Annotated in this window: 35 protein-coding genes and 1 riboswitch (1 of these 36 running past the window's edge); of the genes, 20 read left to right on the top strand and 15 right to left on the bottom strand. The window is 55.9% G+C overall.

Annotated features, from left to right (window positions below; translation table 11 throughout):
- The first annotated feature begins 274 nt into the window (after nucleotides 1-274).
- The 8 genes from KQI10_RS07365 to KQI10_RS07330 all read left to right on the top strand — a co-directional run bounded on the left by KQI10_RS07365 (nucleotide 275) and on the right by KQI10_RS07330 (nucleotide 12,930).
- Entirely contained in the window at nucleotides 275-2,677 is a 2,403-nt protein-coding gene (locus KQI10_RS07365; protein WP_216566762.1) for a glycoside hydrolase family 3 C-terminal domain-containing protein, read from the top strand.
- Between the two features lie 129 nt (nucleotides 2,678-2,806).
- Nucleotides 2,807-3,394 (top strand): signal peptidase I, encoded by a 588-nt coding sequence (gene lepB / locus KQI10_RS07360; RefSeq protein WP_216566761.1) that lies wholly within the window; start codon nucleotides 2,807-2,809, stop codon nucleotides 3,392-3,394.
- 12 nt (nucleotides 3,395-3,406) lie between these two features.
- Nucleotides 3,407-8,992, top strand: a complete 5,586-nt coding sequence (locus KQI10_RS07355; RefSeq protein ID WP_216566760.1) for a SpaA isopeptide-forming pilin-related protein — start codon at nucleotides 3,407-3,409, stop codon at nucleotides 8,990-8,992.
- A gap of 18 nt (nucleotides 8,993-9,010) precedes the next feature.
- On the top strand, nucleotides 9,011-9,793 hold the full coding sequence (locus tag KQI10_RS07350) for a class C sortase (RefSeq protein ID WP_216566759.1): 783 nt from the start codon (nucleotides 9,011-9,013) through the stop codon (nucleotides 9,791-9,793).
- A gap of 25 nt (nucleotides 9,794-9,818) precedes the next feature.
- On the top strand, nucleotides 9,819-10,022 hold the full coding sequence (locus KQI10_RS07345) for a hypothetical protein (protein WP_216566758.1): 204 nt from the start codon (nucleotides 9,819-9,821) through the stop codon (nucleotides 10,020-10,022).
- Nucleotides 10,013-10,393 carry a sortase gene (locus KQI10_RS07340; protein WP_216566757.1) on the top strand — a complete coding sequence of 127 codons (381 nt, stop codon included), beginning with the start codon at nucleotides 10,013-10,015 and terminating at the stop codon, nucleotides 10,391-10,393. Before KQI10_RS07345 ends, KQI10_RS07340 begins: the two co-directional genes overlap by 10 nt.
- A gap of 412 nt (nucleotides 10,394-10,805) precedes the next feature.
- Nucleotides 10,806-11,372 carry an RNA polymerase sigma factor gene (locus KQI10_RS07335; RefSeq protein WP_216566756.1) on the top strand — a complete coding sequence of 189 codons (567 nt, stop codon included), beginning with the start codon at nucleotides 10,806-10,808 and terminating at the stop codon, nucleotides 11,370-11,372.
- Entirely contained in the window at nucleotides 11,359-12,930 is a 1,572-nt protein-coding gene (locus KQI10_RS07330; RefSeq protein ID WP_216566755.1) for an immunoglobulin-like domain-containing protein, read from the top strand. Before KQI10_RS07335 ends, KQI10_RS07330 begins: the two co-directional genes overlap by 14 nt.
- A gap of 37 nt (nucleotides 12,931-12,967) precedes the next feature.
- On the opposite strand, the gene KQI10_RS07325 is transcribed toward KQI10_RS07330, so the two are convergent.
- Nucleotides 12,968-13,276 carry a hypothetical protein gene (locus tag KQI10_RS07325; protein WP_216566754.1) on the bottom strand — a complete coding sequence of 103 codons (309 nt, stop codon included), beginning with the start codon at nucleotides 13,274-13,276 and terminating at the stop codon, nucleotides 12,968-12,970.
- A gap of 294 nt (nucleotides 13,277-13,570) precedes the next feature.
- On the opposite strand from KQI10_RS07325, the gene KQI10_RS07320 reads away from it, so the two are divergent.
- Nucleotides 13,571-14,929 (top strand): MATE family efflux transporter, encoded by a 1,359-nt coding sequence (locus tag KQI10_RS07320; RefSeq protein WP_216566753.1) that lies wholly within the window; start codon nucleotides 13,571-13,573, stop codon nucleotides 14,927-14,929.
- 35 nt (nucleotides 14,930-14,964) lie between these two features.
- Here KQI10_RS07320 and KQI10_RS07315 read toward each other — a convergent pair whose 3' ends face one another.
- From KQI10_RS07315 to KQI10_RS07285, 7 genes are all read right to left on the bottom strand, one after another.
- Entirely contained in the window at nucleotides 14,965-17,544 is a 2,580-nt protein-coding gene (locus KQI10_RS07315; protein ID WP_216566752.1) for a M56 family metallopeptidase, read from the bottom strand.
- Nucleotides 17,541-17,912: a BlaI/MecI/CopY family transcriptional regulator gene (locus KQI10_RS07310; RefSeq protein ID WP_216566751.1), complete on the bottom strand. Its 372-nt coding sequence runs from the start codon at nucleotides 17,910-17,912 to the stop codon at nucleotides 17,541-17,543. The genes KQI10_RS07315 and KQI10_RS07310 overlap by 4 nt, the downstream gene beginning before the upstream one ends.
- A 186-nt stretch (nucleotides 17,913-18,098) precedes the next feature.
- Nucleotides 18,099-19,757, bottom strand: a complete 1,659-nt coding sequence (locus KQI10_RS07305) for a VanW family protein (protein WP_216566750.1) — start codon at nucleotides 19,755-19,757, stop codon at nucleotides 18,099-18,101.
- 85 nt (nucleotides 19,758-19,842) lie between these two features.
- The gene (gene mfd / locus KQI10_RS07300) at nucleotides 19,843-23,361 is read right to left on the bottom strand and encodes a transcription-repair coupling factor (RefSeq protein ID WP_216566749.1); all 3,519 of its coding nucleotides are present in this window, start codon (nucleotides 23,359-23,361) and stop codon (nucleotides 19,843-19,845) included.
- 116 nt (nucleotides 23,362-23,477) lie between these two features.
- Entirely contained in the window at nucleotides 23,478-24,065 is a 588-nt protein-coding gene (pth, locus tag KQI10_RS07295; protein WP_216566748.1) for an aminoacyl-tRNA hydrolase, read from the bottom strand.
- A complete protein-coding gene (locus KQI10_RS07290) occupies nucleotides 24,065-25,030 on the bottom strand; it encodes a ribose-phosphate pyrophosphokinase (protein WP_216566747.1) in 966 nt (321 codons plus the stop codon). The genes pth and KQI10_RS07290 overlap by 1 nt, the downstream gene beginning before the upstream one ends.
- Nucleotides 25,031-25,180: 150 nt before the next feature.
- Nucleotides 25,181-26,335 (bottom strand): hypothetical protein, encoded by a 1,155-nt coding sequence (locus tag KQI10_RS07285; RefSeq protein ID WP_216566746.1) that lies wholly within the window; start codon nucleotides 26,333-26,335, stop codon nucleotides 25,181-25,183.
- 195 nt (nucleotides 26,336-26,530) lie between these two features.
- Here KQI10_RS07285 and KQI10_RS07280 point away from each other — a divergent pair, with 195 nt between their 5' ends.
- The 4 genes from KQI10_RS07280 to KQI10_RS07265 all read left to right on the top strand — a co-directional run bounded on the left by KQI10_RS07280 (nucleotide 26,531) and on the right by KQI10_RS07265 (nucleotide 31,363).
- The gene (locus tag KQI10_RS07280) at nucleotides 26,531-27,850 is read left to right on the top strand and encodes an SPFH domain-containing protein (protein ID WP_216566745.1); all 1,320 of its coding nucleotides are present in this window, start codon (nucleotides 26,531-26,533) and stop codon (nucleotides 27,848-27,850) included.
- A 54-nt stretch (nucleotides 27,851-27,904) separates the two neighbouring features.
- Nucleotides 27,905-29,017 carry a hypothetical protein gene (locus KQI10_RS07275; RefSeq protein WP_216566744.1) on the top strand — a complete coding sequence of 371 codons (1,113 nt, stop codon included), beginning with the start codon at nucleotides 27,905-27,907 and terminating at the stop codon, nucleotides 29,015-29,017.
- Nucleotides 29,018-29,029: 12 nt separating this feature from the next.
- Nucleotides 29,030-29,878, top strand: coding sequence for a YgcG family protein (locus KQI10_RS07270; protein ID WP_216566743.1), 849 nt, complete (start codon nucleotides 29,030-29,032; stop codon nucleotides 29,876-29,878).
- Nucleotides 29,879-29,989: 111 nt separating this feature from the next.
- Nucleotides 29,990-31,363, top strand: coding sequence for an MATE family efflux transporter (locus KQI10_RS07265; RefSeq protein WP_216566742.1), 1,374 nt, complete (start codon nucleotides 29,990-29,992; stop codon nucleotides 31,361-31,363).
- 79 nt (nucleotides 31,364-31,442) lie between these two features.
- Here KQI10_RS07265 and KQI10_RS07260 read toward each other — a convergent pair whose 3' ends face one another.
- Nucleotides 31,443-33,494 carry a hypothetical protein gene (locus tag KQI10_RS07260; RefSeq protein ID WP_216566741.1) on the bottom strand — a complete coding sequence of 684 codons (2,052 nt, stop codon included), beginning with the start codon at nucleotides 33,492-33,494 and terminating at the stop codon, nucleotides 31,443-31,445.
- A gap of 17 nt (nucleotides 33,495-33,511) precedes the next feature.
- Nucleotides 33,512-34,321, bottom strand: coding sequence for a 23S rRNA (guanosine(2251)-2'-O)-methyltransferase RlmB (gene rlmB / locus KQI10_RS07255; protein WP_216566740.1), 810 nt, complete (start codon nucleotides 34,319-34,321; stop codon nucleotides 33,512-33,514).
- Nucleotides 34,322-34,536: 215 nt separating this feature from the next.
- Between rlmB and ftsH the strand changes: the two genes are divergently transcribed.
- The 4 genes from ftsH to KQI10_RS07235 all read left to right on the top strand — a co-directional run bounded on the left by ftsH (nucleotide 34,537) and on the right by KQI10_RS07235 (nucleotide 39,024).
- Nucleotides 34,537-36,438, top strand: coding sequence for an ATP-dependent zinc metalloprotease FtsH (gene ftsH, locus KQI10_RS07250; protein ID WP_216566739.1), 1,902 nt, complete (start codon nucleotides 34,537-34,539; stop codon nucleotides 36,436-36,438).
- 22 nt (nucleotides 36,439-36,460) lie between these two features.
- Nucleotides 36,461-38,185 carry a leucine-rich repeat protein gene (locus KQI10_RS07245; protein ID WP_216566738.1) on the top strand — a complete coding sequence of 575 codons (1,725 nt, stop codon included), beginning with the start codon at nucleotides 36,461-36,463 and terminating at the stop codon, nucleotides 38,183-38,185.
- Between the two features lie 153 nt (nucleotides 38,186-38,338).
- Nucleotides 38,339-38,674, top strand: coding sequence for a TM2 domain-containing protein (locus KQI10_RS11705; RefSeq protein ID WP_253285196.1), 336 nt, complete (start codon nucleotides 38,339-38,341; stop codon nucleotides 38,672-38,674).
- Complete coding sequence (locus KQI10_RS07235) at nucleotides 38,671-39,024, top strand: DUF2752 domain-containing protein (RefSeq protein ID WP_216566737.1); 354 nt, start codon at nucleotides 38,671-38,673, stop codon at nucleotides 39,022-39,024. Before KQI10_RS11705 ends, KQI10_RS07235 begins: the two co-directional genes overlap by 4 nt.
- An 83-nt stretch (nucleotides 39,025-39,107) precedes the next feature.
- On the opposite strand, the gene metK is transcribed toward KQI10_RS07235, so the two are convergent.
- Nucleotides 39,108-40,253, bottom strand: coding sequence for a methionine adenosyltransferase (gene metK, locus KQI10_RS07230; RefSeq protein WP_216566736.1), 1,146 nt, complete (start codon nucleotides 40,251-40,253; stop codon nucleotides 39,108-39,110).
- Between the two features lie 122 nt (nucleotides 40,254-40,375).
- Nucleotides 40,376-40,466, bottom strand: a riboswitch (SAM riboswitch).
- Between the two features lie 146 nt (nucleotides 40,467-40,612).
- On the opposite strand from metK, the gene KQI10_RS07225 reads away from it, so the two are divergent.
- Together KQI10_RS07225 and KQI10_RS07220 are read left to right on the top strand one after the other, a co-directional pair.
- Nucleotides 40,613-41,470, top strand: a complete 858-nt coding sequence (locus tag KQI10_RS07225; protein WP_253285195.1) for a rhomboid family intramembrane serine protease — start codon at nucleotides 40,613-40,615, stop codon at nucleotides 41,468-41,470.
- 16 nt (nucleotides 41,471-41,486) lie between these two features.
- Nucleotides 41,487-41,720 (top strand): hypothetical protein, encoded by a 234-nt coding sequence (locus tag KQI10_RS07220; RefSeq protein ID WP_216566735.1) that lies wholly within the window; start codon nucleotides 41,487-41,489, stop codon nucleotides 41,718-41,720.
- Between the two features lie 66 nt (nucleotides 41,721-41,786).
- On the opposite strand, the gene KQI10_RS07215 is transcribed toward KQI10_RS07220, so the two are convergent.
- The 4 genes from KQI10_RS07215 to KQI10_RS07205 all read right to left on the bottom strand — a co-directional run bounded on the left by KQI10_RS07215 (nucleotide 41,787) and on the right by KQI10_RS07205 (nucleotide 46,422).
- A complete protein-coding gene (locus KQI10_RS07215) occupies nucleotides 41,787-43,376 on the bottom strand; it encodes an ABC transporter ATP-binding protein (RefSeq protein ID WP_216566734.1) in 1,590 nt (529 codons plus the stop codon).
- On the bottom strand, nucleotides 43,373-44,890 hold the full coding sequence (locus KQI10_RS07210; RefSeq protein ID WP_216566733.1) for an ATP-binding cassette domain-containing protein: 1,518 nt from the start codon (nucleotides 44,888-44,890) through the stop codon (nucleotides 43,373-43,375). Before KQI10_RS07210 ends, KQI10_RS07215 begins: the two co-directional genes overlap by 4 nt.
- A gap of 82 nt (nucleotides 44,891-44,972) precedes the next feature.
- Nucleotides 44,973-45,101, bottom strand: a complete 129-nt coding sequence (locus KQI10_RS11820) for a hypothetical protein (RefSeq protein WP_256445306.1) — start codon at nucleotides 45,099-45,101, stop codon at nucleotides 44,973-44,975.
- Between the two features lie 205 nt (nucleotides 45,102-45,306).
- On the bottom strand, nucleotides 45,307-46,422 hold the full coding sequence (locus KQI10_RS07205; RefSeq protein ID WP_216566732.1) for a radical SAM protein: 1,116 nt from the start codon (nucleotides 46,420-46,422) through the stop codon (nucleotides 45,307-45,309).
- Between the two features lie 89 nt (nucleotides 46,423-46,511).
- On the opposite strand from KQI10_RS07205, the gene KQI10_RS07200 reads away from it, so the two are divergent.
- Nucleotides 46,512-47,439: the 5' portion of a helix-turn-helix domain-containing protein gene (locus KQI10_RS07200; protein WP_216566731.1), read on the top strand. Its footprint extends 41 nt past the window's final position; 928 of the gene's 969 nt are visible here — the first part of the coding sequence; it begins with the start codon at nucleotides 46,512-46,514; its stop codon lies beyond the right edge, outside the window.

The raw sequence follows: 47,439 nt of genomic DNA, 5'->3' as shown, positions 1-47,439 counted from the left end.
AAGAAGCTCCGCAAGAATGCGGCTTAAGGGAGGCGCTGCCAGAAAGCCGCCCTCCCTTAAGAATCCTTTCCGGCCTCAAAACCAACGGGGCTTGTACTTGCGTAGCTTACCGGGCTTGCTAGCCGCGGTTCAACGAAATCTGGAGATAAGTACCTGTGTCACTTCTTCTCCCACGGCTACGGGGGTGACTTATTCCCCAAGTGCCAACTTAACTTGACAGAGAATCCCCAAAAGCATATACTTGCTATAAAAGACACAAATTTGGAGGTGCCCCATGGATCAGAAAAAAATGGAGACATTGACCCCGGATTCTCTGGCGCAGAAGACCGGAAGAACGGCAATCGGTTCCGCGGCGCGGGACCCGGAGATGTCCGCCCTGTGCCGGCAGGCCGCGGCGGAGGGAATTGTGCTTCTGAAAAATGAGGGGGTTTTGCCTCTGAAAAAGGAGGAGGAGACAGCCTTTTTCGGCCGGGTTCAGAACGATTGGTTCTATGTGGGCTACGGCTCCGGCGGAGATGTGAATCCCCCTTATCGGGTCAGTCCGATGGACGCATTCCGGGAGAAGGGTGTTCGATTCCATGAAGCTCTGGCTCAGACCTATGCCGCCTGGAGCCAGACCCATGTGCCTCCCGCGGCGGAGTGGGCCCAGTGGCCCGCCAGTCTGGAGGAGATGCCGCTTTCCCGGAAACAGATCGAGTCCGCGGCCCAAACCAGCGAAACCGCTGTGGTTTTTCTGGGCCGGGCCATGGGGGAAAGCATGGATAATCAGGCAAAGCCCGGCTATTTCTATCTGACGGATGCCGAAAAGGACCTTTTGGACCAGGTGAGTACCGTGTTTTCCAAAACGGCGGTGGTTATCGATGCCGGGAGCATATTGGATATGTCCTGGACAGACGACCCCAAAATCGGGGCTATCCTCTATGCCTTTCAGGGCGGTATGGAGTCCGGCAATGCTCTGGCGGACGTGCTCTATGGCGATGTGAACCCCAGCGGCAGGCTGACGGATACGGTAGCCCGTTGCTATGAGGATTATCCCGCCTCCGGCAATTTCGGCGCGGCGGACTATAACGTGTATCAGGAAGATATCTATGTTGGCTACCGCTATTTTGAGACCTTCGCAAGGGACCGGGTCCTTTATCCCTTCGGCTTTGGCCTAAGCTATACGACCTTTGCGCTGAAAACCTGTTATGCGTTAGAGGACGGTGAATGCGTTCTCCGCACGGCGGTCACAAATACCGGAACCCTCCCGGGAAAGGAGGTCGTGCAGGTCTATGCCGCTCCGCCTCAGGGGAAGCTGGGCAAGCCTCTGCGGAATCTGGCGGCGTTCGGAAAGACGAAACTGCTTTCTCCCGGAGAGACGGAAACGCTGGAATTCAGACTGAACCCGGCGGACTTTGCCTCCTTTGACGATTCCGGCGTCACCGGGCACAAAAGCGCCTATGTGCTGGAGCCGGGAGAATATGTACTGTATGTCGGCGGTGATGTCCGCAGGGCAAGGCAGGCGGGTGCCTGGAGGCTGGATGCGCTCCGGCTTACAAAGCAGCTGACCGCGCAGGCGGCTCCCACGGCAGAATTTCTGCGGATGAAGCCTCAGGAAACGGCTTCCGGCCTGGTGCCCGTTTACGAACCTGTGCCCAGGCGGGAAACCAGCCGGAAAGCGGATATCCTTGCCCATTTGCCGGAGGAAACGCCCTTTACAGGGGACCGGGGCATTGGGTTTGCCGATGTCCGCAATGGCGGTGCCTCTCTGGATGACTTTGTGGCCCAGCTGGATATCCGGGAGCTGGATGCCATCACCCGCGGCGAGGGCCTGATGGACAGTCCGCTCGGTCCCGCGGGCAATGCCGGAGTGCTGGGCGGCACAACGGCCTCTTTGCGGGAGAAGGGCATTCCAACCATCACCACAACCGACGGCCCCTCCGGCATCCGTCTGGCCTGCTACGCCTCTCTGCTGCCCTGCGGTACGGCACTGGCCAGCTCCTGGAACCCGGCGCTGGTGGAAAAGCTGGGAGTACGGTTCGGCAGGGAAATGGCGGAAAGGGGATCGGATATCCTTCTGGGCCCCGGCCTGAATATCCACAGGGATCCTCTGTGCGGCAGAAATTTTGAGTACTTTTCGGAAGATCCCTATGTTTCCGGCGTCATGGCAGCGGCCATGGTTCGGGGCATTCAATCAAACCCCGGCCGCAGCGCCTGCCCCAAACATTTTGCCTGCAACAATCAGGAGTGGATGCGGAATCAGACGGATTCCCGGGTCTCCGAACGGGCACTGCGGGAGATCTACCTCCGGGGCTTCGAGCTGTGCGTTGCCCGGGCAAAGCCATTGACCCTGATGACCTCTTACAATAAGGTCAACGGGGTATGGGCCCACTATCACTATGATCTGGTCACCAACATTCTCCGGGGGGAGTGGGGCTATGACGGCCTTGTGATCACCGATTGGTGGATGCAGCCGGCAGTGGACCCGGATTTTCCGGACGTCTCCAACAATGCCTACCGGGTCCGTGCCCAGGTGGATGTGCTGATGCCCGGCGGCAGGGAATTCGGGTGCTTTGAAAGCGACGATTCTCTTGCAAAGTCCTTCGAAAGCCCCAATGGCATCACCCTTGGAGAGCTGCAGCGCGGCGCGAAAAATGTTCTGCGGCTGTGTGAAAGGCTGAAATGGAAGCATTGCTGAAATATGTAGCTTATGTGCAAAAATGACAGAAATTTTCATATCTTTTTGTGGAAATGTTGATTTTTCGATGTATTTGTGATATACTGCACAAGAGATCCTGCAATGAAGCAACTTCTGTGGAGTTTAGAAATGAAAAAAAGAGACACTTCACCTGAAATTCCGACTTTGGAACAGCTGGAATCGGAGCGGAAGCGGCTCCGCTACCGTTCCCGTTATGGCCGGGCGCTGCGCAGTACGCTTTATGCGCTGCTGGTCGTGGCTGCCGCCGCGGTGCTGGTCGCAACGATCTGGATGCCGGTGCTGCAGATCTATGGCGGTTCCATGTCCCCGACTCTGAACGAGCGGGATATTGTAGTCTCCATCAAGGGGACGGAATTAAAGCAGGGAGATCTTGTAGCCTTTTATGTCGGAAACAAGATTCTTGTAAAGCGTGTGATAGCCGGTCCGGGAGAGACGGTGGATATAGATGCGGAGGGAAACGTCTATGTGGACGGAAGGCTCCTGCGGGAACCCTATTTGACGGAGAAATCCTTCGGAGACGCCAATATCGAGCTGCCCTATCAGGTGCCGGAGAATCGGTATTTCTGCATGGGCGATCACCGTTCCACTTCGGTGGATTCCCGGCATACGGAGATCGGCTGTATTTCTCAGGAACAGATTATCGGAAAAATCGTCTTCCGGGTCTGGCCTTTCAAAAGCTTTGGCGTGTTGGAATAGGGGGGTACAGAGATGAAACGCTCGATTTTGCCCGAAGAGGACAAATGGATCCAAAAACGGCGCTCACAAAAACGATGGCATAAGGTCGTGGCGGTGCTGGGTCTGGCAGTGGCGCTGGGTACCGTCTATGCGCTGGCCCTCCCGGCGGTCACTCTGGAAAAAGAGTGCCAGCTCCCGGAGCATACCCATGATGATTCCTGCTATACCCAGATCCTTTCCGTTACGGAGACGGTTCCCCACTGCGCCGCGGAGGTCCACACCCATACGGCCTCCTGCTATGACGCGGCCGGGGAACTCCGGTGCGGCTACGCGGATTTTCTGGTGCATCGGCATGACAGCGCCTGCTATGATGAAAGCGGGAAGCTGTGGTGTACGCTGCCGGAAATAGACGCCCACACCCATACGGATGCCTGCTATACACCGGGGCATACCCATGATGATTCCTGCTGCTACACTCAGGAACGGGGAGCGCTTACATGTACGCTTCATGCCCATACAGAGGACTGCTGGACAGAGACGGAAAATCTCGTCTGCGGGGAATCGGAAACTCCGGAGCATACCCACAGTGAAAGCTGTTATGAGACGACCCGGGAGCTGACCTGCGGCATCGAGAGCGACCACGTCCATACGGACGAATGCTATGCCTGGGAGCAGAAGCTGACCTGCGGCCAGGCGGAGAGCGCGGAGCCTGTTCTTGTTTGTGGGGTGCGGGAGATCACGCTCCACCGCCATACCCATGCCTGCTATGACGCAAACGGCGGTCTGGTCTGCGGCAAGCTCCAGATTCTGCGGCACCAGCATGGGGAGGAATGCTTCCGCACGGAAGAAGTCCCGGTGGACACCCAAACACTGACCTGCACCGATGAAACCCATGTGCATACGGCCCGGTGCTATGGCCAGTGGGAACTGACCTGCGGCATGGAAGAACACGCCCACGGCCCGGACTGCACCCCGCCGGAAGCCACGGAAGGAACCGAGGCCACGGAGGAAACGGAATCCACGGAGAAAACCGAGGCCACGGAAGAAACGGAAGCCACGGAGGAAACCGAGGCCACGGAGGAAACGGAAGCCACGGAGGAAACCGAGGCCACGGAAGAAACGGAAGCTGCCGATGAGACTGCCCCGGAGGGCGTTCCCAGCGGCCTGCCGGTGATGGGCACCGCCTACGCCGCCCAAGGCCCCCGCAGGGTCATGGCTGTGGCCCTGACCGGGGCAGATGACCCGGCAGAGGGCGAAATGGGTACGGCTGAGCCTGTGAATGTAGCTCCCCATATTGTGGAAAATGGAACCAAGCTGGAATACCGGTTAAGTGAGAATGACACTTGGAAGGATGCATCAACAGCACATCAGATTCCCGGCAACGCCGAGTTCAAGCTGACGGTGAAGTATGAAGGTGTGCCCATTGCTGATTTGCTGGCAGCGGGTGGAAAAATGACCTACACCCTGCCGGATGTCTTCCGGGATGCAAAGGCTGACGGCGCCATCCAGGATGCGTACAACAAGGAAATCGGCACCATCACGGTATCCGGCCAAACTGCGACCATTACCTTCCAGACAGAATGGTTAAAGGGTCAGCAGACAAATAACTCCGTCATCGGCGGCGATTTCTATGTCCAGGGCAAGGCGAATCTGTCAAAGATCCCGGATGACGGCAATGCAACGATTCAAATCGGCAATGTTTCCATCAAAGTCAACTTCGACGGGGATCTGATCGCCCAATACGGCGAAGTGCAGATCGAAAAGACAGTGGCAAAGAAAGTTATTCGGGGAGAGGATGGAAGGGACTACCTGGAATACACCCTGACAGTCACCGCCGGACCGGACGGCTGCCCCGAGGTGACGGTTACCGATGCCTTTGGAACGGGGAAGGATTGGGTCGATGGGTATGTTCGGCTGGAGGGAAATACCGAGACGGTCGTTATAGACAACGAGAACAAAACCATGACCTGGACGATCGGTGATATGACGGCCAGTCAAAAAAAGACCCTTACTTATCGTGTTTTGCTGAAGGAGGGCTATACCGGCGGCAAGCCTAAGGATAACATTCAGAACACTGCCACGGTTTTCTCCAAAACCTATGACCGGAATTCTGCAACGGCAACCTTTACGCCGGAAACCAAGGCAACGCTGGTCAAGGGAATTCTGGGCAGCATCAACGAGACAAAGGAAGGTAATCTGGAACTTACCTATTATGTCTGGGTGACGGCAAAAGACAGCAGCTATACCTTGAGAGACGTTGTAATCAAAGACTCCCTGGACGATTCGGTGCTTCACGATGGCGTGTGCACAAAACCGGAGCTTCGGAAGTACATGTATTATAAAGAAGGCAGCTTTAAGCTGTACCAGGGTGGAGACGGCAGCGCAAATCAGAATAACTTAACCACAGTATATACCGCGGAGCCTTCCGGACACCTGACATTCAATGAATCGAGAAATGACAGTAACAAGCCGAACGGTGCCTTTGAATACCATGTAGGGGCGCTGAAACCCAATGAAAGCAGAACACTGGTGTACACCGTTGTGATCGAGCCGGGGTTCTTTACGGTGGCGGGCAACAATACAGAAATCGTCAAGAACCGTGTACAAATCTATTGGGTTGATGAAAACAACCAGGCGGTTTTGATGCCGGGACAGAAATGGTTTGTCGAAAGACAAATCACCCGCAAGGCATGGTCCCGGAAAGTGGTGGGACAGGCGCAGACAGAAGACGTCACGGTGGATATGACAGGCGGAAGTGTCTATGACTCCGATGGAACGACCACGGATAACACCCAAAACTTCATTGCACCGGAGGGAAGCTATCAGTATCAGGTACTGGTCAATGAGGCCGGGGATTGGGATTTGTCCTCTGCCCAGCTGAGGGATACCCTCAGCAGCTACATGACCTTTGTGGGCTATGTGAAGGTGGATGCGTTCCATATTGATCAAGAAGCGCCTGCTTCCAGTCTTGAAGATCAGGCGGCACTGGGTTATTTTGCAGACAAAGACCCTGCCGAAACCTTCTGGGTCAAAATTGATGGTAAGACACAATTTGCAATTACCCCCAAAACCTGTTCGCCCAACCAGAATCACGCCTACCGCCTGACCTATTATGCAAAGCCAAATGCTACCGGTACGGTGCTGGTAACCAATGAGTTTGAACTCAGCGGCACAGTGGGGTATGGCGGAAATACTTATACCCTTGCAAGGATCAAGGCCAGTGCCCAGGTGACTGTTTCCGGCGATAACAGCTTTGCTGCTCAGAAGCATGCCCTGTTCTATGAGCCGCCCAAGGGTGCTGGGGATTATAAGAGGGGCACCCTCTACTGGGCAATCCGGGTGGATGGCAAGTCCTTGCCTGCGGGCTTTGCCCTCAAGGATACCCCTGCCGCCGGAACGGGCATCACAGGCAATCACATCCATGAGGATTCTCTGATCGGCGTGTATACAGGTGCAACTGGCCTGACTCTGTCGGACTACAAGACACTGGATGCTCTGCAAAGCCAGCTGACAGAGGTACAATCTGATAACTATACTTCCAATCGCGAAGATGGTCAGCCCCTGACGGTCACGTTTAAGGATGCCGTGCAATTGGATGGTAAATCGCTGTATGTCCTGGTGAAAACAGAGCCGGATGCGTTGCCCGAGAAGCCCCGGGATGTGTTGACCTACAAAAACGGGCTGCAAACCTCCTCCGCAGAAGGAAACTGGGTTGACCACGGCCCGGCACAGCAGACCCTTTATGGCAAGGCAACCATTTTCAAGGAACTGGCAGATGTGATTACAAGCGATGGCCAGAACATCAAATATATCAACGGAACAAACAGAGCAAGATATGATGCATCTCTGCTGCCAGTCCCGGGAAAATATGTGGGCTGGCTGATCCACCTGAACTATGCCGGTACACTGGATGGAACCTACCGGGTGGAGGAGCAAATCCCTGAGGGAATGGAAATCGCCTACATTCGGATGTATTGGTATGGGAAAAAGATTACGAGTGAAATGCCCAAGTCCACAATGGCCAAAATCGACGACCTGGGAGCGGACTGGATCCAAAACGACAACACCTCTACAGGAAATAATACCGGATCCCTCACCAACTTCTACTATGTAAATGGTCAAAAAGCCATTATGAAGGTCACAAATCTGTTCCCCGGCGGCGGCGACGCAGATGATTACGCCGTGGAGCTGCAAATCGTCTGCAAGCTGACGGATAAAGATGTTCTGCTGGGTGGACAGGAAAAGACCTTTAACAACACGGTCACACTGTACAATTCCACTGGTGATGTGATCGACACCGCAGCCAGCGGCGTGACCCTGTCTGTGCCCCAGATGAAGAAGGGAAAGGGCAATACGGCCGAGGTTACCGGCGGCAACTATCCCTTTACGATTCAGCTCAACCAGGAGGGCATTGACCTGATGCCCGGAGCGGAGAAAATCACCCTGGTGGATGAGCTGGGAGACAATCTGACCATTGACATTTCCTCCATCACGGTGAAGAACAGCAACACAGATCAGCCATTGCCAGCAGGTTCCTGGAGTTCCTCTGTGGAAAAAAAGGACGGAAAGCAGACCCTGAAAATCATCCTGCCGGATAATCAGCCACTGACCATTTCCTACACCACCGCTGTCAACGCAGCGCCGGGACAGACCGTTACCGTGGAGAACAATGCCCACTGGGAAGGCTACGCCACCACCACTGGAGGCTCTGTGAAAGACAACAGTTTCCAATATCAGGCCGGCGGTACAGCCGGAGCAGCACCGACACCCCAGATCCTCATTTCCAAGGTGGATCAGTACAATAACCAGCAGAAACTGGCCGGTGCGACATTTAAGCTGACGGAGATGGAACTGAAAGATGGCAAGCTGGTAGAAACGGAAAAAGTCTACACCGGAACGACCGCTGATGACGGTAGTCTGACCTTTGGTACAGCATCGGATCAGATTCTGGAGTACAATACAGTGTATCAGATCCGGGAGACACAAGCCCCCGTAGGCTATGTGCTGGACGATGCACCCCACTATGTTCTGATTGCGAAACAGCAGGAGGATAACAGCTATCCGGATTATTCGGCTGAGAAGACGTTGGGCGTGACTATCCACTACGCAACGCCCCAGTATACCTACACGGCCTTCAACCACAAGGGCGAGATCGAGGTCACCAAGGTATTCCAAAATGCCGATGGCAGTAAACTTGAGAAACCCCACAACGGAACCTATCGATTTGGCCTGTTTGCGGATGAAGAGGGTACCAAACTGATTCAGGAGACCTATGTCACCTATGCCTACGGCCAGCTGACGGCTTCCGCCAGATTCACGGATGTGGCGTTCGGAACCTATTATGTCTTCGAGCTGAATGACCAGGGAAAAACCATCCCGCACGGCCAGCCGGGGACGGTGGGCGGCGTACCCTTTGTGGGGTTCTACGACAGGACGGAAATTACCGTTACGGCGCAGGCCCCTGTGGGGAAAGTGACGGTTACCAATCGTCTGAATTATGCCGAGCTGCCCCGCACCGGCGGCAGCGGCACGGCGGGCTTCACTGCGCTGGGTATCCTGCTCATTGCGGCAAGTCTGACGCTCTTTGCGGTCAAAAGACGGAGAGAACCCCGCTCTTGATTCCCATAGAATAGGGGCGTGCCCTTGCTGCTGTATCCCACGGTCAGCGACTACTGGAATACGCTGCACGTCTCGGCGGCGGTGACCTCCTATGCCCAGCAGGTAAGCAGCCTGGATAACGGGCAGTGTTCCGAACTGCTCTCGGCAGCAAGGGCCTATAATCAAAGCCTGTCCGGCCGGGACAATCCTTACGTATTGCCTGCCGAACAAAAGGCACAGTATGAAAGGCTTCTGAATCTGGAAGGCACGGGCATTATGGGCTATATCGAAATTCCGAATATCGACCTGTCCCTGCCCATTTACCATGGCACCGATGAAGCGGTGCTTCAGGTCGCCGTGGGCCATCTGGACTGGACCAGCCTGACGGTAGGCGGGGAGAGCACCCATTGCGTGCTTTCCGGCCACAGAGGGCTGCCCAGCGCCAAACTGTTCACCAATCTGGACAAGCTGGTAGTGGGGGATACCTTCGTTATCCGCATCCTGGACGAGGTGCTGACCTATGAGGTCACAAAGGTCCTCATTGTGGAGCCGACCGAGACGGAGGAACTGACCATTCGGGAGGGGGAGGACCTGTGTACGCTGGTCACATGCACCCCCTACGGCATCAATACCCACCGCCTTCTGGTCTGCGGGCGGCGGACGGACAACGCTCCGGAGGTGAAAACCATCCGGGTGGTCTCGGACGCGGTGCAGGTAGAGCCTTTGCTGGTGGCCCCAGTTGTGGCCGCGCCGATTTTCCTGATTCTTGTGATTCTGCTGCTCTCCGGCAGCGGGAAAAGGAGAGAGAAAGATAAAGACTAGACGTTTCCTTGCGCTCCTTCTGTGCGTGATCCTGTCTCTGGGGCTGCTGCCTCTGGCAGCTGGCGCGGAGACCATTGACACGGGGCGGGACTGCGCCCTGACGGTGGATTTTCTGGACAATGGCGTACCCATTGCGGGCTTTCCCTTTTCCATTTACTATGTGGCAAGCGTGGATGCTCAGGGAACCTTCACGGCGGAGGGGGACTTTCAGAAGTACCTGTGCGGATAGATGACCGGGAGTATATCGGTGTTCTCTCCATCCCTGACCTGGGCCGGGAGCTGCCGGTCATCAGCTCTTGGGACTATCCCGGTCTGCGCGTAGCTCCCTGCCGGTATACAGGCTCCGCCTACACCGATGATCTGGTGATCGCTGCCCACAACTACGCCAGTCATTTCGGCCGCCTGCGGGAGCTGTCTCAGGGCGATAGTATTCGCTTTACGGACACGGACGGCAATGTTTTTGATTATGTGGTCTCCGAGTTGGAGATATTGGAACCCTACGCTGTTTCGCAAATGACAGAGGGCGACTGGGACCTGACCCTGTTCACCTGTACTCCCGGCGGCCAGTACCGTGTCACACTCCGCTGCAATCGGAAATGACAGATGTTCTCTTTGTGAACTGCTTTGCGTATTTCTGATCCGCTTTACACCAACAGCGGGCCTACAAAAATGCAAATCCGCACAATTCCGTTGACGGTCTGCTCCGGCCCGTTTCTCTGGCTGCTGGAATCCGGACGGAAAGCTGCTGGAATCGACCGCTTTCCGCTGATGGACACCCGCGAAATTCACAAATCCATATCACAGGCGATTTTACCGTTTGTGCATTTTCTTGTTAGTTGACGCTAATGGGGCCGTTAAGAAGGCGTGTCATTGCAAACCAGTGACGACGACTTTTTAATGGCCCCATTTTTCTTGCGTCTTTTTCAAAATTTGTTATACTAAGGAAAAACCATCCGGGTGTTTTCTGCGACTGTATAGGTGAAGGGCCCAAAAGAAACAAGGAGGGATGCACATGGACGATCAGGCCATTATTGATCTCTATTGGGATCGGTCCGAGGAGGCCATTGTACAGACAGATAAAAAGTACGGAAAATACTGCTTCACCATTGCCAACCGGATTTTGGAGAACCCGGACGATTCCGAGGAGTGCGTCAGCGATACATACATGAGCGCATGGAACCGGATGCCGCCGGTGCGGCCACAGATTCTGTCCGTTTTTCTGGGCAAGATCACGAGGAATATTTCTGTCAGCCGTTGGCGGAAGCAGAGCGCGGTCAAGCGCGGCGGCGGTACTGTGGCTGTGGCGCTGGAGGAGCTGGAAGCCTGCACGCCCTCTTCCTGGGACGTGACCCAGGAGATGGAGCGGAAAGAGCTGGAAGCGCGGCTACGGGACTTCTGCGGCGGACTGCCAACTCAGGAGCGGATCGTATTTCTGAAACGCTACTGGTATGCGGAATCCCTGGGGGAAATTGCCGCGGAAACGGGCCTGAGCCAGTCCGCGGTCAAGTCCAGTCTGTACAGGTCCCGGAAAAAGCTGGGGGCCGTTTTGAAAAAGGAGGGCCTTTATGAAGTCGGTTGATCTGTTTTCCATGCTGAATACCCTGCCGGATGCCTGGATTCAGGAGGCAGAAGGAACGATGGCCAGACAGAAAAGCGGGCGCGGCAGAAAAACGATCCGTTTTCTGCTGATCGCCGCTTTGGTGGCCTGCCTGGGTGCTACGGCCTACGCCGCCATTGCCAGAAATCTGAACTGGACTCCGGAGCAGCAGAAAGCACTGCAGGAATATCAGGATATGAAGTATATCGGAGTCGCATCCAAGAACTGGGATGTCTTTGGTGTGGTTGTAGAGCTGTCGGCGGAGTTGAAGGATGATGGAAATCTGAATATCACGGCAAATCCCTGGTCGGCCAAGATAGCGGAGGACACCTACGGTGAGAACACGGAAAAGGCCCTGGAAGCAGGGGAGGAATACTGGCTTGAGAAGTGGGACGGGGAAGCGTTTCAGGAAATACAGACCCTGTCCGGAGCGCCTTGGCAGGTCTCCCGGCAGTCGCTCCCTGCCGGGGAGAATACCAGCTGGACGGTGGATCCGGTCCGGATGTACGGTCAGCTGGAGGCCGGCATCTATCGGGTGGGTATGATGCTGAACACCCCGGAGCACCCGGAAAACACCATGGGGGCCTACGCCAAGTTCATCGTCTTCAGCAATGACATTCAGGGATATATGGATGACTTTGAAAATGCGCTGGCGCGGCTGAAGGCCAGACAGACCTTCCATATCCGCAGCGAGAGCTATTATGTAATGGATGACCAGGATCTGACCAAAGACATATGGTGGGACAACGGAAACTTCCTTGCGAGAAGGTGCAGCTACATTCATGGCCTGCATCAGTTCCAATGGGATCGGGCGGAGTTGGAATGGAACGGGCAGCTCTACAGCCTGATTTGGGGCAGCGAGGAAATGGACGGCCCCCCGGCAGAAATGGAAGCCGTATATTACGACGCGTCAGACTGCGTGAAGCTGGCACTGTCAGTCACGGAATCCTTCCTTTACAGGACAGAGCAGGCGGCAGCAGACGGAGATACGGTGATCTTCCGGAAGGGCCCCTTTGAATTCTGGGGCGGTGTGCGCGAAGGTGCAGAGCTGCGTGTTCAATATGACGCCGCGGGAGAGATCCGGAAAATAGACTATATTTCCGAGCAGCAGACGACTGCCATCGAGGTCATGGACGAGACTCCGGAACAGATTGCCGAAGCCATCGCCTCTGTGGATATCCGGGCCCTGCCCGCCTTCTCCTATGCTGAGGAGCTGGAGGCCATAGAGGCTATGGGCTATGAAATGCGGACCCAGGGCTTTGCGGGCACACAGCCCCAGGCGTCGCCGGATCGGGACACCATCCTGAAGCTGGCACAGAAGGAAGTCGCGGAGAAGGGCTTTAACATGTTTACGGTCTCCTACGATGAGGGGACGCGGATGTGGAAGGTGGAATGCATGTATTCCTCGAACAGTGAACCCTACGAGGTGATCTACCTGGACAGCACAGGCATCCCAAAGCTCCACGCCGTCCGCCCCCCTCGGGAGGACTACACCACTGAGGGGTTGCCCAAGCCCCAGCAGTGGAAGCTGCTGCAATGAAAATCAGGGGCCGCTGCATTTGGCAGCGGCCCCGTGCTCAATAATCCCACATATGTTCTTTTACATAGGCGTCCATTTCCTTTTCATAGCGGAAACGGACGTTTTTCATGCTTTCACCCTGTAAAATGGAAAAATAGGCCTCCTGGTGGATGGCGCATTGCTCCGGGTCGCCGGTAAAGAGATTTTCCGCGGTCATCAGGGCAAAGGCGGCGTCCGGGTATTTGGCCCGAAGCCTGGGATCCTCCCGGGCGGTGCGGAGCTGGGCCATACCGGGAATTTTCGAGAAGACATCCGCTTCCAGCTGATACAGGGGCAGGGGCGCGGACTGTAATACAGGTGCTGCCATCTTTTTCAAACCTCCCATAAAAACACACTGTGACGGATTATAGCACAGGGCCGGGAACGGCACAATAGGCGATTTTCACAGAAAACGCCCCGGAAAATCCACAACCTTTCCCCTTGACAAAGCATATCTTCGGGGAAACCGGCAAAGGCGACGGTTCTCCCAAGAATTCCGGATGGAAAGAAGACAGCGGAGATATGGAAAACGCCGGAAATTTAGAAAACGGTTGATTTTTTGTTAGAATATGCTAAAATATGGAATGAATTTTTGTGAGAAATCCATGAGGAGTGTTTTGAAATGAATAAGGATCTTACCGTCGGCGCGCCGGATAAGGTGCTGCGGCAGTTCTGCATCCCTTTGCTTGGCAGCATCATCTTCCAGCAGCTTTATAACATTGCGGACAGTCTGGTGGCCGGAAAATTCATCGGCGAGAATGCGCTGGCTGCCGTTGGCAACAGCTATGAGATCACCCTGATTTTCCTTGCCTTCGCCTTTGGCTGCAATATGGGCTGCTCCGTCATCGTGTCCCAGCTGTTTGGGGCCAAGGATTATAAGGGCGTGAAGACCGCCGTATATACTGCCGCTATCTTCAGCGCGCTGGTGTGCGGCACGCTGATGGTTTTGGGCGTGACCTGCTGCAATGGCCTCCTGCGGCTGATCCGAACTCCGGAGGAGGTTCTGGCGGATTCCAAGCTGTATCTGGATATCTATGTCTACGGCCTGCCCTTTGTCTTCTTCTATAATATTTCCACCGGCATCTTCTCCGCCATGGGTGATTCCAAAACGCCTTTCTGGTTTCTGGCGGTATCGTCCCTGTCCAATATCGCCATGGACATCCTGTTTGTCAAGGCATTCCGGATGGGTGTGGCCGGTGTGGCATGGGCTACCTTCCTGTGCCAGGGGGTCAGCTGCCTGCTGGCGGTCGTTGTAGTGGTCCGGCGGCTGGAAAAAGTGTGCGCGGGGGAGAAGGCACCCTTGTTTAACAAGCAGCTGCTTGGGCGGATTGTGATCATTGCTGTTCCCAGTATTTTGCAGCAGAGCTTCATCTCCGTGGGCAATATCATTATTCAGGGCCTGATTAACGGCTTCGGCCCCGCGGTCATGGCAGGCTATTCCGCCGCCATCAAGCTGAACAGTCTGGCACTGACCTGTTTTACCACCATCGGCAATGGCGTTTCCAATTACACCGCCCAGAACATCGGTGCGGAAAAGCTGCCCCGGGTGCGTCAGGGTTTCAAAGCCGGCCTGAAAATGATCTGGACCTTTGCAATTCCTCTGGTTCTGATTTATTTTCTGGGCGGCAAGTATGTGCTGCGGCTGTTCCTGGATGAGGGATCCGATACTGCCGCCAAAACGGGGCTTACCTTCCTGCGCATTGTCTCTCCCTTCTATATGGTGATCTCCGCCAAGCTGATTGCCGATGGCATCCTCCGGGGCGCCGGACTGATGAAGAAATTCATGGTGGCGACCTTTGTGGATCTGTTCCTGCGGGTGGTGCTGGCTTCTGTTCTCAGCCGGACGGCTATGGGCTCGCTCGGCATCTGGGCCTCCTGGCCTGTGGGCTGGATTGCCGCGGCGGTGATTTCCCTGTACTATTACCGTACAGGACCCTGGATGGAAAAGAAGCCGGAACCGGAGCTGGAGGAAAAAGCGTAAATCAAACCGGCTGCCCGCAGGCAGCCGGTCATTTGTTATTCGAAGGTCCTGTCCAGGAGCTTCTCCATTTCCTCGTAGTTGCCCCATCGGTCAACAATGTCGTAGCTGTCCGGGGCTTTCCGGTGGCTGATGCGTTGGGCGCCCAGGACGATACAGAGCACCTGACGCCCCCGGTATTCGGCGGTGACGGCCATGTCGGCATAGCCCCTGGTACAGTGGGCGAGGCCCCCCGTCACACGGCTGTCCTGGCTGGTATGTGATAGCTGTATGGGATTGGCCGGCAGAAGGGCGTTCCGGGAATAGACTGTTTCCCCTGTGCTTGGGATGGTGTAGGAACCGGACTGCCAGATTTTTTTCAGCAGCGGGTACTCCAGTGCCTTGGTGACCAGGTCGGCGATGCTTCCGGCGGAGACAACGCCGCCATCATAGGGATCCCAGAAGTAGGGGGGATTCTCAGAAGCATCATTTGCTATTTCCCCCATGGCCGCCACGGCGGCCTCCTCGCTGCCCCAGATGGCGTGAACCAGGGCGTAGGTGGAGTCTGCCTCGTTCCACAGAAGCATCCGGTAGAGATGGTCCTGTACGGTCAAGCCATTCAAGACGGACACATCGTAGAAAGCGCCGCCGTTATAGGGAAATTCGCTGGGCACGGGTACATTTATGATTGTTCCCTCTGGGTCCGGCACGGCCTGTACCGCGGCAATGGCCAGAGCCAGCTGCCCCCATTTGCCGGCTTCGACAGAATAATCCTTTCCTAGGGGGTAGAAGACCTGACCGCTTTCCTGGTCCAGCACCAGTGCGGAGCTGATGTAGAGCCCGGAATCGGGGTTTGCCTCCTGCTCCAGCGCCCAATTTCGGATATAGGCGAGAATTTCAGAACCGGAGAAGCCCGGATAGGACCCCAAAATTTGCTTGCTCCAGGTGCCGTCAGCATTGTACAGGTCGAAGCCTTCGCAGTCCTTTCGGATGACTACGCTTCGGCCATCGTAGCTGGTGATCCGACAGCCGGTGGTATAGAGCTCCGGCCTCATAGCCCTGCTGTAATTTTCATTGATGATCCACACATCGGTCGAGAAAATCACATCCGCAAAGCTGGGCTGATTGCCAAGGGCGTAGCTTGGCTGGACGTTTTCCATCTGGAAGCACTCCACCTTGGAAGGGACCCGAAAGGCGTGCAGCTCGTATTGAATCTGCTGTATTTCAGAGGATTCGTGCATATAGAGGTCACTGTCAAACTCGCTTGCTACCAGATTTTCCCGCAGCGCCTGCGGGACGTCATCCACGTGCTGTATGACCTTTTTTTCGCCGTCCAGCACGCCTACGAACATATGGTAAGGCTCCTCAAATCCATCATACAGAATGTCAAAGGCCCAGAGCTTCGGGTTGATTCGCCGCCAGGAGTCAATGGTGTGGACACCTGGACTGTAATGCGCCTTCTGCATAGCATAAACGCCCTCATTGGGAAAGTAGATATATTCCGCGGTGTGGTCAAAGTTATTCTTCGCCGCGGCATCCAGATAGGCCTGCATAAACTGGTAGGCTGCCTGGTCCTCCGGCTCTTCCGGCACAGTGACCGCCTCCGCTGCGGTGGTGCTGTCCAACATAATATCGTCTGCGGGGGAAGGTCCTGGCTCCGGAGCCTTTGGGTCGGTGGCGAAGCACCAGAGAATCCCAATGGCCAGAGCGCAGGCGATGACCAGTACCCAGATTTTTGCCGTTTTTCGTTGCAGGATGTTGGCGATTCTCTGCTTTACGCTGTTCTGGCTGAAAGCTACCGGGCACACGGCAAGGCTGCCCTTGGGTGCGGCGCACAAAAGCAGGGTGCAGGCGTAATTCTTTTTCTGAACGGTGTCCATGCCCTTAATGGCTCGCTCGTCACAGGCCATCTCCAGGTCCCGGCAGAAGAGGTAGTAAGCAGCCCACACCAGCGGGTGGAACCAATAGACGCTGAGCAGCGCATAGCCCAGCAGCTTCCACCAGGCGTCTCCATGGCGCAGGTGAGCCCGCTCGTGGGCCAGTACATAGGTTCTGGCCTCTTGGCTCAGGTCTGAGGGCAGGTAAATGCGGGGATGGACCAGTCCCAGGACAAAAGGAGAGCGAATCGCGTCACAGATGTATACGCATCCCTCCAGCCGCATACAGACAGAGAGTCGCTTTTTCAGCCGGCCATATGTCACCAGACAGTAGGCCAGCATTGCGGCAGTGCCCAGAAGCCAGACGGCGGCGCATACCCCAAAGAAGCTTTCCGGCCCGGTTGGTGCGGAAGACGGAACGATCTCCGGCGTGGAGGCTGGGCTGAGCTCCGATATGATGGGCGCCGGTGAAACGGTGCCGGCTGTTGGGGCCGTGGTATCTATGGCCGCTCCGGTGAAAGAGCGGCGGACGGTGGTGGTATCCGTGATGACCTGAGCGGAGATAGGCTCGCTTTTGGGAAGCAGGCTCCAGGCGCTTTCCAGAGAGACGGGAACCGCCAGCCGCAGGGCCACCAAGGCCCAGAGCAGCAGCTGGGGGCCTTTGGGCAGCTTCCGGAACAGAAAGCGTAGACCGATCACGGCCAGAATCAGAAAGCCGGTGGTAATGCTCCGGTTGGCGAGATACAGAAATAGCTTTGTCATACCTGCCCCTCCTGTTCAAATTGATCGATCAAAGCCCTGATATCCTGAATGTCCTTTTTTGAGAGAGGCCGCCCTTGGGCGAAAGCCGCCAAAAAGGCGGGAAGCGAGCCGGAGAAGGTATCGGCTACAAACTGGTGGCTCTGGGAAGCCTGATAATCCTGCCGGGTCTGCACCACGGTGACAAGGCCGTTTGTGTTCCGGAACAGTCCCTGGGCGCAGAGCTTTTTCAGCACCGTATAGGTGGTGGACTTTTTCCATTCCAGCTCCTTGGCGCAGAGCTTCACCAGCTCCCCGGAGGGAATAGGGGCATTGTTCCAGATCAGCTCCGCAAACCGCAGCTCTACGGGGCCCAGCTTTCGTTCTTCCATAGGAAACATCCTTTCTGTAGAAATGGTCTATTGCTTATCGACTTATTGAAAGTCTATCATGAATAGACCGCCTTGTCAAGGAAGAAACAGTAAATTAAAAATATCTTAAAGAAAACAGCCGCATAACTGCGGCTGCATAGAATCAAAAGGGGACGGCAAATCTGCCGCCCCCTTCAAAATATGGGATTAATAGATATCGTCAATATATCCGGACAGTGCGTAAGGCTCCTTGGAGATCAGCTCGCCGGTCTTTTTGTCGATCTTGCTCATGTAGGTCCGGACATACCGGCCGCCGACGGTGTAGGACATTTCAATGTCATAGTCCCGTGTTTCCGTACCCAGGATGGACACCCGGACATACCCATCGGATTCCTCTGCGTGAATCTTCACGGGCAGAGGGGAGTCGTTGCGGATTTTCAGGTCCGTAAAGCCCCAGCTTACGGTGGCATCCATGCCAAGCGGAATATAGCTGACGGGGTAGCCGTGGTTCCGGCGATCGACAATGGTCATTTCGGCGTAAACACTGGCCAAATACAGGGTGGAGGACACCTGACAGATGCCGCCGCCCGGGGAATCCACTAGCTTGGTGCCGGAATAGGCGGGAGCGGGGAGCCAGCCCTTTTCTTTTGTCCGTTCGCCCAGGGCCTGATTGTAGGAAAGCTCCTGGCCGGGCTGCAGAATGGTGCCGTCCAGCAGCTCACAGGCTTTGCGCAGATTGGCATTCCGATTTTCATTGTCGTTGTGCGGTGTCTCACAATGCCCCAGTACATCCTGAAAATAGGCGTCCTCGTCAGCGGTTTGCGGGGCGGTGTAGTGGAGCCGCAAGGTCAACTCTCCGCCGTAGGATACATCGGCCCACTGGGTTTTTGCTTCGTCCAGGTCAAATTCGTAGCCATGCTGCCCGGGAATCACCTGATAGGTAGCCAGATCCACGCTGGGCTCTACAGCTGCCAGACGGGTCTGCTGCCAGAGTCCTTCAAGATCCACGGCATCCGGCTGGGTAACGGTTACGTCACCGTCATAGTCCAGCGCAAAGGTCTGGGATTCGTAAGCGGACAGCAGCTGCTGGAACAGGTGCTCCGTGTCGATTTCAATGGTTGGGCAGCCCCGGTTTAGAAGAATGCTCTGGCAGGGCGTGTTTTCGTTCCATTTTTCCGGACTTACATCCGGGGCTGTATCCTGAATCGAATAGCTGTCTCCCCGGGACAGGGCCTTCAATGTCTGGGCGTAGGTTTCCGCTGCCGTGCGCAGGGCGGTTTGATCCAGATGCAGGTAGGGAAGCAGCGGCAGACGGTTCACTGCGATATCACTCTTTCGGCCTACGGCGTAGGCTTCCCGTACCGCTTCGCCAGCGTCCAGCTTGGCTCCGGTCTCGTCGGAGGAAAGGGTCAGGGTTAAAAAGGAATCCGCCTCCCCGGTGCCGTCCAGAATGGAGGAAACATCTGGGAACGACACCACCATAGAATCCTCGGAATTGCTGTAGCAGTCCGTCAGGGCCTTTTTTGCTTCGCTCCTGCTCAGTCCGCTCAGGTCTACCGTGCCTACCGTTACGCCGGGGGCAATTTTCCCGTCATAGGGATCCATGGCCCGCAGTATGGCAGGTACGGCCAGCGCGCATACCGCCGCGATACCAGCCAGGACACTCGCAATGGCCGCGGCATGTTTAGACAATTTGAATGCCCTTTTTTGGGGCCGGATGGGAAGCGGCGCTTGCTGCCGCTTCAGGGGGGCCGGCGGAGAGAAAGCCGCATCCTCCTGCTCCACCGGCGCATCTCCCAGCAGCGCGTTTATGGATTCCAGAAAGGCATCGTCATCCTCTTCCAGAATATTGTTGTTTTTCTCCATGGAAAATCCTCCTATGGGTTCCTTTGGTTACCATAATCACCATAATTATAGCATGGTTTCCGGGAAGACACAACCTAATATTTTCTTAATTACTACAATAGCTCTGATATTTGGCAACAAATGCCTTGGCTTGTTTCAGGCTGTCAGGGCCGGTGACCAGCTTCAGCCGCAGGGTAGGCTCTTTGGAGTTTGCCAGGAAGACCACCCGGGCTTTGTAGTCCGGATCGGAGCAGAGGCTGCCCACGGCGTCGAAATTCAGGCTGGTCATGACGAAGAGGATGTCGCCTGCCTTCTGCTTGATGTCCTTGATGCCCAGCTTCATGGCCTGGGCCCGGAGCAGGGCAATGTCGATGAGGTTCAGCACGCCCTTGGGCGGTTCTCCGTAGCGGTCTACGATTTCGTCCAGCAGGTCGTCCGCGTCCTCCTGGCTGCGGATGGCAGCCATCCGGCGGTACAGGTCCATCCGCTCCTCGCCCCGGGACACATAACCCTTGTCCACGTTGGCGGTAACTGTCAGGTCGGCGGTGCATTCCGGCTGCTTGGGTGCCTCACCCTTTTCTTCCAGAACCGCTTCGTCCAGCAGCTTCAGATACATATCGTAGCCCACGCTCATCATGTGGCCGGACTGCTCGGCGCCCAGAAGATTGCCCGCGCCACGGATCTCCAGGTCCCGCATGGCAATCTTGAAGCCGGAGCCGAATTCCGCAAAGTCCCGGATGGCAGAGAGCCGCTTTTCCGCCACTTCCGTCAGATTTTTGTCCGGGCGGTAGGTGAAGTACGCGTAGGCATGCCGGGTGGACCGGCCCACCCGGCCCCGGAGCTGGTGCAGCTGGCTCAGGCCGAAGCGGTCCGCGTTCTCGATGATCAGCGTATTGGCGTTGGGAATATCCAGTCCGGTCTCAATGATGGTGGTGCATACCAGCACCTGGATATCGCCTTCGGCCATGGCGGTCATGACCTCGCCCAAGGCGTCTTCGCTCATCTGACCGTGGGCAACGCCTACGGTCAGGCCGGGGATCCGCTTTTGCAGGGCGCTGGCGCACTGGTCGATGGTCTCCGTCCGGTTGTGAAGATAGAATACCTGGCCGCCCCGCTCAGTCTCCCGACGGATCGCGTCGTCAATGATGGCGGTTGAATATTCCATGACATAGGTCTGCACGGGGTAACGGTCTGCCGGAGGCTCCTCAATGGTGGACATATCCCGGATGCCGGAGAGCGCCATGTTCAGTGTTCTGGGAATGGGCGTCGCGGACAGGGTCAATACATCCACGCCCTTGGAAAGCTCCTTTAGCCGTTCTTTATGGGTCACTCCGAAGCGCTGCTCCTCGTCAACAATCAGCAGTCCAAGATCCTTGAACTGAACGCTCTTCTGCAGCAGCTTGTGGGTGCCGATAATCAGGTCAATATTGCCGCTGCGCAGCTCCTGAAGGGTCCGCTGCTGCTGTTTGGGCGTGCGGAACCGGCTGAGCACGTCAATGGTCACCGGAAAGCCCCGGAAACGGGAGACGGCGGTCTGGTAGTGCTGCTGGGCAAGCACTGTGGTGGGCACCAGAATGGCCACCTGCTTGCCGTCCATGACGGCCTTCATGACAGCCCGCAGAGCGACTTCGGTCTTGCCGAAGCCAACGTCGCCGCAGAGCAGCCGGTCCATGGGAATGGGGGACTCCATATCCTTCTTGATGTCAGCAATGCAGCGCAGCTGATCGTCTGTTTCGGGATAGGGAAAGTTTTCTTCAAATTCCCGCTGCCAGGGAGCGTCGGCGGAAAAGGCATAGCCGGACTGCCGCTTCCGGGCGGCGTAGAGCTGAATGAGTTCCCCGGCCATATCCTTGGCGGCCTTTCGGGCTTTGGCTTTTGTTTTCTGCCAGGCATCGGAGCCGATTTTGTTCAGCTTGACCGCGGTGTTTTCTCCGCCGCCGCCGATATATTTGCTGACCAGATCCAGTTGCGTGGCGGGGACGAACAGGGTGTCCGAGCCCTGGTAGGCGATTTTGATATAGTCCTTGACGGCGTTATCGATTTTGATCTGCTCCATGGCCACGAAGCGGCCAATGCCGTAGTTTTCGTGGACCACCAGATCGCCGGGGGTAAGATCCGTAAAGGAATTCAGCTTCTGCCGGTTTGTCGCCGTCTTCCTGGCCGATGTCCGGCGCTTGGGTTCCGTTTTGGCAATGAGCTGTCCTTCCGTCAGCACGGCGAGCTTGCTTAAGGGGTACTCCATGCCGTAGGGCAGGGTACCGTCTGTCAGCAGAATCTGGCCGGATTTCGGCAGGGTGTTCAGGGGAATCGCAAGGAAAGCGGAGAGGTTTTTTTCCCGCAGCATCTGCTGCATCAGCTCCGCCCGGTGCCGGGTGCCGCAGAGCACCAGTGTGCCGAATTCCATTTTCTGGTAGTGGGTCATATCGCTGACGGCGGCGTCCAGGTTGCCGCCGTAGCTGGGCAGCTGCTTGGCGGTCACCGGCAGCAGCAGGGAAGGAGCGGCGTCCTCCGGATAGGCACTGCCGCCAAAGGCGTCAAAATAGACGGTTGTACGGCCCCGCAGTCCGGCGGTGAAGTCCTCCCACTGGGCAACATAATCGCACAGCTCTCCGGCAACCAGCCCGGTCTGCAGGAGACTGTCCAGCTGAAGCCCCATTTCCTCGGTGCGGGTCCTGGCGGTACGCTGCAGATTGGTATGGTCACAGAGGACCCAGAGGGCGTCCCTGGGGGCGTAATCCGCCGCTGTGGCCATTTCCGGGTAGATCAGGGCCATATAGCGGTCCGCCGTCAGGGTGTGCAGATCATTTTCCAGCTTTTCAATGTCTTTGGTCAGGGTGTCGATCAGGGCTGTATTCAGATTCTTGCGCCGCTTCTGCCGGGAGAGCAGATTGTTCAGATCCTTAATCAGCCCCTGCTGTCCCTTGGGGTGCATGCCCGCCAGAGACTCCCGGGTTGGCAGGATAAGCGTGGAGGTCAGATTTTCGCTGCGCCGCTGGGTGTCAATGTCGAAATGCCCCATGGTGTCCAGCTCGTCGCCAAAGAACTCCAGACGGACGGGCTTGTCTTCGCCGGGAGAATAGATATCCACAATGCCGCCCCGGACAGCGAACTGGCCCACGCCCTCTACCATACCGCAGCGGCTGTAGCCCGCGGCCACCAACCGGGCGGTCAAATCGTCCAGGGCGTATTCTTTCCCAGTTTCCAAAGTGAAGCTGGCATTGTTCAGAACATGGGGCGGAAGGGTGCGCAGGCTCATGGATTCCCAGGTCATGATCTGGATGGGCGTTTTTCCGGCGGCCAGATCATACAGCTGACGCAGCCGTTTCTGCTCCCAGCTTCGGGAGACCACGGCGGCATCATAGAAAGTCAGGTCCCGGCCGGGGAGAATAGGCGCGGTCTCACCCAAAAAGCAGCTGAGTTCCTCCTGAGTCCGGCGGGCTGCCATATCATCCTGGCAGAGCACCACAATAGGCCGGCCTGCGTCTCTGCGCAGTCCGGCAATCATATGACTTCGGTTGATCTGACCAACGCCGGTAACGGCGGCGTTTTGCCCGGCATTAACGCCTTCTACCAGAGAAGCGTATTCCGGAATGGTTTTCAGAAGAAAAAGCAGTGGTTGTTCCATGGTTCACCTCATAATTGGGAAAAAGCTGAACGCGGCAAAGCGGAAAGGGATTTATTTCCCTCTCCGTGCGAATGACATTTTCCTCCAGGGGAGTACCCTGGAGGAAAATCTGTTGTTTAGGGATGGCTGCCGTTGTAGGCGTTGGCGGCCTGGGAAACGCCTTCCTCCAAAATGGTCAGAACCGCTCTGGCACCATTTTCCAGAGAGACGGCCAGGGCCTTCTCTTCGGATGCGGTGAAGGGGGAGAGCACCCAGGCGGCCAAATCGAAATCCGGGTTGGGTTTGGCTCCGACACCGATCTTGACCCGGGGGAAGTCCTGACTGCCCAACTCCTGGATAATGGACTTGATACCGTTGTGCCCGCCTGCGGAGCCATTGCCCCGGACCCGCATACGGCCCGGTTCCAGAGAAATGTCATCAAACAGAACGATGATTCGTTCCGGCGGAATCTGGAAATAGGCACTGAGCTGTAAAACGGACCGGCCGGACAGGTTCATATAGGTCAATGGTTTCAGCAGATAGATTTTATTGCCGTGATAAGAGGTCACTCCGTAGAGTCCTTGAAACTTGCCTTTATCGATGGCGCAGCCCAATTTATCCGCTACGATATCCAGACAGCGAAAGCCGATGTTGTGCCGGGTTTTGGCATATTCGGGGCCTGGATTGCCCAGTCCCACTATGAGCCATGTGTTTTCGGAGGACATCAGAACAGATCCGCGATAGAGGTGCCGCCGTGAACATGCTCAATGGCACGGGCGAACACATGGGAAACATCCAGGAACTTAATCTTGCCGCTCGTTGTGTTGCCGGTCTGGGGAATGGTGTTCAGGAATACCATTTCCTTGATGGGGCTTTCCTCAATGCGGTCATAGGCAGGGCCGGACAACACGCCGTGGGTAGCGCAGGCGTAGACCTCCTTGGCACCACCGATCTCGGTCAGAGCCCTGGCGGCATTGCACAGGGAGCCGGCGGTATCTACCATGTCGTCGAATAGAATGCAGGTCTTTCCGCGGACGTCGCCGATGACATTCATGACCTCGCAGACATTCGCCTTCTGACGGCGCTTGTCTACAATGGCCAGACCCATGTGCACCTTGCCGGCAAAAGCACGGGCACGGCCCACGGAGCCGACATCGGGGGAGACGACGACAAACTCATCATGGTTGTATTTCTCTTCGGGGAACTTTGCGAGGTAGTAGTCAACGAAGGTGGGGTTGCCCAGCAGATGATCCAGAGGAATGTCGAAGAAGCCCTGAATCTGGGAAGCATGCAGGTCCATGGTCAGCACCCGGTCGGCACCGGCGGCGGTGATCATGTTGGCAACCAGCTTCGCGGAGATGGGATCGCGGCTCTTGGCCTTGCGGTCCTGACGGGCATAGCCGAAGTAGGGGATGACAGCGGTGATTCTGCCGGCAGAAGCGCGGCGGCAGGCGTCGCACATGACCAGCAGCTCCATCAGATGGTCGTTGACGGGCTTACAGGTGGACTGAACCAGGAAAACGTCCGCACCGCGAACGGTCTCCAGCAGGCTGACGGAAGCCTCACCGTCGGCAAAGGTCTTCACCTCTGCCTTACCGAGGTCTACCCCCAGATCCTTGCAGATGTTCTTGGCGAATTCCGGATTGGAATTGCCGCAGAAAATCTTGATGTTCTCTCCGTACGTAATCATCAATGATTTACCTCGCTTAATCTTTTCTATTTTCTCGTCCGGGAGCCGGACAAAGCTCACTGCTATTATAGCATTATCCTGTCCGTCTTTTCAATAGAGAATCCAGCAAAAAACCGCCAAAAAACGGAAGCACATTTCTGTACACTACTGTCAAACCGACGGTTTTTGACTGCTTCCCGCGTCCAGCCGTGTGGTCAGGGCGTAAAGCGGAAGATGGACCGGGTTCATCAGGCCATATTCCATGGTGCTGTAGAGCAGTCCCGCAAAGGCAACGGCGACAATGTCCCAGCGTCCGGCTTTAGACGCACGGTACAAAGCTGCCAGATTCAAACCGAAGAATAAAAGGCTTGGAATCACACCCATGCAGATAGGGGCATAGGCATAGAGACTGTCCACCGGGTCCCAGCGGAAATTGACCCGGGCACCAAAGAGGCTGGGGCCGAAGTCCCGGAATCCGGCGTGGGAATAGGCCAGCCGGTCGGAGAACAGCCTGTTGCACAGGGAGAAAAAGCTGTTTTCCTCCCGGTAAAGCAGCGTGAGAATCAAAAATGCGGCGATGCCCAGAGTGAACAGCCCCAGAAAGAGGGGAACGCCCCATTTTTTGGAGGACAGCCAGGGACCAATCCAATAAAAGAGAATGCACAGGACTGCTGCCGCGCAGCTGGCCAGCAGAGCAGCCTTGGAGTCCGACACCTGGAAGAAGCAAAGAGAACACCCGATGGCGACCACGCCGGGCAGCATCCGGTGGCCGGTTTTTGCATAGCTCAGCAGTCCGGAGAAGATCACAAGGAGCGTCCAGAAGCCAAAGTTGTTGGGGTGGCCGAAGCCGAGGCTGTGGCGGGCCGCTCCATGGTTAATGACTTCCCAGCGGGTAAAAACCGTATCCTCAAGAACGCCCACGGCGACAAGCAGAAAGTTCAGCAGCAGTGTGAAGAGGAAAAAACCGAAGCAGATCCGGCAGAGCTTTCCAAAATCAATGTCCTTTGCGCTGAACACCAGCAGAAAACAGCTCAAAAAACAGCGGTTCCTGCTGACTATGGTGCCGATTGCAATGAGAAACAGAATACCGGTAATGCCCAAAAGCTCCCGGACCGTGTGCCCGTCACAGAAATAGATTTTCAGCGCCAGCAGTGCGTAGGCGCAGGCGGAAAAGGCGTAAATGCCATAACGGATGGAGGCGACGAACGCCGGGGGAAAGTGCCCCAGATAGACAGGGATGACCAGCGCAAACATGGCGGCGTACCAAAGCCATTTGGGAAAGCTGCTTTTTGCGCGAAAAGGAATCGCTGAGAAAGATAGGCCCATAAGCGCCTCCTGGACAAAAGTATACCCTTATTATACGCAAGAGGGGGGGCAATGTCAATCACAGCGAATAGTTGAACGATTTGTAGAACCGGGTACTTGATTTTACGGGCTGCATTTGGTAAAATAACCGAACAGTAGGATTCTGAACAAGGGAGTCCTGTAAGCTATTTTGATTATAATAAAGGAGAGATCGCTATGGGTCTTATCAAAGCTGCATTGGGCGCGGCCGGCGGTGTTCTGGCTGACCAGTGGAAAGAATACTTTTATTGCGACGCACTTCCGGAAACGGTCCTTGCCGTCAAGGGCAAGAAGCGGGTCTCATCCCGTTCTTCCAATAAGGGCAGTGACAATGTGATCTCCTCCGGCTCCGTTGTTGCTGTGGCGGATGGCCAGTGTATGTTGATCGTGGATCAGGGCAAGATCGCGGAGGTCTGCGCCGAGGCCGGTGAATTTGTCTATGACGCCTCCACGGAACCCAGTGTCTTCTCCGGCGCGCTGGGCCAGTCCGTAAAGGACAGCTTCGCCGCAATGGGCCGCCGCTTTGCCTTTGGCGGGGACACAGGCAAGGACCAGAGGGTCTACTATATCAACACCAAGGAACTGTACGGGAATAAATACGGCACCCCAACTCCGGTGCCCTTCCGGGTTGTGGATGAGGATATCGGCTTCCGCACCACCATCTCCATTCGGTGCTTCGGCGAATACTCCTACCATGTGTGCGACCCCATCCTGTTCTATAAGAACGTCTGCGGCAACTTTGCCGACAGCTTTACCCGGGACCGGCTGGACAGCATGCTGAAGTCCGAGCTGATGACCGCTTTGCAGCCCGCCTTTGGAAAGATGTCCGCCATGGGCATCGGCTATACGGAGCTGCCCCTGCATACCATGGATATTGCCAACGCCCTGAATGAGATTCTGTCTGAGCAGTGGCGTGCCAAGCGGGGACTGGAGATCGTTTCCTTCGGCGTGTCCTCCGTCAGCGCCACCGAGGCGGACGAGAAGCGGCTGAAGGATATGCAGCAGTCCGTCTTCCTGGGCGGCGGCAACGCGGCTGCCGGCAGAATGGTGGACGCTACTGCCAACGCCATGGAAGCCGCTGCCAGGAATACGGCAACCGGACCTATGATGGCCTTCGCGGGCATGAATATGGCAGGCTCCGCAGGCACCGGCAGTATGCAGGGTCTGTTCCAGCAGAACCAGGGCACGCCCTACCAGACTCCTGCCTCTCGGGCGGTTCCCGCGGCGGCTACCTGGAAGTGCCCCGGCTGCGGTACGGAGGCTACCGGCAACTTCTGCCCGGAGTGCGGCGCCAAAAAGCCCGCCGATGGCTGGACCTGCAAGTGCGGCGCGGTGAACAAAGGCAAGTTCTGTACCCAGTGCGGCGCAAAGAAGCCTGCGGGAGAGCCCCTCTACAAGTGCGACAAGTGCGGCTGGGAGCCGGAAGATCCCAAGAATCCGCCCAAGTTCTGCCCCGAGTGCGGCGACCCCTTCAATGACGGGGATATCGTGATCTAATCCGCGTGAGGCCGGGTATTCCGGCCTCCGCATCCGGAAAGAAAGGGAATTCTTATGCCCAGCGAAGTGATCAATTACAAATGCCCGGCCTGTACCGGCCCGCTGCACTTTGGGAGCACCTCCGGAAAGCTGGAGTGCGACTATTGCGGCAGTTCCTATACGCTGGAGGAGATCGAGGCTCTGCAGTCCACCAAGGCAGCGGATGCCGAGAAGGCCTTTGAGGAAGCCGAAAAACAGATTCAGGGGGATGCCAATGAGAGCTGGGATGTTTCTCAGGCAGGCTCTGACTGGGGAGCGGACGCGGAAAAGCTGCGGGCCTACAGCTGTCCCCAGTGCGGGGCGGAGCTGCTCTGCGAGGAGACCACAGCAGCGACCTCCTGCCCTTACTGCGGCAATCCTACGGTGATCCCGGGGCAGCTGTCCGGAGCGAAAAAACCGGATTACATCATTCCGTTTGCCAAAACCAGGGAGGATGCTGTGGCGGCGCTGAAGCGGCACTACAGCCATAAGCCTATTCTGCCGAAGGCCTTTGCGGATGAAAACCATCTGCAGGAGGTCAAGGGTATCTATGTTCCCTTCTGGCTGTTCGATGCCAAGGTGGACGCGGATATGCGCTTCGATGCCACGCGAACCCATAGCCACACAACCAGCACGGAGATCATTACGGAGACGGACCACTTTCTGGTCCACCGTCAGGGCAGTCTGGAATTTGAAAAGATCCCGGTGGACGGCGCCTCCAAAATGCCGGACAGCCATATGGATGCCATCGAGCCCTATCATTACGAGGAGCTGAAGCCCTTCCAGCTTTCCTATCTGCCCGGTTTTTTCGCGGATAAGTACGATGTTTCCCGGGAAGAGAGCATGAAGCGGGCGAGGCTGCGCTGTGAACGCAGCACGGAAAATGCCATCCGCAATACGGTCGTTGGCTATGAGGGCTGCATTCCCACCGGAAAACGGATCCAGGTCCATCCCGGGGCGGTGAAATACGCATTGCTTCCCGTATGGCTGCTGTCTACCCAGTGGAAGGGTAAGAACTATCTCTTCGCCATGAACGGCCAGACGGGCAGGCTCATCGGGGATCTGCCCATTGATACCAGGCGGCTTTTGGCCTTTGTGGGCGGCGCGTTCGCCATCGGCACGGCGCTGCTGGGCTGGCTGTTTCTGTAAGGAGGGCGGGCTATGCAATTCAAACGTATTTTTGGGCTGGCACTGGCGGCCATGCTGTTTTTCCTGCTGCCTGTGACGGCTTTTGCAACCCAGGACGATTCAAGTGCTCAGCTGGCCTATGTGACGGACACTGCCAACCTCCTGACAGACGATCAGCAAATGGCGCTGGAAACCCGGGCAGAGGAACTGAGCAGGGAATACGAGTTCAGCATTTACATCATTGCCGTCACGAACTATAGGAATTACTCCCATGAAACGGATTTCTGGGATGCCAATGTGGACATTTACAAGACCTATGATCTGGGCTGGGGCAGTGACAAGGCCGGTGCTTCCTTGATGGTCAGCACGGACGAGCGGGATTTCTGTCTGCATTTCAACTCTGATCGGGCGGACTACGTTTTTTCCGAGGCAGGCCGGGATGCCATTGAGGACCGGATCATCTCCTATCTCCGGGAAAACGACTATTACGGCGCGTTCAACGAGTATCTGAATGCCTGCCAGGAGTACCTGGAGGCAGCGGCCAACGGTACGCCTGTCGCGGCGGGGCAGGGGAGCCGGAATGACGCACAGCAGAAGCGGGGCTTCTCGCTCCTGTTCTTCCTGCCGGGCATTTTTCTGGCGGGAGTGACCGCTGTGGTACTGGCAGCACCCATGCGTTCCGCTGGGGTCAAGAGCCAGGCGGATGACTACACCGTGCCCGGTTCCATGCGCCTGACCCGGCAGTCAGACCACTTCCTGCGCCGCACCGTTTCCAGACGGCCCAGACAGACAGAGAACCGTCCGTCCCAGGGCGGCGGAGGCGGCAGCTTCACCACCAGCCATTCCTCCGGAAGCCATTCCGGCAGGACCGGGAAATATTGACATAAAGGGCGCCTGCGGGCGCTCTTTTTTCGTAAGACCGGGGCTTTACATTTCCCATTTTCGGATGTATAATACCGCGGTATATTGTTATTTTGGAGGAAAGTTGAAAACATGAAGAGTAAAGAACGGGATATGCTCCGGGGCTCCCTGGTCTGGCCGCTGGTGACCTATGCCATCCCTATTATGCTGACCAGTGTGCTGCAGCTGCTGTTCAACGCGGCGGATCTGATTGTAGTGGGCAGGTTCTGCGGCAGCATTTCCGTGGCGGCAGTGGGCGCTACCGGCGCCATTACGAATCTGATTATCAATCTCTTTATCGGCCTGTCCGTAGGCGCGGGTGTGGCGGTTGCCCATGGCATCGGCAGCCGGGAAGCGGATACGGTGTTCCGCACCGTCCATACGGCCATCCCCACGGCGGCAATCAGCGGCATTTTTCTGACCATCTTCGGCGTAACCTTCTCCGCGGGGATCCTGGAGGCCATGTCCACTCCGGAGGATGTGCTGCCTCTGGCCCAGAAGTATATGCAAATCTATTTTCTGGGCATTACCTTCAACCTCGTCTATAACTTCTGCGCCTCCATGGTCCGGGCGGCGGGCGACACCCAGACGCCGCTGATCATTCTGACTGCCGCGGGCATTCTGAATGTGATCCTGAACATCGTATTTGTCAAGGGCTGCGGCATGAATGTGGACGGCGTGGCCTGGGCGACGATCATTTCTCAGGGCCTGTCCTCCATTGCCATCCTCTATGTTATGACCAGACGGACGGATATGTGCCGCCTGCATCTGGGCAAGCTCCATATCTATAAGGCGCCGCTGCTGAAAATGCTCCGCATCGGAATCCCCGCGGGCATCCAAAGCTCCATGTTTTCCGCTTCCAATGTGGTGATTCAGTCCGCCGTCAATTCCTTCGGCGCCATTGCCGTTTCCGGCAATGCGGCAGTTTCCAATCTGGAGGGCTTCGCCTACGTTATTGAGAACTCCTTCCACCAGACGGCGGTCAACTATGTGGGCCAGAACAGCGCCGCGGGACGATTTGACCGGGTGAAGAAGATCTCCGGCCTGTGCATCCTCTATGCGGTTATCGCCGGTATCATTACAGGTGTGGGGATGAATTTGTTCGCCCGTCCGCTGCTGTCGCTGTATATTACCGATTCTGAAGAGGCTATTTCCATCGGTGTTGCCCGCATGGCTATCACTGTGCTGCCTTATTTCCTGTTCGGTATGCAGGATGTGGTGACCGGTATCCTACGGGGCATGGGCGCATCCTTCCTGTCCATGATCATTACGGTGCTTGGCATCTGCGGTATCCGCATTCTGTGGATTTACACCATTTTCCGCATCCCCGCCTACCACACCCAGCAGTGCCTGTACATCTCCTACCCGCTTTCCTGGGTGCTGACCTTTATCGTCCAGATGATCGCCTTTATAGTTGTGTTCCATAAATGCGAGACCAGGGCGAAGCGGACAGTGATCGAAGATTAATTGACAATTGGTAATTGTAATCCTACGGGACGAATAAATGTTAACAGCCGCGGTTCGTGTGAACCGCGGCTGTTAAATTTTATACGGTTCTCGCCCACTCCGTTACCAGCAGGCCGGGGACCATCCAGACCAGCTGGTAAAGAAGCACCCTTGTGGGGGTCAGGATCTCCACGCTGCCCTGGAAGGCCAGCGCGAACATAATGAGCATTCCAACAACGCCGCCCAGAATGTGGATGACAAGTCCCAAATTGCAGGCGTGCTTCAGGGCGTTGGCCCCGGTGACGGGGTAGACCAGGCTCACCAGCTCGTCTCTGGTGGACAGAGCCAGCACCTTGTCGTCAGGGCTTGGCTGCCGCTTGGAGAGAATCTCCCGGGTCTCCCGATCGGGGAAGATCATCCGGCGGGTGTTGATGGAGAATTTGCTGTGCAGGAATTCACCCGTCAGCATGAAGTCTTTGGTGAGCATCACGCTCTGGAGCTTCCGGTAGCCGCTGAGGGAGGTAAGACCGGCGCTGGTGGAGCGCATTTTGGCATAGGAAATGGCGACCACGGCGCACAGCTCCCCGTTGACGGCCATATATACGGCCTGGGCCACAGTAGTACCGTGAGGGATTTCAACGTCCATGCTCTGCAGGAAGTCCAGGCTTCCCAACAGAACCGCCTCGCCCCGAATGATGCCGCCGACGCCGCCAACACCGTAGTCCCGGAATTCGGACACAGGATATTCGCTTCCGCCCCGGTTTTTCAGCATATTCCGGAACAGGGGCACCAGTCCGCCGCCGGCCTCGCTAATCAGGGAGGAGGCATAGGAGAGAATCTGCTCCGGCTCCCGGTCGCCATAGAATTTGACGCCGTTGAGTTTGGTAGAGCCAACGGGGAACAGGTCTTCATCTGTCAGGGGGAAGCAGGCTTTCCCCTGCAATCCGCTGACGCCCTGCCAGCCGCAGAACACGGAGCCCACCATATGAAGCCGACGCTCCAGTATGGCGGTGGGCCGGGTCAGTGCCACAAAGAAGCTTGCGGGCACCGCCGCGAACAGGGAAATGGAGAACACCTGGAAGGCCAGACTCATGTTGAATTTCATTCCTGCCAGGACGGCCAGACCGATGCAGACCGCCAGGCTCAGCAGGCAGTAGACGCTTTGGATTTTTTCAGGGGTGCCTGCCTTTGTATAGGTGCTTGTGAAATCGTCCACATCGCCCTCACCCCGCAGAAATGCGGGCTTCCCGTCAAGGTAGTCCGCTTCCTTGACGATGCCGCGCAGGCGGGTGGCCTTGCGGAGGGTATCCAGCTGGGAAATCTCTGTAGACCGACGGTGATACCGGGCGAACAGGGCGAAGGTCATTTGCAGTGCGAAACCGGAGCAGCAGGGAACCCGAAGCTCCTGCAGGCAATTGCAGGCGTCGATGCAGCAGGCAATCAGGGTGATCGTCAAAAAGGTATTGATGGTAAAACGGCCATGGAACAGTTCTCCCAGACCGTCCAGAATCTGGTGGCAGCCCAGAAGGGCAGAGAGAAGCATGGCCAGCACCTGGGTGAAGATGACAAACCGCAGCCGGTTTTCCGGCACCATATCCATGGAGAACATGGTTGTGGAGCCGACGCAGAAAGCAACGATCAGCAGATTCAGCACGATGGCAATCTGCAGTTTGAAAACACCCTGATCGGACAGCTCATAGTACCGCTTTTCGGGACCGGCGATGAGTTTTCGCTTTAATTCCCGCAGATTTTCCCGGATAGGGATGGGTTCCTGAGCGGGAGGTTCTTCCGATTTTGGGGCTTCCTGGGCGGATTCAAAGCGAATGGTCTCCCCACCGAGATCAGGCTCTTCGGAAGCGGACGACCCGGAGACCTCTTCGGAAATGGTGAAGACTCTGGTCTCAGAAAGCGGCTGCTCCTCGGCAGCGGGCTCATCCAGATCGCCCAGCAGCTGGGAAAGCTCCTGGGCAAAGGCCTCGTCGCTTTCACCCGCGCTTTCCGCGGGTTCCTCCGGGCCTGCGGCCATTTCGGAATCGTCTTCCGGAGTCTCGGAAGATTCCGGCTCCGTATGAAATTCGTTCAGAATGGCGTCCAGGTCAAATTCCTGGGTCTCATCCAATTCTTCCGGGTCAAAGATATCCTGGTTATCCATAGTGATCCTCCGAGTGTTTAGCCGAGACGCTGGCGTACTGCCTCATACAATAGAATAGACGCGGCGGCAGAGGCATTCAGCGAGCTGATGCGTCCCTTCATGGGGACAGAGACGATGACATCGCAGTTCTTCCGAACCAACTGGCTCATGCCCACGCCCTCGTTGCCAATGACAACGGCGGAAGGCCCCTTCAGATCTGCCTGATACATGGGGATGGCTCCCTCGGCGGCGGTGCCGAAAATCCAGACGCCTTTTTCCTTCAGCTCCTGCATGGCGGCGCTGATATTGGTGACCCTGGCTACCTTCATATATTCCATGGCGCCCGCGGAAGCTTTCGCGACCGTGGCGGTCAGGCCCACGCTGCGGCGCTTGGGAATGATGACGCCGTGTGCTCCGGCACACTCAGCGGAGCGGAGAATGGCACCCAGGTTATGGGGGTCGGACAGCTCGTCGCAGATGACGATCAGGGGCGCTTCGCCCCGGCTGGCGGCCTCCTCCAGAATGTCATCGGTGGTGTAGTAGTCGTGGGCAGCTGCCAGCGCGATCACGCCCTGATGGGACCGGGTGAAGGACATGGCGTCCAGCTTCCGGCGGTCTACGGGGACGATGACGGCCCCGGCATCCTTGGCCTGGGCAGCCAGCCGCTGCAGATTTTTATCCGTATCGCCGGAGGCAATAAAGAGTTTATCAATGGTGCGGCCGCTTTTCAGAGCCTCGGCAATGGCGTTGCGGCCTTCCAGCTGGCCCTCGGTTTCTTCCGCGGGGACGGGGGCCTCCGGGCGGGGCTGGCGGCGGTAGCCGCGGTCTTTTCTATCCTTATCGTACATATCGGATCATCTCCATAATCTTTCGAGAAATCAAAAAACAATATTCTGTATTATAGCAGATTCCGGACGGATTCACAACTCTTATTTTTAACTGCCATGGGAAAAAACAAGGGTATTCACAGAAAATTTACCGCAAAAGGGGAATCATTCGTTGCGCCCGGTGTAAAAATGTGATATGATACCCTGTAAGAAAGCCCTGAGGAGGCATGTGTCGCATGAGTTATGATGAAGAAAAAGACGGACCCAACGGGAAAAAGCCCGGTGGGAACAACCCCAAAAAGAATTTCTGGACCCCGCTGATTATTGCGCTGGCCCTGGTTTTGCTGTTCGGATGGATCTACAACCTGGTTTCTGACAGCCAGTATACGGAAACGACCTACGCGGACTTCTACACCGCCCTGGAGAACCATCAGCTGGCGGAGGTTCAGCGGCGGGGCAGCAGAATCTATTATCTGACCAAGGAAGAGGCTGCCAAGCCTGCCACCCAGCAGAAGGCCTGTTATACCGGCATGCCCAGCGGCGATTGGCTGAGCATGTATAACGAACTGGTCGCCCAGGGGGTGACATCCGATTGGCAGGTCCAGGAAGACAACTCCTTGATCCTGACCATCCTGTACTACTGTGTCACCTTTGCGCTGCTGTTCGTATTCATGCGCACCATTACCAAGCGCATGGGCGGCGACGGCATGATGGGCGGTTTCGGCAAGAGCAAGGCCAAGGTTTACATGGAAAAGCAGACCGGCATTACCTTTAAGGATGTGGCCGGTCAGGACGAGGCAAAGGAATCTCTGAAGGAGATCATCGACTTCCTCCACAATCCCCAGAAATACGCGGAGATCGGCGCACGGCTGCCCAAGGGGGCCCTGCTGGTCGGCTCTCCCGGTACCGGCAAGACCCTGCTTGCCAAGGCTGTGGCGGGGGAGGCGGATGTGCCTTTCTTCTCCATTTCCGGCTCTGATTTTGTGGAGATGTTTGTCGGCATGGGCGCAAGCCGTGTCCGTGACCTGTTCCAGCAGGCGGCGAAGGTCGCCCCCTGCATCATTTTTATTGATGAGATCGACGCCGTGGGCCGTGCCCGTGACAACCGCTACGGCAACAACTCCGAGCAGGAGCAGACATTGAACCAGCTGCTCAGCGAGATCGACGGCTTTGAGCCCTCCAAGGGCATTGTGTGTCTGGCTGCCACAAACCGCCCCGAAATTCTGGATAAGGCCCTGCTGCGGCCCGGCCGGTTTGACCGCCGGATCATTGTGGACCGGCCCAACTACCAGGGCCGCCTGGATACTTTGAAGGTCCATACCCGGAAGATCAAGCTTGCGGAGGATGTGGATCTGAAGAAGATTGCTCAGGCCACCGCCGGCGCCGTTGGCGCGGACCTGGCGAATCTGGTTAATGAGGCTGCCCTTCGGGCGGTGCGTATGGGCCGGAAGGCCGTGAATCAGGAGGACTTGCTGGTGTCCTTTGAGACGGTCATTGCCGGTTCCGAAAAGAAGAACACCGTGCTGACCGAGACGGAAAAGCGTCTGGTCGCCTACCATGAGGTGGGCCATGCCCTGGTTTCCGCATTGGAAAAGCACGCCCAGCCTGTTTCCAAGATCACCATTGTGCCCCACACCTCCGGCGCGCTGGGCTATACCATGTACCTGCCGGAGGAAGAGAAATTCCTCTCCACCCGTGAAGAGTTGGAAGTGGAGCTGAAGAGTCTGGTTGGCGGCCGCGCCGCTGAGCAGCTGGTCTTCAGCGCGCAGACCACCGGCGCTGCCAACGATCTGCAGCGGGCTACTTCTCTTGCGCGGAACATGGTCAGCCAGTACGGCATGAGCAAGGAGCTGGGGCTGATGACAACTGCCACCGTACAGAACAGCTATCTGGATGGCCAGGCCTATATGGACTGCTCTCAGGATACGGCGGCGCAGGTGGACAGGGAGGTTCAGAAGCTGCTGGACGGCGCGTTTGCCGATGCTATCAGAATTCTGAAGGATAACCGCAGCCTGCTGGATGAGATTTCCGAGTATCTGCTGGTTAAGGAGACCATCACCGGTGAAGAGCTGATGGCCTATGTGAACGCGGCTCAGGAGCCGAAGCGGGAGCTTCCCGCTTCCGAGGAGAACGCTTAAGTAAGAAAGCGGTGTTTTCAAAATGAAAAAAGTGCTGTGCCTTTTGCTGTGCTTCCTGCTGGCGGTGCCCATGGCCGCCGGTGCGGAGAGTACCCAGAGCGTCAGCTGGTCCTTGGAAGGAAACGTACTGAGTATTTCCGGCGAGGGCGTCATGTCCTTTTCGGAGCCCTTCCCATGGGCGGATGAGCAGGACAGTATTACGACCCTGCGTGTCGGTGAGGGGATCACGGAGATCCAGACGGATGCCTTTCGGGATTTCTCCGCCCTGCAGTATCTGGCACTACCCAAGACCCTGCGCTATATTGGCGCAGGTGCGTTTGAAAACTGCCCCGGCCTGCGCTGGGTCAGTCTCCCCAATGGCCTCATCGGTATCGGAGAACGGGCCTTCGCGGACTGCGCAAAACTGGCTCCGGTCTACGTGCCGGATAGCGTGGCGTGGGTAGGGGACCGGGCTTTTGATATTACGGCAATCATCAATTGCTACGCGAATTCCGCTGTCCAGGACTATATTGAGGACAACGGCGGTACATACCGGCAGACCGGCGCCCATGCTCTGGCCTCCGCAAAAGGAACCTGGGGTGAGAAGGGCAAATGGACACTGGAAGAGGGCGAGCTGACCCTGACGGGTACCGGCGCCGTTTCCACAGAGACGGACGGCCGCTATGCCTGGGATGCGTACCGGGGCGATATCCAGACGGTGGTTTTGAATGAGGGCATTACGGCTTTGGATGCTGGTGCGTTCACGCTTTGCAGAAAGCTGACCCAGGTTTCGTTCCCCAAGACCATAGAGACGGTCGAAGCGGATTCCCTCCAGGGGGAGCCGGTGTTTTTGGGTTATTCCGGCACAGCCGCGGAGACCTTCGCAAAGGACAACGATTTGAGCTTTACCGCTCTGGATGGGGAGAACGCCGATGAACCGGCGCAGGAGACGGAAACCACGGAACCGGAAGCGGAGACCGAGCCCACTGAGACGGCGGAGAAAGCCGCGGCAGAGCAGACAGTTCCCGCGACTGTACCCATCCAGACGGATGTGTCGGCCGAATCGACAGAAGCGACAGAGACATCCGTGCCTGAGGAGACCACAGAGGCGACGGAAGAGACTGCCCATGAGGAAACGGACCAGCCGGAGGAGACAGAACCTGCGGAAGTCTCCGCGGCATCCGAGGAAACCGCAAAGCTGACCGTGGACACCGTTACGGCCCAACCGGGGCAGACGGTGACGCTTACCCTCACTCTCTCCGGAAATCCGGGGATTACGGGCCTTTACTTTGGCTTTGACTATGACAAGAATCTTCTGACGCTGGAGGATTACAGCAGCTCCAACGAGGATTTTGCGCAGCACGACTGGACGGTGGGCATCGGCCAGGGAGAAAAGGCCCTGTGGCTCCAGCCGGATGAAACAAAGGCAGAGGGCGCAATCCTGTCCCTGACCTTCCGGGTTTCCCAGAATGCGGGGATTGGGGAGATCCCGGTGGCGCTGACGGAAGTTTCCGCTGTAGATGCCCGGGCGGATGAAGTAGAGATCACCGGCATTTCCGGCGGCATCACCGTGAGCCTGGGACTTGCGGGAGACGTGAACGGAGATGGGGAGGTCACCAACGCGGATCTGATCCGCCTGCGCCGTTACCTCTCCGGTCAAAGCGTCTCCGCCGAAACCGGCAATGCCGACCTGAACGGCGACGGCAAGGTGAATCTGAAAGACCTGATGCTGCTGCAGTTGCTGCTGACAGGACAGTCAAACAAGTAAAAATCAGGGCCAGGCGTTTTCGCCTGGCCTTCTTGCGGGACAAAAAAAGGAAAAAGCTTGAATTTGTCGATAGAGTGTGGTATTATATGACGGCCTATAGGAAACAACAGACCTATAGACACAATTTTCTTCACTATTGGGAGGCAAAGAGAGATGGATCAGACAAGAGTTGATATGTACATCATGGCAAACCAGAAGTATTTCCCCGCTGAAAAGATGGTTTATCTGAAGGAGCGTCTGGCTTCTTTGGACGAGAGTAAGTTCGCGCTGCTCTCTACCATTGAGATGAAGGATCCCACCACGCTGCTGCTGGTTTCCATTTTCCTGGGCAGTTTGGGAATTGACCGTTTTATGATTGGTGACACCGGTATGGGTATTCTGAAGCTGCTGACTGGCGGCTGCTGCGGTATCCTGACGATTATTGACTGGTTTACCATTTCCGGTAAGACCAAGGAGCTGAACTTCAATAAGGTTATGGGCCTCCTGTGAGCCAACTCTCGGTGCTGAGAAAGCACTTGGCGCTGTTGGCGCTGATTGCAGGCACTCTGTGGCTATTTACATCGCTGGGGGTCGGATGTCCCATTCTATGGCTGACCGGTTTTCCTTGCCCGACATGCGGGACAACGCGCGCTCTGCTGGCGCTGCTGCGGCTGGATTTTCACGGCTATCTATTCTATCAGCCTTTTGCGGCGCCTTTGATTGCGGCGGTAGTGCTGTGCATTCATGGCAGACTGTTGGTTGGTCCATGGAAATGTGCTGCCGCTGTGTGTTCGGGTGTGATTCTTTGTGCTAATACGTTGCGGTATGTTTCACTCCTTTTCCTGCTAGTCGGTGCTTGAGTTTTGCTTTGCAGTCAGTGGGACGACAATTACAGAAAATGCGCAGTCACAGAGTCATTTGTGACTGCGCATTTTGTGAATTATCAGATCCCGGCCAGCTCCCGCAGTTTGGGGGCGATATCGGTCTGTTCCCAGCTCTTGTCGCCTACGCCGAAGTGGCCCTTGGCGGCGGTGGAGGCGTAGATGGGTCTGCGCAGATCCAGCTTGCGGATGATGCCCGCAGGGGTCAGATCGCAGGTCTTGCGCAGCAGCTCGGTCATAGTCTCATCGGAGACCTTTCCGGTGCCGTAGCTGTCCACCCGGACGGAAACAGGCTCTGCCACACCGATGGCGTAGGCCAGCTGGACCTGCACCTGCTCAGCAAGACCGGCAGCGACCAGGTTCTTGGCCATGTAGCGGGCCATGTAGGCGGCGCTGCGATCCACCTTAGTGGGATCTTTGCCGGAGAAAGCGCCGCCGCCGTGGGAGAAGTAGCCGCCGTAGGTGTCCACAATGATCTTCCGGCCGGTCAGACCGGTATCACCGTTGGGACCGCCGATGACAAAATGGCCGGTGGGATTGATGAAGATATGGGGCACGGTGTTTACGTCAAAGCCGTACTGGGCGAGAACGGGGGCGATGACATTCTCCCGGATGTAGGCCCGCAGGGCATCCATCCGGAAGTCAGCGCTGTGCATGATGGAGACAACGACGGTGTCCACGCCTACGACCTTGCCGTCCTCATCGAATTCCACGGTGACCTGGGTCTTTCCATCGGGCCGCAGCAGATCGTTCTCGTGGACGCACTCGGTGAGCTTGTTGCACAGGGCGCGGCTCAGGGCAGCGGGCAGGGGCATCAGCTCAGGGGTCTGGGTGCAGGCACCGCCGAACATCATGCCCTGGTCGCCTGCGCCGCCAACCTCGTCATTGGTGCCAAGCGCGATATCGGCGGACTGGGTGTGGATGCGGCACTGAATCTCTACGGTGTCGGCGTCAAAGCCGTCCCCTTCGTGGGTATAGCCGATGGCCCGGATGGCCTCCCGGGCGACAGCCTTGTAGTCCACATTTGCCTTGGTGGTGATCTCACCGCAGATCAGGCAAAAATCCGTGGTGACCATGGTCTCGCAGGCCACACGGGAGCCGGGGTCCTGGGCCAGGCAGGCATCCAGAATGGCATCGGAAATCGAGTCGGCAACCTTGTCGGGGTGGCCATTGGTAACACATTCAGAGGTAAAGAGTCTTTTTTCCATTTTTTGTTCCTTTCTAGTCTGGCTATACGAATATGAACACATGAGGCCGGAAAAGAATGTTTTCTGGCCGAACAAAGAAAAACCGCACACCGAAGATTCGATGCGCGTTGAAATGAATCGAATCCTCATCTTTCGTTGCCGCCGGATTTAGCACCTTGATAAACAGGTTGCCGGGTTTCATCGGGCCGTTCCCTCCACCACTCTTGATAAGGCTACATATGCAGTTTTCTGTATTCTACAGAATCCCCCTGAAAATGTCAAGCCCTTTGGAAACAAATCGGCAAAATTAACATTTCTTTCATAGACAAAACGGGGCAATGCTGGTAGAATAAACGCAAACATTGAAGGAGTTGACCCCATTGAAAAACCTGCGCCGTAATTTTGAACGGTACTGCTTTGCCAACCGGAATAAGGGCATCCCGAATCTGATGCTCTATGTCTCCCTGGGCAATGCCGTTGTCTACCTGATCAGTGCCCTGGCGGGGAATTACCTGCTTTACAATCTGCTTTGCTTCAACCGTACAGCCATCCTGCACGGGCAGATCTGGCGGCTCGTCACCTACCCGCTGACCCTTCTGAACAGCAACATCTTTTTTATGCTCATTTCCCTGCTGTGCTACTATTCTCTTGGAACCGCCATGGAGCGGCAGTGGGGCACGCTGAAATTCAACATTTTCTATTTCACCGGCGTGGTGCTGATGGATGTATACGGCATGCTCTTCAACTGCCAGGCGGATGTGTACTATCTGAACATGAGCCTGTTCCTGGGCTACGCCACGCTGTACCCTCAGGCGCAGTTCCTGCTGTTCTTCATTATCCCCATCAAGGCCTGGGCCTTTGCGCTGTTTGATCTGGTGGTCATTTTCGCGGGCCTGTTCCATACGCCATTCACCGCGGCGAATCTGTTCCCGCTGGTGGCTCTGGGTAACTACTTCCTGTTCTTCGGCAAGGATGTACTGAATGTGGTGCCCCTTTCCTGGCAGAACAAGCTGCGCCGGCTTTTCCACAAGGCCCCCAAGCAGCAGCCGAAGATCATTCATTTCCATGTGACCGAGCAGCCCAAGAAGGCGGAAACCCCTGCCTACACCCACAAATGCACCGTCTGCGGCAGGACAGACGTATCCAACCCGGAGCTGGAATTCCGGTACTGCTCCAAGTGCAGCGGCTACTATTGCTATTGCAGCGACCATATCAACAACCATACCCATATTCAGTAAAAGGGGCGTGAACTCTTTGAGAGCAAAGGTATTCCTTGCCTGCTGCCTGTGCGGACTGCTTCTGACCGGCTGCGGAAAGACCGTCCAATATGAGGGACGGACCTACAGTGCCGCCGCGCTTTCCAGGGAGACACTGGAATGGCTGGAATGGTACAACACGCTTCCGGACGAGGACAAGCTGAAAATCGACTATGTTCCCGCGGAGCTTCGCTCTGCCCAGAGAGGGGAGGCCATGGAGACGACGCCGTAGCGCGTTTGTGTGAATAGGAAAGGGCTGTCGCAGCATGATGAGAAATCATGTGAGACAGCCCCTTTTTCAGCTTTGGTTCTCTTCCTTTTGGTGGTTCACAAGGATAAGTCCAGCTTTGCGTTGATCGAGATACTGCTTCAGAAATTCCCGGCCCTTGGCATCCAGATGGTTTAAGGGTTCATCCAGGGCCAGAAACGCCGTATTCCGCAGCAGCGCGCGGGTCAGAATGATTTTTTCCCGTTCGCCGGGGGACAGGTTGCTTCCATTGGACAGCACCGCCTGATCCAGGGGCTTTTCAAACCCCATTCCCCGCAAGACTGCCGCCCCTTCCTCCATTTGCTCCGGGGAAAGGAACAGGTTCTCCGCAACCGTTCCGGAGAAAAGCTTTCCGTTCTGTTCCTGCATGGTGATAAGCCCTCCACGGACCTCCGGGGGAAGCGTCCTGCCGTTTGCATCTGTGATTTTGCCCGCCTGGGGTTCATATAACCCGCACAGCAGCGACAGTATGGTCGTTTTTCCGCTTCCGTTGGCCCCTGAGAGAATTTCCCGGGCGTCCGCGGAGAATGTACGGCTGTAATGCTCCAGAACCGGCTTCGTCTGGCCGGGATAGCCGAAGCGGATATCCTCCATGCGCAGCTCTGCCGCGGATGCGTCCTCGCTTTCCGGGATGTTCTCCGGCGAAAGCCGTTCCTGTTCATCCCCATAAAAAATCCGGAGTCGTTCCAGCTTTTCCGGCTCGGCCCGGCGCTCCAGAATCTGACGCGCTGCCGTTTTGTAGAAACGGGTTATGGTCGGCAGCAGCAGATATCCCGCCACCAGTTCTCCGGCGCTTAACCGGCCCCGGGCAAGCAGTAGCGCCCCGATCGTCAATACCCCCAGCGGGACGCCATACTGACAGAGCTGTTCCAGCACCGCGTCCTCGGCGTTCAGTCTGCGCCGGGCGCTGTGCGCCCCCGCGAGAAACGCCTGGAACCGCTGCTGAAGCCCCTCCAGGAAGAAGCCCTCCAGATGGAAGCCATGGACAAATTCACGGGACTGAAACAGCGCGTATTCCTCCCGCTTCCGTTTCTCCTCAAACTCCCGGACAAGCGTATCCACCTTGGCGCGCTTGGGCGCGATGATCTTCGCGCGGATGACCGGTACCGCCGAAAGGGCCAGCACCGCAAGCACAAATACCGGCTCGATTTTCGCCCGCAGCAGTAAAACGACCATCAGCAGGCCATAGAGAGAAAAGCAGACCGGGGCGGTATATTTCCAGATCTGGTTGTAAAAGAAACCTGGTATATCCGTCGTGACCCGCTCTACAAAGGCCCCCGGGCGGATCTGCTCCGTCTGCGCCAGGGGCCGGCGCAGAAAGCGCGCGATCAGATGCGCAGTATAGGCGTAGCATCTTTTGACGATGGTGATATTTCCCGCCATTTCCAGCAGCTGCATCACCACGGTCTGCATCAGCAGCGCGGCGAGAAAGGGCAGGAGCTGCCCCTTTACGGCCGCCATATCCAGTGCCAGCAGGCTGTCCGCCATGCTGCCGATCAGCACGGAGGCCACCGTCGGCACCACGAACCCGCTCAGATCCTGGAGAAGATACAAAAAAGCGCAGGGCCAGATATAGCTCCGGCATTCCCTGCGGGCCTGCTTTGCGGAAAAATCGGTCATATCCGCTCGCCTCCCTTCAGATACACCACGCGGTCCCAGGGGATATCCAGATATGGATCATGGGTGCAGACCAGCATAGCCCCGGGATATTGCGCCAGCTGGTCCTTCAGATAGCCGCGGGCGTCCGTATCTATGTGGTTGGTTGGCTCGTCCAGGATCAGAAGCTCCGCCTTTTTTGCCAGGGCCAGCGCCAGAAACAGCTTTTTGCGTTCGCCCATGGACCAGCTGCCCACGGGCTGGGCAAACAGCGCCTCCGGAATGCGGAAGCCGCGGCAATGCCGCCGGAACGTATTTTCGTCCAGGCATCCGGTGGACCGGACCGCCGCCAGCAGCGCGTCCCCCGTCAGCAGCAGTTCCGGCTCCTCCTGCATGGACCAGGCGATCTCTGCCTGTCTGCGGATCTCTCCGCTGTCCGGGGACAAAACGCCTGTAATGAGCCGCAGAAGGGTGGATTTCCCGGATCCGTTGGGCCCCTGCACCCGGATACGCTGACCGGACTCTATGGCAAAGCTGAGACGCGAAAGCACGGTTTTCTTTTTGAACGCTTTGCTGACATCGCAAACCTCCAGGAGCGCCCCCTTTGCTTCGCCTGCCGCCGGGGCCGCGCGGCAGGTCAGGCGCTCCTTTGCCGTCCGGAATACCGCCGATTGAATGCTCAGGTTGAATAAGGCGTTTACATTGGAAAACAGATAGCCGCTCAGCACGATCATGCCGGGAGCCTGTCCCGCCGTCAACGCTCCGCGAAACAGGAAAACGCCAAGCAGAAAATAGGCTCCGTAGCTGAGGAAAGCGTGGATGCCCTCAAAAATGATGTTCTCGATGCCGCCGGTAAATTCCGCCTGTCCACCTGCTGTGACGCACATCCGGCCGATTTCCCGGTAGCGGCCAATGTACCATTGCTCCCGGCTGTAGAGCTTTAGCGTGCGCAGTCCCTCCACGCCCTGGGCCAGCCAATCCCATTCCTCTTCTTCGTGGTCCGCAATAGATTCATAGATCCGCTTTGCCCATTTCTGATATACGATGGTGGGGACCATTTGCAGCAGGCTGCACCCCAGCAGGATCACGGATATCCAGGGATTGGTCCGGCACATCAGGAGAACGCTTCCCACGATCATGGTGACGCCCTCCACGGCGTCCGGCAGTATTTTTTGGTAGTGGTCCGCGATAACGCCGCCATCCTCATTCAGCCGCGTCTCCATTTCTCCGGGGGAAGCCGCCGGCAGGCGGAAGTTCAGGATCCGCTGCTGCTGAAGCGCCCGAAAATCCTGGCGCTCTGCCGCGCAGACGCGTTCATTCTTCTTCGTCAATCCGAGGCATCCGAAGCTCCCGATGGCCACCGCGGCGCAGAGCAGCCCTGCCAGATTGGCCACCGCCCCGAAGTTCCCCGCCACGGCGCGCTGAAACAGCTGAGAGATCAGCCAGGCGCAGCAAAGCGAGCTTCCGGCACGAAACAACCGATAGGCGCAGCCCATGACCAGAGATTTTTGGAATGCAGCGCCAATAGATATATCCATTCTTTCGCATCCTTTTCTTGGAATTTGTACATAAAGTGTCCGGCATATGCATGTTATAACACATATGCCGGACGGGTGTCAACTAGATGTGATCCTTGTTATGGTTCGGAGCAGTGGTAGTAGTCCCGCATCCGGTCTGGTGATTGCACTGCGGAGTGAAAATTGGGCCGGGATTCTTCAGTGCCGCCAGAAATGCTTCCTGATTTTTCATATTGCCACCTCCTTTTAATATGGAATATATTCAATGGAGAATTCCATTGAAATCGATAAAAATTTGCGTGAGGTTTTTAGATAAAGGCATGTTCACAAATAGAATCAAGGCGTTTTCCTTGCTTTTTATAAGCCTGCAAGCAATTCTCAACGCACCCTGAAAAATCGAACTGATTTCCTGAATCAATTATTTTTTTATATTCATCCTAGGAATACTTTCCAAAATAATCGGCTGGCATCATTGTACAGGGGCGAACCATCTCATGTTCCGAAATAACAATTGACTTTCTTCCAGCGGAGCAACCGATTTGATAATGCTCCTTCGTAACAAAAGACGATTCATAGTCATGCTTCCAATTAAACGGAAGAAATTGCAGGGATGGAAATTTTTGTTTTACTTCACTAAGTACATCATCAAATAGTAAACATTCATCATACGACATATCCCATTCAGTGACCCCGTCAGAGTTTCGTCCAAGTTTTCGGGTAAGTCCAAATCGAATATCCTTCACGCCCAAATCTGAAAACATACTTGCATATTCTTCAAGTCTTTGGAAGTTTGTCTTTCGGAGGATCAATGCGATGGTTGTATCGACATTTTCTGCTGTTAATCGTTTGATTCCGGCACAAAAACTGTTAAATGCTCCAGATTTTGTGTATTCCTGATATTCGTTGGCTGACGCCCCGTAGCAAGATATCTGGATGTTATTAAACTTCTTTAGAATATCTAGAGAAATTTCTGATAATCTAGACCCATTTGTCAACAACGCCATAGAAGGAAAATTTGCCTTCTCAATTATGTGTTCAAAATCTGGATGCAGCGTTGCTTCTCCACCGGTGAATTCAACATGCCATGTTTTCCCGGAGATATCTTCAAAAAGTGTCTCTACAAATTGAGTGGGGATGTAGCAGGAATTTCGTTTCATTGCATCCTTATAGCAATGGCTACATTCAAAATTACATCTGTCGGTTAATTCAATTGCAAATATTATAGGATAACAAGTGTTAGGGACTCCGACAACCAGATGCTCCAGATTTCCTGTTTCAAGAATCTCGCGTCTTTCCATTCTCGAAATGAAAGCATCAAATAATTCGTGTACTTCTGTTGAATCAGCAGAAAGGTTGTAGTCCTTACTAAGTTGTGAAAATACGTTATGTAAGTTATGCAATTTATTTATCAGGAGAAGAATATCTGCTTCGACACTGTTAAGTTGATATTCTTCAAATCCGTGATAGGTATCGAACAGGTAAAGTGATTCTCCATAGAATTGAAGTGCATATCTTGCGGATATTTGAAGACGCTTCTCTTTGTTTCGATTCATTTCGATTCTCCTTTTGCAATAAAAGTATTGAAAATGTTTGAAAGCTGTAGTATTATCATAAGGAATCTATAAAAGCGTGAGGAAGGAACATGAGTGAAGCATATATTGGAGATGTTATCCGGCAAAAACGGGAGGCATTGGGGCTGACCCAGGCAGATTTGGCGGATGGCATTTGCAGCGTTGTCTCCATCTCCAGAATTGAGAGCGGTATACAAAGCCCAAAGCTTCCGCTGCTGCGGGCGATTCTTGGCAGGCTGGACCTGCCGGAAAACCGTTACTTCCTGTGGGCCTTTAACGCGGAACAGCACACGGAATTCCTGCTGAAAAGGATGGATGCGCTGGTTGCGCAGTATGAAAAGAACAGCACTGACGAAAACAGAATCCGAAAAGAGGTTTCGCAAATCGTAGAGGAGCTAAAGGCAGATACAATACATTTTGACGTGTTTACCCAGCAGCGGATTGTCTGCGCGCAACTGACTCTTGGGAAGGAGGGCAGGCCCTATACACCCTTGGAAAAACGGGAGAAGCTATTCAGTGTTATTCGTATGACTTGTCCCAAATTCGATGTGCATAACATTGCAAAGGGGAGGTATTCTACATTTGAGATAAGAATATTGAACCAGCTTGGAATAACCTATCTTTTGGAGCCGAATAAGAGCGAAGCAGCATCTTTTTTTCAGCAATTGTATACGTATGTAAAGAAAAATTTCCAGGAAATTCCAATAGCAAAGTCCTACCTCTGCCCAATCATATCGAATTATGTACGATCTTTGATGCTCGAAGAGCAATATGCGCAGGCCATATGCCTTGCGGAGGAAGGCCGGCGCCTTTGCCTGGAAAACTCCTATTACTTTCCGTTGGTAGAATTTCTGGACGAATTGGCAGAAGCGAATTGCTTCCTGAGAAAACCGGACCGTGGCAGGGAATTTTTCCTACATGCTTATGCCTTCGCTGTCATAACAGAAGATAAAGTGGCAGAACAAGCAATTTCTGACGACATGAAACGACATTTGGGGA

It is taken from the genome of Pseudoflavonifractor sp. MSJ-30 (assembly GCF_018918045.1).
Taxonomy (GTDB): domain Bacteria; phylum Bacillota; class Clostridia; order Oscillospirales; family Oscillospiraceae; genus Faecousia.
This window is presented reverse-complemented; position numbering and strand designations above follow the sequence as displayed.

Bases quoted from the DNA above. Each gene is read 5' to 3' on its own strand.
- pth (WP_216566748.1), bottom strand. From the start codon at position 24,065: ATGTCCTCCGAAAACACATGGCTCATAGTGGGACTGGGCAATCCAGGC.
- KQI10_RS07355 (WP_216566760.1), top strand. From the start codon at position 3,407: ATGAAACGCTCGATTTTGCCCGAAGAGGACAAATGGATCCAAAAACGG.
- KQI10_RS07325 (WP_216566754.1), bottom strand. From the start codon at position 13,276: ATGGCAGCACCTGTATTACAGTCCGCGCCCCTGCCCCTGTATCAGCTG.
- KQI10_RS07310 (WP_216566751.1), bottom strand. From the start codon at position 17,912: ATGGAAGAACGAAAGCTGGGCCCCGTAGAGCTGCGGTTTGCGGAGCTG.
- KQI10_RS07280 (WP_216566745.1), top strand. From the start codon at position 26,531: ATGGGTCTTATCAAAGCTGCATTGGGCGCGGCCGGCGGTGTTCTGGCT.
- KQI10_RS07335 (WP_216566756.1), top strand. From the start codon at position 10,806: ATGGACGATCAGGCCATTATTGATCTCTATTGGGATCGGTCCGAGGAG.
- KQI10_RS07260 (WP_216566741.1), bottom strand. From the start codon at position 33,494: ATGGATAACCAGGATATCTTTGACCCGGAAGAATTGGATGAGACCCAG.
- KQI10_RS07210 (WP_216566733.1), bottom strand. From the start codon at position 44,890: ATGGATATATCTATTGGCGCTGCATTCCAAAAATCTCTGGTCATGGGC.
- KQI10_RS07285 (WP_216566746.1), bottom strand. From the start codon at position 26,335: ATGGGCCTATCTTTCTCAGCGATTCCTTTTCGCGCAAAAAGCAGCTTT.
- rlmB (WP_216566740.1), bottom strand. From the start codon at position 34,321: ATGTACGATAAGGATAGAAAAGACCGCGGCTACCGCCGCCAGCCCCGC.
- KQI10_RS07330 (WP_216566755.1), top strand. From the start codon at position 11,359: ATGAAGTCGGTTGATCTGTTTTCCATGCTGAATACCCTGCCGGATGCC.
- KQI10_RS07315 (WP_216566752.1), bottom strand. From the start codon at position 17,544: ATGACAAAGCTATTTCTGTATCTCGCCAACCGGAGCATTACCACCGGC.
- KQI10_RS07245 (WP_216566738.1), top strand. From the start codon at position 36,461: ATGAAAAAAGTGCTGTGCCTTTTGCTGTGCTTCCTGCTGGCGGTGCCC.
- KQI10_RS07320 (WP_216566753.1), top strand. From the start codon at position 13,571: ATGAATAAGGATCTTACCGTCGGCGCGCCGGATAAGGTGCTGCGGCAG.
- KQI10_RS11820 (WP_256445306.1), bottom strand. From the start codon at position 45,101: ATGAAAAATCAGGAAGCATTTCTGGCGGCACTGAAGAATCCCGGCCCA.
- KQI10_RS07265 (WP_216566742.1), top strand. From the start codon at position 29,990: ATGAAGAGTAAAGAACGGGATATGCTCCGGGGCTCCCTGGTCTGGCCG.
- mfd (WP_216566749.1), bottom strand. From the start codon at position 23,361: ATGGAACAACCACTGCTTTTTCTTCTGAAAACCATTCCGGAATACGCT.
- KQI10_RS07215 (WP_216566734.1), bottom strand. From the start codon at position 43,376: ATGACCGATTTTTCCGCAAAGCAGGCCCGCAGGGAATGCCGGAGCTAT.
- KQI10_RS07270 (WP_216566743.1), top strand. From the start codon at position 29,030: ATGCAATTCAAACGTATTTTTGGGCTGGCACTGGCGGCCATGCTGTTT.
- ftsH (WP_216566739.1), top strand. From the start codon at position 34,537: ATGAGTTATGATGAAGAAAAAGACGGACCCAACGGGAAAAAGCCCGGT.
- KQI10_RS11705 (WP_253285196.1), top strand. From the start codon at position 38,339: ATGGATCAGACAAGAGTTGATATGTACATCATGGCAAACCAGAAGTAT.
- lepB (WP_216566761.1), top strand. From the start codon at position 2,807: ATGAAAAAAAGAGACACTTCACCTGAAATTCCGACTTTGGAACAGCTG.
- KQI10_RS07365 (WP_216566762.1), top strand. From the start codon at position 275: ATGGATCAGAAAAAAATGGAGACATTGACCCCGGATTCTCTGGCGCAG.
- KQI10_RS07275 (WP_216566744.1), top strand. From the start codon at position 27,905: ATGCCCAGCGAAGTGATCAATTACAAATGCCCGGCCTGTACCGGCCCG.
- KQI10_RS07205 (WP_216566732.1), bottom strand. From the start codon at position 46,422: ATGAATCGAAACAAAGAGAAGCGTCTTCAAATATCCGCAAGATATGCA.
- metK (WP_216566736.1), bottom strand. From the start codon at position 40,253: ATGGAAAAAAGACTCTTTACCTCTGAATGTGTTACCAATGGCCACCCC.
- KQI10_RS07305 (WP_216566750.1), bottom strand. From the start codon at position 19,757: ATGGAGAAAAACAACAATATTCTGGAAGAGGATGACGATGCCTTTCTG.
- KQI10_RS07290 (WP_216566747.1), bottom strand. From the start codon at position 25,030: ATGATTACGTACGGAGAGAACATCAAGATTTTCTGCGGCAATTCCAAT.